Annotated in this window: 41 protein-coding genes; 13 read left to right on the top strand and 28 right to left on the bottom strand. The window is 63.0% G+C overall.

The genetic code is table 11. The features are described 5' to 3' along the window. Positions 1 to 178 precede the first annotated feature (178 nt). From trpA to trpB, 3 genes are read right to left on the bottom strand one after another with little or no spacing between them, the layout of a single operon-like run. Positions 179 to 979, bottom strand: a complete 801-nt coding sequence (trpA, locus tag ACVOMB_RS13560; RefSeq protein ID WP_481531654.1) for a tryptophan synthase subunit alpha — start codon at positions 977 to 979, stop codon at positions 179 to 181. A 1-nt stretch (position 980) separates the two neighbouring features. Beyond that, positions 981 to 1,646: a hypothetical protein gene (locus ACVOMB_RS13565; protein WP_481531655.1), complete on the bottom strand. Its 666-nt coding sequence runs from the start codon at positions 1,644 to 1,646 to the stop codon at positions 981 to 983. Then, positions 1,646 to 2,863 carry a tryptophan synthase subunit beta gene (gene trpB, locus ACVOMB_RS13570; RefSeq protein ID WP_481531656.1) on the bottom strand — a complete coding sequence of 406 codons (1,218 nt, stop codon included), beginning with the start codon at positions 2,861 to 2,863 and terminating at the stop codon, positions 1,646 to 1,648. The genes ACVOMB_RS13565 and trpB overlap by 1 nt, the downstream gene beginning before the upstream one ends. 94 nt (positions 2,864 to 2,957) lie before the next feature. Here trpB and ACVOMB_RS13575 point away from each other — a divergent pair, with 94 nt between their 5' ends. Continuing rightward, positions 2,958 to 3,848 carry a LysR family transcriptional regulator gene (locus ACVOMB_RS13575; RefSeq protein ID WP_481531657.1) on the top strand — a complete coding sequence of 297 codons (891 nt, stop codon included), beginning with the start codon at positions 2,958 to 2,960 and terminating at the stop codon, positions 3,846 to 3,848. A 176-nt stretch (positions 3,849 to 4,024) separates the two neighbouring features. On the opposite strand, the gene ACVOMB_RS13580 is transcribed toward ACVOMB_RS13575, so the two are convergent. The 13 genes from ACVOMB_RS13580 to prmB all read right to left on the bottom strand — a co-directional run bounded on the left by ACVOMB_RS13580 (position 4,025) and on the right by prmB (position 22,392). Further along, entirely contained in the window at positions 4,025 to 5,128 is a 1,104-nt protein-coding gene (locus ACVOMB_RS13580) for a toxic anion resistance protein (protein ID WP_481531658.1), read from the bottom strand. Positions 5,129 to 5,191: 63 nt separating this feature from the next. Further along, the gene (locus ACVOMB_RS13585; RefSeq protein ID WP_481531659.1) at positions 5,192 to 5,914 is read right to left on the bottom strand and encodes a hypothetical protein; all 723 of its coding nucleotides are present in this window, start codon (positions 5,912 to 5,914) and stop codon (positions 5,192 to 5,194) included. After that, complete coding sequence (locus ACVOMB_RS13590; RefSeq protein WP_481531660.1) at positions 5,907 to 11,264, bottom strand: DNA repair ATPase; 5,358 nt, start codon at positions 11,262 to 11,264, stop codon at positions 5,907 to 5,909. The genes ACVOMB_RS13585 and ACVOMB_RS13590 overlap by 8 nt, the downstream gene beginning before the upstream one ends. Positions 11,265 to 11,405: 141 nt before the next feature. Next, positions 11,406 to 13,406 carry a flotillin family protein gene (locus ACVOMB_RS13595; RefSeq protein WP_481531661.1) on the bottom strand — a complete coding sequence of 667 codons (2,001 nt, stop codon included), beginning with the start codon at positions 13,404 to 13,406 and terminating at the stop codon, positions 11,406 to 11,408. After that, positions 13,403 to 14,095 (bottom strand): hypothetical protein, encoded by a 693-nt coding sequence (locus tag ACVOMB_RS13600; protein ID WP_481531662.1) that lies wholly within the window; start codon positions 14,093 to 14,095, stop codon positions 13,403 to 13,405. Before ACVOMB_RS13600 ends, ACVOMB_RS13595 begins: the two co-directional genes overlap by 4 nt. A gap of 213 nt (positions 14,096 to 14,308) precedes the next feature. Beyond that, the gene (locus ACVOMB_RS13605; protein ID WP_481531663.1) at positions 14,309 to 14,968 is read right to left on the bottom strand and encodes a phosphoribosylanthranilate isomerase; all 660 of its coding nucleotides are present in this window, start codon (positions 14,966 to 14,968) and stop codon (positions 14,309 to 14,311) included. Beyond that, a complete protein-coding gene (truA, locus tag ACVOMB_RS13610; RefSeq protein ID WP_481531689.1) occupies positions 14,965 to 15,738 on the bottom strand; it encodes a tRNA pseudouridine(38-40) synthase TruA in 774 nt (257 codons plus the stop codon). Before truA ends, ACVOMB_RS13605 begins: the two co-directional genes overlap by 4 nt. A 45-nt stretch (positions 15,739 to 15,783) precedes the next feature. Beyond that, a complete protein-coding gene (locus ACVOMB_RS13615; protein WP_481531664.1) occupies positions 15,784 to 16,143 on the bottom strand; it encodes a VOC family protein in 360 nt (119 codons plus the stop codon). Between the two features lie 12 nt (positions 16,144 to 16,155). Continuing rightward, entirely contained in the window at positions 16,156 to 18,021 is a 1,866-nt protein-coding gene (locus tag ACVOMB_RS13620; protein WP_481531665.1) for a FimV/HubP family polar landmark protein, read from the bottom strand. Between the two features lie 116 nt (positions 18,022 to 18,137). Further along, complete coding sequence (locus ACVOMB_RS13625; RefSeq protein ID WP_481531666.1) at positions 18,138 to 19,163, bottom strand: aspartate-semialdehyde dehydrogenase; 1,026 nt, start codon at positions 19,161 to 19,163, stop codon at positions 18,138 to 18,140. 82 nt (positions 19,164 to 19,245) lie between these two features. After that, complete coding sequence (locus tag ACVOMB_RS13630; protein ID WP_481531667.1) at positions 19,246 to 20,298, bottom strand: 2-hydroxyacid dehydrogenase; 1,053 nt, start codon at positions 20,296 to 20,298, stop codon at positions 19,246 to 19,248. After that, positions 20,291 to 21,388, bottom strand: coding sequence for a chorismate synthase (gene aroC / locus ACVOMB_RS13635; RefSeq protein WP_481531668.1), 1,098 nt, complete (start codon positions 21,386 to 21,388; stop codon positions 20,291 to 20,293). The genes ACVOMB_RS13630 and aroC overlap by 8 nt, the downstream gene beginning before the upstream one ends. A gap of 74 nt (positions 21,389 to 21,462) precedes the next feature. Then, positions 21,463 to 22,392, bottom strand: a complete 930-nt coding sequence (gene prmB / locus ACVOMB_RS13640) for a 50S ribosomal protein L3 N(5)-glutamine methyltransferase (RefSeq protein WP_481531669.1) — start codon at positions 22,390 to 22,392, stop codon at positions 21,463 to 21,465. Between the two features lie 215 nt (positions 22,393 to 22,607). On the opposite strand from prmB, the gene ACVOMB_RS13645 reads away from it, so the two are divergent. Beyond that, complete coding sequence (locus tag ACVOMB_RS13645) at positions 22,608 to 23,255, top strand: SCO family protein (protein WP_296246047.1); 648 nt, start codon at positions 22,608 to 22,610, stop codon at positions 23,253 to 23,255. Beyond that, complete coding sequence (gene asd, locus ACVOMB_RS13650) at positions 23,252 to 24,094, top strand: archaetidylserine decarboxylase (RefSeq protein WP_481531670.1); 843 nt, start codon at positions 23,252 to 23,254, stop codon at positions 24,092 to 24,094. Before ACVOMB_RS13645 ends, asd begins: the two co-directional genes overlap by 4 nt. A gap of 246 nt (positions 24,095 to 24,340) precedes the next feature. Here asd and ACVOMB_RS13655 read toward each other — a convergent pair whose 3' ends face one another. Beyond that, entirely contained in the window at positions 24,341 to 25,918 is a 1,578-nt protein-coding gene (locus ACVOMB_RS13655; RefSeq protein WP_481531671.1) for a transglycosylase SLT domain-containing protein, read from the bottom strand. 123 nt (positions 25,919 to 26,041) lie between these two features. On the opposite strand from ACVOMB_RS13655, the gene ACVOMB_RS13660 reads away from it, so the two are divergent. Both ACVOMB_RS13660 and ACVOMB_RS13665 read left to right on the top strand, forming a co-directional pair. Then, positions 26,042 to 27,547 carry a helicase HerA-like domain-containing protein gene (locus ACVOMB_RS13660; protein ID WP_481531690.1) on the top strand — a complete coding sequence of 502 codons (1,506 nt, stop codon included), beginning with the start codon at positions 26,042 to 26,044 and terminating at the stop codon, positions 27,545 to 27,547. Positions 27,548 to 27,625: 78 nt separating this feature from the next. Continuing rightward, positions 27,626 to 28,891, top strand: coding sequence for a tetratricopeptide repeat protein (locus tag ACVOMB_RS13665; protein WP_481531672.1), 1,266 nt, complete (start codon positions 27,626 to 27,628; stop codon positions 28,889 to 28,891). A 20-nt stretch (positions 28,892 to 28,911) separates the two neighbouring features. Here ACVOMB_RS13665 and ACVOMB_RS13670 read toward each other — a convergent pair whose 3' ends face one another. Continuing rightward, positions 28,912 to 30,360: a rhomboid family intramembrane serine protease gene (locus ACVOMB_RS13670; protein WP_481531673.1), complete on the bottom strand. Its 1,449-nt coding sequence runs from the start codon at positions 30,358 to 30,360 to the stop codon at positions 28,912 to 28,914. 103 nt (positions 30,361 to 30,463) lie between these two features. Here ACVOMB_RS13670 and greB point away from each other — a divergent pair, with 103 nt between their 5' ends. Further along, the gene (greB, locus tag ACVOMB_RS13675) at positions 30,464 to 30,964 is read left to right on the top strand and encodes a transcription elongation factor GreB (RefSeq protein WP_481531674.1); all 501 of its coding nucleotides are present in this window, start codon (positions 30,464 to 30,466) and stop codon (positions 30,962 to 30,964) included. On the opposite strand, the gene ACVOMB_RS13680 is transcribed toward greB, so the two are convergent. Then, positions 30,951 to 31,790: a DUF3025 domain-containing protein gene (locus tag ACVOMB_RS13680; RefSeq protein WP_481531675.1), complete on the bottom strand. Its 840-nt coding sequence runs from the start codon at positions 31,788 to 31,790 to the stop codon at positions 30,951 to 30,953. The genes greB and ACVOMB_RS13680 overlap by 14 nt on opposite strands. Continuing rightward, positions 31,787 to 33,148, bottom strand: coding sequence for a 30S ribosomal protein S12 methylthiotransferase RimO (rimO, locus tag ACVOMB_RS13685; protein ID WP_481531676.1), 1,362 nt, complete (start codon positions 33,146 to 33,148; stop codon positions 31,787 to 31,789). Before rimO ends, ACVOMB_RS13680 begins: the two co-directional genes overlap by 4 nt. Before the next feature lie 302 nt (positions 33,149 to 33,450). Here rimO and ACVOMB_RS13690 point away from each other — a divergent pair, with 302 nt between their 5' ends. Genes ACVOMB_RS13690 through ACVOMB_RS13700 form a run of 3 tightly spaced genes read left to right on the top strand, consistent with a single transcriptional unit; the run spans position 33,451 to position 34,728 of the window. Beyond that, positions 33,451 to 34,110, top strand: coding sequence for a dienelactone hydrolase family protein (locus tag ACVOMB_RS13690; protein ID WP_481531677.1), 660 nt, complete (start codon positions 33,451 to 33,453; stop codon positions 34,108 to 34,110). Beyond that, positions 34,107 to 34,529, top strand: a complete 423-nt coding sequence (locus ACVOMB_RS13695; protein ID WP_481531678.1) for an HIT domain-containing protein — start codon at positions 34,107 to 34,109, stop codon at positions 34,527 to 34,529. The genes ACVOMB_RS13690 and ACVOMB_RS13695 overlap by 4 nt, the downstream gene beginning before the upstream one ends. Positions 34,530 to 34,560: 31 nt before the next feature. Further along, the gene (locus ACVOMB_RS13700) at positions 34,561 to 34,728 is read left to right on the top strand and encodes a LiaI-LiaF-like domain-containing protein (RefSeq protein ID WP_170183049.1); all 168 of its coding nucleotides are present in this window, start codon (positions 34,561 to 34,563) and stop codon (positions 34,726 to 34,728) included. A gap of 72 nt (positions 34,729 to 34,800) precedes the next feature. Here ACVOMB_RS13700 and dcd read toward each other — a convergent pair whose 3' ends face one another. Together dcd and apbC are read right to left on the bottom strand one after the other, a co-directional pair. Beyond that, the gene (gene dcd / locus ACVOMB_RS13705; RefSeq protein ID WP_481531679.1) at positions 34,801 to 35,373 is read right to left on the bottom strand and encodes a dCTP deaminase; all 573 of its coding nucleotides are present in this window, start codon (positions 35,371 to 35,373) and stop codon (positions 34,801 to 34,803) included. Positions 35,374 to 35,548: 175 nt separating this feature from the next. Next, entirely contained in the window at positions 35,549 to 36,406 is an 858-nt protein-coding gene (gene apbC / locus ACVOMB_RS13710) for an iron-sulfur cluster carrier protein ApbC (protein WP_481531680.1), read from the bottom strand. Between the two features lie 178 nt (positions 36,407 to 36,584). On the opposite strand from apbC, the gene ACVOMB_RS13715 reads away from it, so the two are divergent. Then, entirely contained in the window at positions 36,585 to 38,618 is a 2,034-nt protein-coding gene (locus tag ACVOMB_RS13715; protein ID WP_481531681.1) for an alpha/beta hydrolase family protein, read from the top strand. 144 nt (positions 38,619 to 38,762) lie between these two features. Further along, positions 38,763 to 41,630, top strand: a complete 2,868-nt coding sequence (locus ACVOMB_RS13720; RefSeq protein ID WP_481531682.1) for a TonB-dependent receptor plug domain-containing protein — start codon at positions 38,763 to 38,765, stop codon at positions 41,628 to 41,630. An 83-nt stretch (positions 41,631 to 41,713) separates the two neighbouring features. Here ACVOMB_RS13720 and ACVOMB_RS13725 read toward each other — a convergent pair whose 3' ends face one another. Further along, positions 41,714 to 43,315 carry a phytoene desaturase family protein gene (locus ACVOMB_RS13725; protein ID WP_481531683.1) on the bottom strand — a complete coding sequence of 534 codons (1,602 nt, stop codon included), beginning with the start codon at positions 43,313 to 43,315 and terminating at the stop codon, positions 41,714 to 41,716. Positions 43,316 to 43,484: 169 nt separating this feature from the next. On the opposite strand from ACVOMB_RS13725, the gene ACVOMB_RS13730 reads away from it, so the two are divergent. After that, positions 43,485 to 45,584, top strand: a complete 2,100-nt coding sequence (locus tag ACVOMB_RS13730) for a M13 family metallopeptidase (RefSeq protein ID WP_481531691.1) — start codon at positions 43,485 to 43,487, stop codon at positions 45,582 to 45,584. Positions 45,585 to 45,874: 290 nt separating this feature from the next. Continuing rightward, complete coding sequence (locus ACVOMB_RS13735) at positions 45,875 to 47,884, top strand: M13 family metallopeptidase (RefSeq protein WP_481531684.1); 2,010 nt, start codon at positions 45,875 to 45,877, stop codon at positions 47,882 to 47,884. A 218-nt stretch (positions 47,885 to 48,102) separates the two neighbouring features. Here ACVOMB_RS13735 and ACVOMB_RS13740 read toward each other — a convergent pair whose 3' ends face one another. The 5 genes from ACVOMB_RS13740 to ACVOMB_RS13760 form a co-directional block, all read right to left on the bottom strand. Beyond that, positions 48,103 to 48,747, bottom strand: a complete 645-nt coding sequence (locus ACVOMB_RS13740; RefSeq protein ID WP_481531685.1) for a rhomboid family intramembrane serine protease — start codon at positions 48,745 to 48,747, stop codon at positions 48,103 to 48,105. A 41-nt stretch (positions 48,748 to 48,788) separates the two neighbouring features. Then, positions 48,789 to 49,133 (bottom strand): MGMT family protein, encoded by a 345-nt coding sequence (locus ACVOMB_RS13745; RefSeq protein ID WP_481531686.1) that lies wholly within the window; start codon positions 49,131 to 49,133, stop codon positions 48,789 to 48,791. Continuing rightward, positions 49,130 to 50,053 carry a DMT family transporter gene (locus tag ACVOMB_RS13750; protein ID WP_481531692.1) on the bottom strand — a complete coding sequence of 308 codons (924 nt, stop codon included), beginning with the start codon at positions 50,051 to 50,053 and terminating at the stop codon, positions 49,130 to 49,132. The genes ACVOMB_RS13745 and ACVOMB_RS13750 overlap by 4 nt, the downstream gene beginning before the upstream one ends. 273 nt (positions 50,054 to 50,326) lie before the next feature. Beyond that, positions 50,327 to 51,679: a glutathione-disulfide reductase gene (gene gorA, locus ACVOMB_RS13755; RefSeq protein ID WP_481531687.1), complete on the bottom strand. Its 1,353-nt coding sequence runs from the start codon at positions 51,677 to 51,679 to the stop codon at positions 50,327 to 50,329. 276 nt (positions 51,680 to 51,955) lie between these two features. After that, positions 51,956 to 53,164, bottom strand: a complete 1,209-nt coding sequence (locus ACVOMB_RS13760; protein ID WP_481531688.1) for a DUF418 domain-containing protein — start codon at positions 53,162 to 53,164, stop codon at positions 51,956 to 51,958. Positions 53,165 to 53,360 lie beyond the last annotated feature (196 nt).

Here is a 53,360-nt window from a genome sequence, read left to right on the forward strand (position 1 = left end):
TGGCGCCCCCCCCCCCCCGCCGCCGCGGCCCCCCCGCCCCCCGCCCCCGCCCAGCCCCCCCGCGCCCGCCCCCCGCCCCCCCCCCCCCCCCCCCCCCCCCCCCCCCCCCCCACCGCCCCCGCCGCCCCCCCCGCCCCCCCCCCGCCCGCCCCCCCCCCCCCACTACCGTTCACGCCATTCAGCGATCCAGGGCTTCGCGCAGTGGCTTGAGGAATGCTGCAGCCGCGGCCACCGGATCCGCCGTCTCAGCCATCGCCGAGACCAGTGCACTACCGACCACCACGCCATCGGCATCCACCACCATCGCCGCCGCGCTGGCCGCATCCTTGATGCCGAAGCCCGCAACTACCGGCGCGCTGGAACGGCTGCGCAGCAGGCGCAGGCGCTCACCGGCCGCGGAACTGTCCAGGCGCTCGGAAGCACCGGTAACACCGGCAAAGCTGACGTAATACAGATAGCCTTGTGCGGCTTGGCACAAGCTGTCCAGGCGCGCATCGCTGCTGGTCGGCGAGGCCAGCAGGATCAAGGCCAGCCCAACTTCGGCAAACGCCGCACGCGGCTCATCAGCCTCTTCCGGCGGCAGATCGACCAGCAGAATGCCGTCCACGCCTGCTGCCACCGCCTCTTCGGCATAGCGCGCATAACCGCGGATCTCGACCGGGTTCAGATAACCCATCAACACTACCGGGGTGGTCGTGTCGGTCTGGCGGAAGCGCGCCACGGTATCCAGAACGTATTGCCGCCCTGCCCCGCGTGCCAAAGCACGCTCCGAACTGCGCTGGATGGTCGGGCCATCGGCCATCGGGTCGGAGAACGGCACACCGAGCTCGATTACGTCAGCACCGGCTTCAACCAGCGCATGCATCACCGGCACGGTCGCCTCCAACGAGGGATCGCCGGCGGTGATGAAGGGAATCAGCGCCTTGCGGCCGGAGGCACGCAGGCGGGCGAAGCATTCGTCAATTCGGGTAACAGCCATCTCAGGCACATCCTTCAATCAGTTCGACCGCATCGGGCTGGCCCCAATAAATGGAGGTGATCAGGCCATCGAGTGTTTCCAGGCGCAGGGCCAAGTTGGCAGCCTTGTCGGTCCAGGTCAGGTAGTCGCCGTTCGGCGAGTTATAGGCATGTGGACTGGTGACCACACCCGCCGGCAGCCGTTGCTTGGCCTCGGTGACGGTCATGCCCACCCACAAGCCGAACGGCAATGCCGCCGCACCGGCTGGCGCTGCGGTGACGCGCTGACCCGGATCACCGGCAACATCCACCTCGAAGCGAGCAATACGGTCAGCAATCACCATCATCGACATGCCTTCAGGCAGGCTGCCCTTGTCGTAATACTCGCAGTCGCCCTCCATCGCCTCGCGCATGCCGGCCGAGACAAACGCCTTGTCGCCCGGCGCCTTGCCGAACGGCGCGCCGATGCGCAGCTCACCCAGCTGACCCAACTCGGCCGATGTGTTGACCGCAGGCTTCACTGCCGGCGCCAGCGTTGCGGCGGCGGGCGCAGCTTGCGCGGCCGGGGGCGCTACAGGTGCAGCGATCGGCTCCGGCGCAGGGGCGGACGGTGCGCATGCAGCCAAGGCCGCAACCAAGCCCAGCAACAACGGGGTACGCAGCGAGCGCAGCTGCGGCAAGCCTGCCATCACAGCACCAGCCCTTCGCGGGCAGCGATGGTGTGCACATCCTTGTCACCACGACCGGACAGATTGCACAGCACCAGCGCATCCTTGGGCAACTCGCGCGCAAGCTTGATCGCATGGGCGACCGCATGGCTGGACTCCAGCGCCGGCAGAATGCCTTCGATGCGAGTCAGGCGATGGAAGGCAGCCAGCGCTTCTTCATCGGTGATGCCCACGTACTGGGCGCGACCGGTATCGGAGAGGAAGGAATGTTCGGGACCAACGCCGGGATAATCCAGACCGGCGGAGATCGAATGGGTTTCGGTGATCTGGCCATCGTCATCGCACAGCACATAGGTGCGGTTGCCGTGCAGCACGCCGGGGCGACCAGCCGAGATCGAGGCGGCATGGCGACCGGTATGGATGCCATCACCAGCGGCTTCGGCACCGTAGATCTTGACCTCGCGGTCATTGAGGAAGGCGTGGAACAGCCCGATCGCATTGGAGCCGCCACCGACGCAAGCGGTGATCGCATCGGGCAGACGACCGTAGTCCTCCAGCATCTGCGCGCGTGCCTCGCGGCCAACGATGGCGTTGAAGTCACGCACCATGCGCGGGTACGGATCCGGGCCGGCGACAGTGCCGATGATGTAGAAGGTGTCGCGCACATTGGTGACCCAGTCGCGCATCGCTTCGTTGAGTGCGTCCTTGAGCGTGGCCGAGCCGCTGCTGACCGGCACCACGGTGGCACCGAGCAGCTTCATCCGATAGACGTTGATCTTCTGCCGCTCGATATCGGTAGCGCCCATGTAAACCACGCATTCGATGCCCAACCGCGCGGCAACCGTGGCCGAGGCCACGCCGTGCTGGCCGGCACCGGTCTCGGCGATGATGCGGGTCTTGCCCATGCGCGCGGCCAGCAAAGCCTGGCCGATGGTGTTGTTCACCTTGTGCGCACCGGTATGGTTCAGGTCCTCGCGCTTGAGCAGGATCTGCGCGCCGCCCACGTCCTTGCTCAGGCGTTCGGCGTGGTAGATCGGGCTGGGCCGGCCTACGTAGTGCTTCAGGTCCTTGTCATAGGCGGCAATGAAGGAAGGATCGACCCGCGCCTGATCGTAGGCGGCTGCCAGTTCCTGCAACGGCCCAACCAAGGTTTCGGCGACGAAGCTGCCACCAAAGCGGCCAAAATGCCCGCGCGCATCAGGGAAGGCGTGGAAATCGGAGATCGACGGATCAGTCATGACGTCACGGCTACAAGGAACAGGCAAGCACTCTAACGCAGGGCTGAGGACATAAAAATGGATAATTTGGCGATCACATGTTAGAAAAACTCACATGAAGACCAGTCAATCCCTGCCTTCGCTCAACGCTTTGCGCGCCTTCGAGGCTGCGGCACGCCTGCGCAGTGTCAGCCAGGCCGCAGCCGAGCTGCATGTCACCCATGGCGCGGTGAGCCGGCAACTGCGGGCGCTGGAAGAAGAACTGGGGTTGGTCCTGTTTGAACGCGATGGTCGTGGCATCCGCCCCAACGCGGCCGGCCATCGGCTGCTGGAAGCGACTACCGGCGCGTTCTCGCAGCTGCGCGACTGCATTTCCTCGCTACGCCGACCGCAGCGCAATGACGCCTTCGTACTCGGCTGTCCTGGCAGCCTGCTTGCCCGCTGGATGATCCCGCGCCTGCAGGACCTGCAGCGTGACCTGCCCGGCCTGACCCTGCATCTGGCGGCACAGGATGGCGATTTCGCGCCGCGTTTGGACGGCTTGGATGCGGCACTGATGCTCGGCCAGGCCCCGTGGCCGAACGGCTGGCAGGTACACACGCTGGCGCCCGAGCGGATCGGCCCGGTGTTCAGCCCTTCGATGCATGGTGCGCATGTACTGGCCCGGCAGCCGATTGATGCCGTGCGTGGTCATGCGCTGCTGCATACGCGCTCACGCCCGCAGGCGTGGCCGACCTGGGCCGCACGCAATGGCATCGATGCAGCCGAGCTGACGTATGGCACCGGCTTGGAGCATCTGTATTACATGCTGGAAGCTGCGGTTGCCGGGCTCGGCATCGCGATTGCACCGGAACCACTGGTCGCTGACGACCTGGTCAACGGCCGGCTGATCGCGCCGTGGGGGTTTGTCGATACTGAAGGCTGCTGGGCGTTGTGCACTGCCGGCGACCAGCAGGACCCGCGTGTGGCTGCATTGGCGGAATGGCTGCGCAAACAGCTTTTGTAGGCTTTTGTAGGAGCGGTGTAAGCCGCGAAGCTGGCAATGCTTGAAAGGCCGAAGAGCCAACCCCTCCCCAACCCTCCCCTTTGCTACGCAAAAGGGAGGGAGCAACGGCGCTGGCATCTGATGCAGCTGTGGTTTCGCGGCTCACGCCGCTCCCACAACTGCCAACCGTGCCGTTCCTACACTCCGCTGCTTTGCGTCGGCTGCGCCAGCCGTTGCTGCACATCTTCGCGCAGGCGCGCCAACTCGACTTCCGCCTGCTGACGCTGCTGCATGCCTTCGCGGTGGATGCTGCGCACCTCTTCCACCGTGGCGATCAGCTGCTCATGCACGTGCCGCAGGGTCGCCACATCGATCACCGCACGCTGGTTGGCCTTGGCCGTTTCCACCGAGGTCTGCCGCATCAGATCGGCATTGCGGCGCATCAGCTCATTGGTCGCATCGTCGATGGCATTGGACAGATCCACCGCGTTCTTCTGCTCGCCCAGCGACAGCTGGATGGCGAACTGGCGCTTCCACGACGGAATGGTGATGTCGCGTACGGCGTTGAATTTTTCGATCAGCTGGATCGCATTGGCCTGGATCAAGCGGATCATCGGCAACGACTGGTCGGCCGCATGCTGCATCGCTGTCAAATCACCGACACGCTTGTCGAGCAGACGGATCGCGTTGTCGATCTCGCCACGACGGATACGCGACTGCGGATCTTCCAGACCAACCAGTGCATGCAACTCGTTGTTGAGCTCAGCCAAGCGCTGCTTGCCGGCGGCGATGTGCAGGCCAAGACTCTGGCGCTCGTCGCGAACGATGGCGTGCATACGATCAAACTCACCGACGCGCTGGCCCATCTGCGCCTGTTGCGTGCCGACATCACGCAGCAGCTGTTCGATCTGCTGGTTGGTATCGCTGAACTTCTGCACCAGCTCGCCCTTGGAGGCGCGCATGCGGTCGATCAGGCCACCGATCACCGGCACTTTGGAACGCTCGTTCAAACCATCGAGCTTCAGCGAGCGGGCAATACGCACCACTTCACCCAGCTTTTCACCCGAGGCATCCAGGTCGCGATTGCGCACATGGTCCAGCAGCTGGCTGGAGAACGCGGCACTCTTGCCAGCCGCCTCGCGACCGAACACATGCAGGTTGCCCGGACTGATGTCATCCAGCGTGCGCACGATCTGCGCGATCTGTGGACGGTCCGCTTCGCTCAAGCCCAAGGCGACCAGCATGGTGCCGTCCACATCAGCAGAGGGGCCGGCCGGCAGCGGCAACGAATCCTGGGTCATCAGCAGTTCTCCTTGAGCAAGTGGCGCGCCGCGGCGCGCGAGCAATCATGTGCAGGGTGGTTCTCAGCGCAGTCTAGCCTGCATGGCCCTCACCTCGTCGAGAATCCGTGTCTGTGCCTGGGCAGCCTGTTCCAGTTGCACCTGCTTGTCGGCGGCACGTGCAGCCAGGCTTTGCTGGCGCCAAAGCGGCAACAACACGTCGCGGATGCGCTGGTAGCGCTCGATCAGCTCCACACCCTGGGCATGCAGCAGGCGCAGCTGTTCGGCCTCGGTCTGCCGCAGGCGGGCGAGTCCACGCAGATGTTGCAGTCGCCGTTGCAGCGCAGCCTGCGCCACTACCTCGACAGGCAGCGGGACCGCCTCGCCGGCTGCGGCCCAATCATCGATGGCAGCAACCGCCATCTGCACGCGCGCAACCTGCAGCAGATGCTGGCCCAGCTCCTGCTGCAACGCCTGTGCGCAGGCATCTGCGCGTAGCAGACAGACATCCAGTTGGGTCGCCAGTTGTTCGGCGCGCGCCTGCGCCTCGACATCATGCCCCAACAAGCGGCCAAGCAAGCCCGCCGAACGACGGATCTGGCGACCATCGGCTGCCGACATCGCTTGACGGATGTTGTCCATTTCCGCAACCAGCCGTGCTGCGGCAATACCGGTCTGCGGCGTACCCAACAGTTGCTCGATCGCAGTCAGCAATTCCCCGCCGTAACTGGCCACGGTCAGCGCATCATCAGCTTGCAGCGCAGGCCGCGGTGGCTCTGGCAACAACGTCGTCACTGGCTCAGGCATCGTCCGTCGCTGCATTATCGCGACTGCCCTGCTGCCCCGGCACCACCACATTGCCGCCGTAGAAGTGCCGCATCAGCGCTTCATCCAATGCCTTCTCTTCCGGCGTACGCGCACGCCGCACGCGTGGTGCGGGCTTGTTGCCGCCGCCGTCCTTGGACAGCCACTCCTGCAGCTGTGCGGCCAGACCGGCCAAGGCATCGCCAACCTCGCCCTGACGCTGCTGGGCGGCCGCCAGCACCTGCAACAGCGGCGTCAGATCCTGCGCCGGCGCGGCAGGTACCGCTGCTGTTTGCGGTGCTGCGACCACTGCCGCAGGACGCTCGGCAACCGCCTGCAACAAGGCGACGATCTGCTCCCAGGGTGCCTCAACCTGCGGTGCGACCGGTGCGACCGGCGCGGAATCATCAGCACGCAGGCCCTGCAGGCCACTGGCGATATCGGCCAGCTGCGCGACCATGCGCGCGCCGGTATCGGCATCGTCGCCGCCCATCGCCTTGTCACGCATGAAGTCGCGCTTGATCTGCTCCCAGCGGGCCAACTGCGTCGCATCCAAGACCTCGCGCAGCTCACCCAGCTTGAGCAGGTTTTCCTCGGAGCCACTGGTCAGCAACTGCGATTCACCCAGGTAGTGATCAGTCACCAGCTGCTGCAGCTCGGCAGCATTCATCACCGGCGAAATCTTCTCCGACAGCTTGTTCATGTTGCGGTAGCTGCCTTGCAGGCGGAACGGCGGCTCGACGCGGTACTTGTCGGCCTGCGCGGCACTGGCGATGTATTGCTGGTTGACCCGATAGACCACCTCGCGCACCTGCATCAGCCGCTGCAGGGTAGCGACGATTTCATTGATCTCCGCGCCGCTATAGGCATGACTGAGTGCATTGGTAGAAACGTCCTTGCCCGCTGCCTTGTCGACCAGCAGGTAGAGATCGGCCAGGTCGCGGGTCGCCATCGGTGCCAGCACCTGGCTGGAGGTCAGGCTATTTTCGATATAGCTGAGCTTGAACGCCTCATCCATGCCGCCGAGCACATCGCCCAGGTTGTAGATGTCGGCACGGTTGGCCAGCATGTCCGGCACCTTGAACACTTCGCCGGACTCGGTGTACGGGTTGCCGGCCATCACCACGCAGAACTTCTTGCCACGCAGGTCGTAGGTCTTGGTGCGGCCCTTCCACACGCCTTCAATACGGCGCGTGCCATCGCACAGCGAGATGAACTTCTGTAGGAACTCCGGATGGGTGTGCTGAATGTCGTCCACATACAGCATGGTGTTGTTGCCCATCTCCAGCGCCAGATTGAGCTTGTGCAGCTCCTGTCGTGAGGTGGCATCCGGTGCCTGCTCCGGGTCCAGCGAGCGCACTTCGTGGCCCAGGGCCGGGCCATTGATCTTCATGAAGACCAGGCCAAGCCGGTTGGCCACGTATTCCATCAGCGTGGTTTTGCCGTAACCGGGCGGGCTGATCATCATCAGCAGGCCCATCAGGTCGCTGCGTTTGTTCTCGCCCACCGTGCCCATCTGCTTGGCGAGGTTGTCGCCGATGATGGGCAGGTAGACATCGTTGATCAGCTTGTTGCGGACGAATGAGCTCAGCGGCCGCGCCTGGAACTCGCTCAAGCGCAGGGAGTCGCGCTCGCGCGCACTGATGCGGTGACGCAAGGCTTGGTAGCGCTCGAAGCCGGGTTGAAACTGGCGGCGATGCGACTGCCAGCGCTGCAGGAAATCATCCACCGCCAATTGCAGATGGCCTTGGGCGACGCGCTGGTGTTCACCGAGCAGACCGCCAACATCGGCGATCAAGGTCACCTCACGCACCTGGCTGCGCAATGCCCGCTCGCCCAACAGCATCGCCGCGGCCTCCGGCACGTAGCCGGCCATTGCGGCGAACTTCGGCTGGCCACACATTGCCTGCAGCCACTGCAGCGCCTGCGCCCATTGCAGGGCCAGCCGCGTGTTCAGGCGTTGCAGGCTGCGATCAAACGCGTCGGCCTGGCCAGCAGTCTGCAGCTGTTCGCGCAGACCGCTGAGCAGCTGCCGCGCGTAACCACTGAAGGAGAATGTCGGCTCGCCGTTGCTCAGTTCGGCCAGCAGGTACTCGGCGGCCAAGGCCGGCACGCCGCTATCAAACGGCAAGGAATGCTCGCCCTGGAAGGCAGACAATGCCAGCGCTATCTCCACACGCAAGGCTTCAAGCCCGTCTCGCACATTGAACAGCTTGGCGATGGCGAACGCGCCGGCTGCACGTTCCAACCATTGACTGACCTCTTCGCGCTTGCCGTCACGCGCCCAGAACAGCAAGGCAAGTGCGCGCGGGCCAGCTGCGTGCACCAGCGAACCGGCCGCCTGATACAGCGGCAAAACCGCCTGCAGGATCAGCGTTGCATCATGATCATGGATGCCTTTCTCGTAGCCTTCGCGGTAGCGCGGCGCAGCGAAATCGCGGACGCGTTTGGCCAACGCATCGGCTTGTGCGGCCTCCCGCAGCAACAGCTCGACACTCAAGCCATCGCGGCCATTGATGGCAGCATCCAACAGCAGACCAGCCAGATACTCGCCACGATAGAGCGCAGGTGATTCCGAATCCAAGGTCACCGGCCAGTAATCGCGCAGTTCCTCCAGCTCCGGATCGACAATGGATTCGTAGTAATCAGTGCCAGTCAGGTGCACCGCTAGACCATCGCCACGCGGCAGAATGGTCAGGTCCAGCGGTTGGGTATTGACGCTGAAGCGGTGTCGGCCGAGACGGATGATGTTGCCGCCACCTTCAAACAGATCACTGCGATCACGCAACGCCCGCACCGCCTGATCGCGCACGCCCTTGAGCCGCGATTCCACGTCATCGGCCTTGACGCTGTCCTTGTAGTCGCGCAGACGCTCGGCCAGCTCGCGCAGTTTCAGGATCAGCGGGTCACCGGCAAAGAAGGCGTTCAGCTCATCAACGGTGGTGAAGCGTTCGGTACGCTTGGCCAGGCCATCGAGGATACGATTCGCCGCATCCAATACCGATTGCGCCTTGCGCTGGCGCGCATCCAGCAAGGTCTGCTTGTGCGATTCGAAGGTATCTAGCAGTTCCTCGCGCTTGTTGAGGATGTCGCCAAGGAACTGCTCGTGCTCGCCGAACTGGCTCTCCAGTTCCTCCAGCTGCACCATCAACCGCGACAACTGCTCGTCGGCACGCTCCGGATCGGTCGCCAGCCCCAAAGCACTGGTGATGGCCTGACTGAACAAGGAGAACTGCGCGCCGAACTGAGCCACGGCTTCGGCCGAACCCAATGAGCGGCGGCGCTGATCGGCGCGCGCACGCGCCTGGTTGAGCTTGGCGTAGATGCCGGAAATTGCCTCGACCACGCGGGTACGCTGCGCGGCGTCGTCCACCTTCAGGCTGGCCATCAACTCGGACAGCATGTCCAGGTCGCCCGACATCACCTGCATCTGCGCGATCTGCTCGGACAACTGCTTGGCGGTCTGCGCCACCTGCGCGGCGGCATCCAGCTCCTGCAGGCGATCGGCGAACGGCTGCAGCGCCTTGTCACTACCCAGGAATTCACCGGCAGCGGCGCCGACCCGGTCATGTGCCTCCTGCAAGGAGACATTCATCGCGTCGATGGCAGCGACATCCACATAGCGGAAGTCGCGCACGGTCAGCAGGCGACCGCGCAGCTTGCCGATGTCACCCAGCGATTCGACGAACTCGCCGATCTTTGTCCAGTTCTGCGGCTGCAAGCGCCCCAACAGCGTCTTGTGCGCGGCGGTGACCTCGGCCATTGCCTGCGCCGATTGCTTGCGGATGCTCTCGACCTTTTCGTACTCGTCGAGCATCGACTCGCCGGTCGCGCTGATCTCGCGCAGCAGCGTAGCAGCGCCGTCGCAGTTGGCGTCGTCCAACCAATGGTGCACATCGAACAGGCGGCGCGCGTTATGGGTCAGCAGCTCATAGCGCGGCAGTGAGACCTCGCGACTGTCGATTTCACGACCGAGATCCAGCAGATTGGAGATACCCCGAACCAGCTCAGGGTTACCGATGCGGGCCATGAAACTGGTGCCGGTCGGCGTGTGCGCGGCGAACTCATCACTGCTGAACGGGGTCTGCCAGACCTGCATCGGATGGACGCGGGTAGGCTCCTCGTTCTCTGCGTTGAACAACACCATGCGACCGTCACGCATGAAGGCGTAGCCCATGCCGAACACGGGATTCTGCAGTACGCGCTGGATGCTGTTGTAGACAAACAACGCCGACTTGCCGGCCTCACGCTCGTAGAAGATGTACAGCATGTCCTCGCCATTGGGCGAGCGGATCGAACGCTTGTAGCGCATGCCCTGCATCGAGGCGTCGAACGCCTTGTGCTCGCCGCTTTGCAGGTAATAGCCACCGGGAAAGATGACGCCATGATCATCGGGCAACTGCACGCAGGCCTGCACGATGGCGTCGTTGCGCACCACCTTGCCGGTCAGCGTGTTGTAGATCAGGCCACGCCAGGTGTCCTCGCGGTAAGGCTGGATCTTCAGCAGGATCAGCGAGCCAACCTTGGCGAAATCGATGGTGGCATCGTCCACCGACTGGGTACTGTCCTCAACCGGCTCGCTGTAAACACCTTGGCCGGTCTCGGTGTTGTTCTCGACCTTGATGGTCAGATCGCCGCCGGTGGTCTCGACGAAGATGGTGTCGAGAATATTCAGGTGCGGAAAGCGCCCCGTGATCAACATGTCGCGACCGGCACGGACCCACTCGAAATCAAACGGCGGCGGCAGCGCGATATCGCGCTCACCGCGTGCATCGATATAGGTCAGCTCGCCACTGGACGCCATTGCCCAACGGAACACGCGCACGTCGGTGCTGCGCTCGCCGATCTGGAACGCCGCCAGCAACTTGCCGTCGCGCACGATCAACTGCAGCAGGCGCGCATTTTTGTAATAGGCGTAGAGCTCGCCAAAATCGTGGACGAAGCCAGCCTGTGACAGGAAGCTGCTCTTCAGGTCCAACGGGGTGACGTCATAACCCTCGGCGCCGTCCACCAAACGATACAGCCCGAACACGTCCTCGATGCGAGTCTGTGTCTTCAAACCGATGAAAACGTTGTAGCCGAACAACAACAGGTCATCGCCGACCTGTACCACGTCGCGACCCACGCAGTTGTTCTCACTGCGGATGCGGAACCGTCCGATCACCTCCATCCGGCTGTCGCCGAATTCCTGCAACCGACGCTGGTTAAGCGCATCCACAACTTGCCGCAGACGTGCGCCCTGGTCACTCAGGCGCTTGCGCAGCACCTCATAGGCACCGCCCTGCGCCACCGCCTGATCGGCGATGGAGCCGCCTTCCGGCGTAGCGGCAGCGTCCAGATTTATATCGGCCATCGGTAGTTCCCTGCTCTGACATCGGCAGACGCCGCCCTCAGGACGGAATCGCCGATGCCCTCATCCTCATGTGCCGCAAACTGCAGACCCTGCGGCGCGCAACCGCCCCGCGCGGTGACACCGCGCAGGGCATGGCTTCACTCAGCCCGCGTCCGACTCCACCGACGGTGTGTCGGCGATACGGCGTGCCGGCAATCCGCGCGCGGACATGTCCACACCGAGGAAGCGCTGCATCAGATCCTGCACGATCGGGCTCTTGTCGGTCAGGCCTTCAATCGACTTGCCCAGCGACACCGCCTTGATCAGGTTCTCGAACATGCCACCGTCGCCGCCAACCATGTCGATCTTGGCGTTACGCAGCGCGCTGGCGATGACCTCGGCGTTCTCCTTGGTCACTTCCTTGCCCGCATCGATGGTCGCCAAGGCCTGACGCAGACCGGTTTCCAGGGTCATGCGGAACTCTTCGTGGCCGCGCGCGGTATCGCCGAGCGAATCAATAGCCTGGAACTTGCGGGTCAAGCCGTCGGCCTCGGCGAACAGCTTCTTCTCGATGACCGTGGCTTCGGCCACGCCCAGGGTCTCGGTAGCCGCAGCCTTGGCCCGACCCATCTGCTCCTCGCCCTGCGCACGCGCAGCCAGCTGCTCGGCCAACACCTTGGCCTCGGCGGTGCCCTGCTTCAGATTGGCGTCGGCCATCGCATCGACCACGCGGGCTTCGGCAATACCGACCTTCTCGATCGCCAGCGCACCGGCCTCCTTGACCTGTGCATCGGCCAGGCCCGGCGCAGCGCGTTCGGCACGCAGGCCTTCGGCCAAGGCTTTCTTGGCTTCGGCCTGCTTGCTGGCGGCATCAAACTCGGCCTGCGCCAGCGTGGTGATCTCGACCGCGCGGTGCTTGGCAGCGGCTTCGCTGGCCTCGGCTTCCTTGACCTGCTTGAGCATGGCTTCCTGCGCCTGCGCTTCGGCCTCCAAAATGGCCACCTGCTTCAGACGGTCTGCCTCGGACACCTGCCGCACTTCCTTGATGCGCTCTTCTTCCTGCGCCACGGTCTTGTCGATGGAGATGCGCTCGCGGGTGATGTTGGCCACATCCATCAGGCCCTGTTCGACCACCTTGTCACGCTCCACACCCTGCAGCTGCACCTCACGATCAGTGGTGACCTGCTCCAGCTGGCGTGCGCGTGCCACGCGCTCGACTTCGATGGCGACGGCGCGCTGGCGGTTCTGCTCGGCCACTTCCACTTCGCGCAGGCGGTTCTGGTCACGGATGTCGATCAGCTGCTGCGCTTCGATGCGGGCGTTCTCGGATAGCTGGCGCTGCTCTTCCTGCACCTTCAGGGTTTCAGCCTGCTCACGGGCACGGATGGTATCCACCTCGCGCTTCTGCCGTGCTTCGGCCTCGGCCTGCTGGCGCTCGAGTGCCAGCGTGGCTTCCTTGGCTTCAACATTCTTCTTGGTGATGGCCAGACGCTCGTTCTGCGCCAGCTCGTTGGTGATCACGTTCTGTGCAGCAGTCAGCTCGGTGATCTTGCGGATGCCTTCGGCGTCAAGGATGTTGCTCGGGTCCAGCAGCGACTTCGGGGTCTGCTCGAGATAATCGATGGCCACGTCTTCGAGCGCATAACCGTTCAAATCATTGCCGATAACCGCGATGATCTCATCGCGGAATTCCTGACGCTTCTCGAACAGCTGGGTGAAGTCGAACTTCTTGCCCACCGTCTTCAAGGCTTCAGAGAACTTGGCGTTGAACAGGTCATCCACCGCGTTCTTGTCCGAGGCGCGGTCGGCGCCGATGGCCTTGGCCACGCGCAGCACGTCGGCCTGGGTTTCGTTGACGCGCAGGTAGAACGCCACGGTGATGTCGGCACGCATGTTGTCGCGGCAGATCAGGCCCTCCTTGCCGCGGCGATCAACCTGCAAGGTGATCAGGCTGATCTTCATGTGCTCGGCGCGGTACAGCACCGGAATGATCAACGCACCGGTGAAGTGCACCTTGGGCTGCGCACTCATGTCGTTGACGATCAACGCGGTGCCTTGATCAACCTTTTTGTAGAAGGCCTTGAACAGACCAGCCAAGCCAAGGAAAAACACCAACAGGGCAGCCACCCCGATAATGAAAGGGGCCAGCGCAGCAGTACTCATCGGTGAATCTCCTTATCGCCTGATACTTCAGAGGGGAAAACGTCCAGGCCTGGCAGGTCGCCATCAGCGACCACCAGGTAATGATTCTTATCGGGTAGATATTCCACCAGCCTGACCCGCTGGCCACGCACAAACCGGCCGTGATCACGCACGCGCACGTGCAGGATCAAGCCGGCGCCACCGTCATCAAAAGTGGCATAGCCCAGCGTTGCGGTGACTTCCGGCGAAGTGACAACCGCAACCCGACCCAGGATCGACTCCTGCGCGACAGGCCGCAGCTTGAGCAGCAGGCGTCGGATCGGCCGCAGCACCCAGGCTGACACCACGGCGCCGGGAACCAGCGCGAGAACCGCCACAGCGCTGCCGATGGCCCAACGCAAGCTGGCGGGCAACGACTGCAGGAAAAAGAGTTGAACCAGATAGGTGATGGTCCAGCCGAAGAAGGCCAGCAGCAGCACCACCAGCATGGTCGGCGCACCGCCGAGGCCAAGCCGGGCAAACATTGCGGCAATGCCGGTGGCACCGTGCTCGCCACCGTGGGAATGAAAATCGGCGCCGTCACCGCTGCCGATTCCACCGTCATCGATAATGCCGGTCGCTGCCAGCAGCCAGTAGATGACGGCAAACGACAACACGACGCTGTAAGGCAACGTCGGGTAGGACAGCGCTACTTCCAGAAACTCCGCCATGCACACTTTCCTTGTGGCGCCCAGCTGCCTTGCGGGACCTGCCCCAGCATTGACGCTTTGGCTTTACCCCTCTCCCCGCAGGCATCCGTGCTTGTCGCCGAGAACCTCATCATAAGGGAATCAGCCCCCCGATGAGCTGCGGCCATGTCCCAAAGAGTGCGGCATGTCCGGGTACCACTGCGTGAAACGCTTCAACGCGGACAACCGGCGTATTCAGTCCTGCTCAACATGCAGGTCCGCACGGCGAACTTCTTCGACGAATTGACGCATCTTGTAACCGTCCTTGAGGCCCGGCGAGACCTCGATGCCACTGGACACATCCACGCCCCAGGGCTGGGTCGCGAGAATGGCGTCATGCACGTTTTCCGGGCGAATACCCCCGGCCAGCAGGTACGGGCGGTGCACGCCCGGCGGAATCTGCGACCAGTCAAACGCCACCCCGGTACCACCGCTGCCGCCGGCCACATGGCTGTCGAACAGAAAACCGGCCGCGTGCGGGTACATCTGGTGCAGACCACGCGCGGTGACCTCGCTGCGCCCGCCCATCGCAATCGCCTTCAGGTAAGGCATATTGAAGCTGCGACAGAACGCATCGTCCTCATCACCATGAAACTGCAACAAGGTTGGCCGTACTGCGCGCAACACCTCGCGGATCTCCTCGCGGTTGTTGTGCTGGAACAAGGCCACCACTTCAACCATCGGCGCGATTGCCTGGCGCATCGCGCGTGCCTCCGATGGCGCAACCCGACGCACACTGCCTTTGGCGAAGATGAAGCCAATGGCGTCCACGCCCAGCTCGCTGGCCAGACGGATGTCACCGGCGCGGGTCATGCCGCAGAATTTGATGCGGGTACGGAACAGCGTACGGCTCACAGCGTCACCTCGTCCGGCAGCTTCCAGTGCTCAGGATACAGCGGTCCGACGAAGACCAGGCCTTGCGGCGGTGCAGTTGGACCGGCCAGATTGCGATCCCGCCCTGCCAGCAATTCCCCAATCCAGCTTTCGGGCTTTTCCCCGGCGCCCACCATCATCAGTGAGCCGACGATATTGCGCACCATGTGATGCAGGAAGGCATTGGCCTGAACTTCGACCTCCACTACCTCACCTTGACGATGAATGGCTATCGACTGCAGCTCGCGGCGAGCATGCAGGGCCTGGCATTGCGAACTACGGAACGCGTCAAAGTCGTTTTCGCCGAGCAGGGCCTGTGCCGCGCGATGCATGGCATCGGCATCCAGCGGCCGCCGATCCCAGCTCAGGATCTGCCGGTACAGTGCCGGCCGTACCTGACGATTGAGGATGCGATAGCGATAGCGGCGCGCCTTGGCCGAGAACCGTGCATGGAATTCATCAACCACCGGTACACACCAGCGCACGCAGATTGATGGCGGCAGCCGCGTGGTGGTACCCAATACCCAGCCTCGCGGGGTACGTTCGACATCGCTGTCGAAGTGCACGACCTGGCATTCACCGTGCACGCCGGCATCGGTACGGCCGGCACACACAACACTGATCGGCGCATTGGCGACCGAGGACAAAGCCTCCTGCAAGGTGGCCTGCACACTCGCACAGCCGTGCTCGCCAAGCTGTTGCCAGCCCTTGAACTCGCTGCCGTCGTACTCCACGCCCAGCGCATAGCGCATCATTGAACCTCTGATCTTGTTGGAGCTGCTGGGCCTACGCGCAGCTCAGTCGCTGTCGCGTTCGGACCACACAGCCAGTTCGTTGCCGCCCGGCTCCAGGAACTGGAAACGGCGGCCACCGGGGAAGATGAAGATCGGCTTGACCACTTCACCACCCTGCGCTGCGATTTCGGCAAGCAGCGGGCCCAGTTGTGCGGCATACAGCACCAGCAGCGGCGCGCCCACGCTCGTAGTAGCCGGTGCGCCACGGAAGAAACCGCCCTGCAGCTCACCGTCATCAAAAGCAGTGTAATCCGGGCCGTAGTCTTCAAACGTCCAGCCGAATACCTGCTCGAAAAAAACACGACTCGCCGCAGGGTCGCGCGAGGCGAATTCCACGTAATCAATCCGCCGTTCGCGCTTCATTGCGGTTCTCCGTCAGGCCATGCGGCCAAGTAATTCCAGTGCTTCGCCGCGTGCCTGCGGGTCAGCGCTGGCAGCAACTTCGTTGAGCAGGGTACGCGCGGTTTCGGCGTCGCCCAGATCAAGATAGGCGATGGCCAATTCCAGCCGCTCACGCCCTGCAGGTGCCGGGGTCAACGGCGCAACCGTAACCGCAGCCACGTCACCAGCCAGCCAATCGGCCTCGTCGGCCGCGGCCGGCTCGGGCTGCGCAGGCGCAGGCTCGGCGATGACATCAAAGTTCCGCGAGGCTTCGAACAGCAGCACCGGCTTGTGTGCGACCGCCGGCGCAGCGACCGGCAGCACCGGCTCCACGCGTGCGGGCGGGCTGGTTTTCAGCCATGCCGGCATCGGTTCTTCGTAGGGTTCAGGCTGCACTTCCGCAGCGACAGGTAACGGCTGGGTATCCGGCTCGTCCTGCGGGTCGAACTCATCCACTTCTGCCGTATGCAAGGGCTGCTGCACAGCAGCGGCGCCCATCACCGGCATCGCTGCGGCAAGGTCTCCCGCTGCGTAATCAGCGCGCGGAGCGGCCGGCAGCGGCTTGCGCCGACGGCTCAGCACCCAGCCCAGCGCACCCAGCACCAGCAGCGCCAAGCCCAGCCAGATCCAACCGAACGAGCCGGCGCCATCGCGCTTGGCCGCCTCGCCCAACTGCTGCTGGGCAGCGGCAAGGTCCGAATCCTTCATTGCTATCAGCGATTGCTGCTGCTTCTGCAGTTTTTCCAGTTCGCCGACGCGATCGCGCAGTTCCTGCAGTTCCGCATCACGCGTTGCCAGCTCTTCCTTGGCTTGCTGCAGCTGTTCGTTGGCCAACATGTCACCCTCGCCACCGGCGTCGAGTCCGGTCGTCATTCCTGCAGTCTGTTGTGCTCCGGCTACGGCCGGGGCGATTTCCAAGCGTGCACCGCTGGGGCTTGCACTGGCTGCTGCCTGTGCAGCGGCCTTGGCCGGTGCTACCGCTGCATCAGCGACTGCCGGCTGCGGAATCGGCGCGCGTGCCTGCCGCCACTGCGCAGCCTGGTCACGAACGATGGCGCGTGCTTCGGATGCATCCACCCGCGCCAGCTCTTCCTGTGCCGGGGTGCGCAGCACCGCGCCCTGCTTGAGCAGGTTGATGTTGCCGCGGATGAAGGCTTCCGGATTGGCGCGCATCAGCGCGACCATGGTCTGGTTCAAGGACGCGCCACTATCACGCGACAACTCGCGGGCAATCTGCGACAGGCTCTGGCCACGCTGCACGGCGGCAAGCCGGCCTTCACTGCTCATCACCGGCGCCGCTGCGGGGCGCGCCGCTGGCGCCGCGGCAACCGGCTGAGCCGGCGCGGGTGCTGCTACAGGCGCAGCAGGAGCCGGCAGCTCGGGCAGCGGCTCGGGTTCGCGCACGATCAGATTGGATTGCGCCACTGCCGGCGCTTCGATCACCGGTTCGGCCACCGCGGTTGCGGCTTCTGGCGCGGACACCAGCGCCGAGTATTCGCGAACCAGCCGGCCCTGGCCCCAATCGACCTCGATCAGGAAGCCCACCGACGCCACCTGCACCGGCGCGGCGCTGGTGACACGGATCACCGCACGGCCGTCACGGTCCTGCGCAAACTGGAATTGCAGTTCTCCTACCAGTCCGGTCGGCGCAGCCAGGCCAACGCGTTCGAAGGTGGCCGCAGATGCCAACCCCGCCTTGGCGTTGTCGAGCTCGCTCGCATCACTGGTAATGACCGGTATTTCAGCCAGCAAGGGCTGTCCCGGCTTGGACAGGACGCGGATATTGCCCAGCCCCAATGCCATTGCTGTGCTACTGAACAGCGCCAGGCCGAGAACCAGCACACCTTGTAATGAGCGCATCGCGCCCCCGCCCCTTGGTTTCATGGCGGCCAATATAACGGCTGACCCGCCTTTCGAACACCGCTGTACCGTCTATATGCAACGACGCCGGCATCAAGCCGGCGTCGTTGGGGGCATCAGCCGCCGTTGGCGACCAGTTCGGCAACCTGCACCGCGTTGAGTGCGGCGCCCTTGCGGATGTTGTCGGCCACCACCCACATGTTCAGGCCACGCGGGTGCGAGATGTCCTCACGGATGCGGCCGACATAGACCGGGTCGGTACCCGAGGCATGGGTAACCGGGGTCGGATAGCCACCGGCCTTGCGCTCGTCCACCACCTTCACGCCAGGTGCGGCGGCCAGCAGTTCACGGGCCTGCTCGGCGGTGATCTTCTTCCTGGTCTCGATGTTGACCGCTTCGGAGTGGCCATAGAACACCGGCACGCGCACCGCGGTGGGGTTTACCAGGATGCTGTCGTCGCCAAGGATCTTGCGGGTTTCCCAGACCAGCTTCATTTCTTCCTTGGTGAAGCCGTTGTCGAGGAATTCATCGATATGCGGGATCAGGTTGAAAGCAATCTGCACCGGGAACTTCTTCGGTTCGATTTCCTGGAAGCCCAGCAGCTGTGCGGTCTGCTTGCCCAGCTCTTCCATGCCGGTCTGGCCAGCGCCGGACACCGACTGGTAGGTGGCGATGTTGATGCGCTCGATGCCGTACTCGCGGTGGATCGGCGCCAGCACCGGCATCAGCTGCATGGTCGAGCAGTTCGGGTTGGCGATGATGCCGCGCGGGCGGTTCTTGGCGGCTTCCGGGTTGACCTCGGAAACCACCAACGGCACGTCGTCGTCGTAACGGAAGGTCGATGAGTTGTCGATCACCACCGCACCGGCAGCGGCGAACTTGGGCGCGAATTCCTTGGAGATACCGCCACCGGCCGAGAACAGGGCGATCTCGACGCCGGCCGGATCGAACGTGGCCAGGTCCTGGATGGTGATCTTGTCGCCTTCGAAATCGACCTGCTGGCCGGCCGAACGCTCGGAGGCGAGCAGGGTCAGCTTGCTGATCGGGAAATTGCGCTCGGCCAGGATGGACAGCATGGTCTGGCCGACAGCGCCGGTGGCGCCAACAACGGCTACGTGGAAACGACGGGCTTCATTGCTCATGGGGATACTCGAGATATTGGAGGGGGTAGACACACATCGAGCCAGGTTCGGGGAACCTCCAGCGCACGGCTGCCGAGGCTCCCTATCGTTTTTTGTCGTCGATTTTTTTGCCGGCCACGGCAATGCGCGCGGTGCCGTTGATCAGCAGTTCGGTATTGATGGCATTGACCGGCTTGCCAGCATCCGGGCCGATGCCCATACCAGCCAGCAGGTTGTCCACCGCCACCTGCACCATCGCCCGGCGCGTGGCCAGCGATGCACTGCCGATATGGGGAGTGAGCACGATATTGCCCAGCGCCAGCAGTTCCGGGCGCACGTTCGGCTCGTTCTCATAGACGTCGAGCGCAGCCGAGGCCAGGCGGCCATTGGCCAGCGCGTCAGCCAAGGCCAGCTCATCGACGATACCGCCGCGGGCGATGTTCACCAGCGTGGCGGTCGGCTTCATCTTCGCCAGCGCGGCGGCGTTGATGATGTGGTGGTTCTGCGCGGTATACGGCAGCACCAACAGCAGATGATCGACGCTGGCCAGCAACTCATCGAAACCGACATAGCTGGCGCCGACCGCCTGCTCCTGCTCGGCAGGCAGCTGCGAACGGTTGTGGTACAGCACCTTCATGCCGAAGCCATGGTGACCACGACGGGCAATGGCCTGGCCGATACGGCCCATGCCAAGAATGCCCAGCGTACTGCCGTGCAGATCAGCACCGAGCATGGTGGTGAATGACCACTGCCCCCACTTGCCGTCACGCAACCAGCGGTCGGATTCGACGATGCGGCGGGCAGCCGCCATCAACAGCGAGAAGCCGAGATCGGCGGTGGTTTCGGTAAGTACGTCAGGCGTGTTGCTGGCAACGATGCCAGCGGCGCTGAGCGCGGGAATATCGAGATTGTTATAGCCGACGCCGACGTTGGCGATCATCTTCAACGCGGGCGCATTGGCGATTTCCGCCGCACCGATACGCTCGTTGAGGGTGAGCAGCACACCGTCCATGTCGGCCAGGTGCGCACTCAAACCGGCGCTGTCGTGCTTGGTGACGTCCGTCGTGGCAACCACGTCGCAGTACGCCGCCAACTGCGCGACGGTATCGTCGAACAGGGGCTGCGATACCCAGACGCGGGGCCGCCGATCAGCCATCGAGCTGACCGGGAATGCGCGGGCTCATGTCGCCGACATCGCCACATTGACCACGATGACGCATGGCCTGATCCATCAGCACCAGCGCCAGCATCGCCTCGGCGATGGGCGTGGCGCGAATGCCGACGCAGGGGTCGTGGCGACCAGTGGTGATGACTTCCACCGCGTTGCCTGCCGTATCCACGGTGGCACCGGGTAGGCGCAGGCTGGAGGTGGGCTTGAGCACCATCGAGGCGACGATCTGCTGGCCGGTAGAGATACCACCAAGGATGCCGCCGGCATGGTTGGACTGGAAGCCCTGCGGGCTGATCAGGTCACGGTGCTCGGTGCCCTTCTGCGCAGCGCTGGCAAAGCCGTCACCGATCTCCACGCCCTTGACCGCATTGATGCTCATCAGCGCGGCGGCGATATCGCCATCGAGCTTGCCGTAGATCGGCTCGCCCCAACCCGGCGGCACGCCATCTGCAACCACGGTCACGCGCGCACCGACCGAGTCACCGGACTTGCGCAGCGCATCCATATAGGTCTCGAGCTGGGGCACCTGGTTGGCGTCGGGCCAGAAGAACGGATTGTCTTCGACCGCGCTCCAGTCGAAACCGTCCGGGGTGATCTCACCCAGCTGCGACAGGTAACCGCGCACGCTGACGCCGAAACGCTGCTGCAGCCACTTCTTGGCGACCACGCCGGCGGCCACGCGCATGGTGGTTTCGCGCGCCGAGGAACGGCCGCCACCGCGCGGGTCGCGGATGCCGTACTTCTGCCAGTAGCTGTAGTCGGCATGGCCCGGACGGAACTGCTGGGCGATGTTGCTGTAGTCCTTGCTGCGCTGATCGGTGTTGCGGATCAGCAGCGCGATTGGCGTACCGGTGGTGTGGCCTTCATAGACCCCGGACAGGATCTCGACTTCATCGGCCTCACGCCGCGCCGACGTGTGGCGGCTCTTGCCGGTGGCACGGCGCTGCAGGTCGTGGGCGAATTCTTCGGGGCTGATTTCCAGGCCGGGCGGACAACCATCGATCACGCAGCCGATCGCCGGCCCATGGGATTCACCGAAGGTAGTGACGCGGAGGAGTTGTCCGAATGTATTCAATGCCGTTGTGCTCTTGCGGTTACGCCGGCCGTTGCCGTCATTCCGCCAACGCGGAGTGACGGCAAAAGCGTGACTCAGGAACGTGCTGCTGCCAACTCGGCGATGCGTGCATGGTGCGCACGCAGTTCAGCCGCTTCGACAGCGAAGATGCCCATCTGCCCAACTTTGAACTCGATCCAGGACATGTAGACCTCCGGCAGCAGCTTGATCAGGTGCTGCTCGGAATCGCCTACTTCGCAGATCAACAGGCCGTCTTCGGTCAGGTGGTCCGGTGCGTCGCGCAGGATCTTCAGCACCAGGTCCAGGCCGTCGTCACCTGCACGCAGGGCCAGGTCCGGCTCATGCTGGTATTCCTTCGGCAGCGCGTCGGTCTCGTCATTGGTGACGTACGGCGGATTGGTCACGATCAGATCGTAGACGCGACCCTGCAGGCCGGCGAACAGGTCGCTCTTGACCAGCTCCACGTTGTGGGCGAGCAGGCGCTCCTTGTTCTCCACCGCCAGCGACAGCGCGGCGTCATTGACGTCGCTGCCGTCCACCTGCCAGTTCGGGTAGTAATGACCCATCGCAATGGCGATGCAGCCCGAGCCGGTGCACAGGTCCAGCGCGCGGTTGACGTCGCGACCGGCCAGCCACGGCTCGAAGCCGCTCAGGATCAGCTCGGCGATCGGCGAGCGCGGCACCAGTGCGCGCGCATCGCTCTTGAAGCTCAAACCCGCAAACCAGGCCTCACCGGTCAGGTAGGCTGCCGGCTGACGCTCGTCGATACGACGCTGGAACAGCGCCAGCACCTGCTCCCGCTCTTCCAGCAGCACCCGCGCCGTGCCGTAGGCCGGGCCAAGGTCCGGCGGCAGGTGCAGGCTGTGCAGGGTCAGCTGGGTCGCCTCGTCCAGGGCATTGTCATAGCTGTGGCCAAAGGTCAGGCCAGCAGCATTGAAACGGCTTGCGCCGTAGCGGATCAGATCGACGATCGTTTGGAGTTCAGCGGCCGCTTCGGCAGTCATGGCAATACGGAAATACTTGAAAGGTCTGCGATTATAGGCATCTGGCCGGTATATTGATTGCCAAGTTGCAGCCGAAACTTCGGCAATGGCCCTCCAAAGGGGCCCAAACGCCCGCCAAACCGCCGGGGTGTACGCCTGCAATCCCCTACACTCCCGTATCCCGCCCGCGGCGGACGACCCGTCCCGCCGCCGTATCCGAACGGAAGCCCGCGCGCATGTTCAATCGAAATACCGGCATCATCCTGGCCATCGCCCTGGCCGCCGGCCTCGGCCTGCTGTTGGCGCAGAAGGTCTTCGGGCCGTCCAACAAGGGCACGGACGGCACCAGCAGCATCATTTTCTATGGCACCCCGCGCACCCTGCCGGAGTTCGACCTGGCCCAGTCCGACGGCACCCGCCTGATCCCGGGCGAGCTGCGCGGCCATTGGACCCTGGTATTCCTGGGCTTCACCTCCTGCCCGGATGTCTGCCCGACCACCCTGACCGAACTGGCCCAGGCCCAGAAGCAGTGGGAAACCATCCCCGACAGCCTGCGCCCGCGCGTGGTGCTGGTCTCGGTGGACCCCGAGCGCGACACCCCGAACCGGCTGGGCGAGTATGCCCACGCCTTCCATAAGGACACCATTGCCGCCACCGCCGATGTGCCGTCGCTGGAGCGTTTTGCCACCTCGCTGGGCATGGTGTTCCAGAAGGCACCGGGCAAGCACTTCGAGCAGAACCCGGACGACTACAGCATGGACCACTCCGCCAGCATCGCCGTGCTTGACCCGCAGGGTCGGCTGGCTGGCCTGATGCGGCCCCCGTTCAACCCGCAGGCAATTGCCAGCGACCTGAAGAAGCTCACCGAGAAAACCGCACCATGAGTCTGGTTACAAGCCTCACCTACGTATTGCCGCACCGCCTGTTGTCGTCGATGGCCCGCTCGCTGGCCTATTCGCAGAACCCACGCATCTCGCGCTGGCTGATCGACACGGTGTCGAACAAGTTCAACGTCAATCTGGGCGAAGCCGCCAATCCCGACCCGCGCAGCTACCCCAGCTTCAACAGCTTCTTCACCCGCGCCCTGAAGCCGGGCGCACGTGTGGCCGCGGCCGACCCGCGCACCCTGACCATGCCAGCCGACGGCCGCATCAGCCAGCTCGGCCCGATCGAAGATGGCCGCATCTTCCAGGCCAAGGGCCAGTCGTTCACCGCCGCCGAGCTGCTCGGCGATGCCGCCGACGCGGCGCCGTTCAACAACGGTCTGTATGCCACCGTGTATCTGTCGCCGCGCGACTACCACCGCGTGCACATGCCCTGGACCGGCACCTTGCGCGAAACCGTACATGTGCCGGGCCGGCTGTTCAGCGTCGGCACCGACGCAGTTGCCAATGTGCCGCGCCTGTTCGCCCGCAACGAACGTCTGGTCTGCCACTTCGACACCGATTTCGGGCCGATGGTGCAGGTGATGGTCGGCGCGCTGCTGGTCAGCGGCGTGGAGACGGTATGGAGTGGCGAGGAAATCCCCGCCTACGGCGACCGCATCACCCGCAAGGACTGGCGTGGCAAGGGCATCACCTTGGAGCGTTTTGCCGAGATGGCGCGCTTCAACTACGGCTCGACCGTGATCGTGCTGTTGCCGCCCGGCGTGGCTGACTTTGATCCCTCGCTGAAGGCCGAAAGCCCGGTGCAGTTGGGCCAGGCGCTGGCGAAGCTGCGCTGACAACCTCGCAGTCGCGGTGGGAGCGGTGTCATTTTGTAGGAACGGCGTAAGCCGCGAAGCCGGGATAGTTTCAGTGATCAGGGCTTCTGCAATCTGAGGATGTATCTGCTTCGCGGCTTACGCCGCTCCTACAAAAAGGGCGGCGCTCCTGCGATCTGGCGATCCATCTGCTTCGCGGCTTAGGCCGCTCCCACAAAAGCAGAGCCAGCACACATAAGAAGGGCGCCTTTCGGCGCCCTTCTCTATTCAACGACCGCAGCCTTCAAGCTTCAGGCTTTGTCCGGGTTTCAGCGCGTAGGCCGGCGCACGCAGGCTGTTGGCGCGGGCCAGGACTGGTACTTCGCATTGGAAGCGGTTGGCGATACTGCCAAGGGTGTCGCCCTTGGCTACCTTGTAACTGCGCACAGCACGCCGCGCCGGTGCAGCTGGACGCGGTGCCGGTGCAGCCACCGGCGCTACTGCCTGTGCTGCCTGCATCGCCTGCACGTCGCCTACCGCCACGCTGCCGGTAACCGTCGCTGCCGAAGGCCGCTTGATCGCCGCGTTCAAATCGGCAGTGATCAACGCGCGGGCCAGATCAGCTCGCGGGCCGCTGACGCAATAGCGGTTGTACAGGCCTGCGATGCGGGCAGTGGCGTTGATGGTGGTGCCACCGGGAATCCAACCATCCGCCTCGTAACGCGGATTGAGGTTGCGCAGCGCGCGCATATAGCCGTCACGGGTGCCGGTACTGCCCAGGCAGATGGTCAGCTCATAGATGGTGGTCGACTTGGCCAGACGGATCGTCGCCGGCTGCGCGTTGAGCTTGGGGAACTCGACACCGTACTGCTGCGGGTGCAGGAAGATCCACGCCGCGGCGATCACCATCGGCACGTAGTCCTTGGTCTCGCCCGGGAACTGGTTGTACGAGGTGTCGGTCCAGAAGCTCTGCCCGCCGGTTTCGCGGTAGATACGCGCGGCACGGCCTTCGCCGCCGTTATAGGCCGCCAAGGCGTATTCGATGTTCTTGTTGAGCCCACGCATGCGCTCATTCATGTAGTCGGCGCTGGCACTGGCAGCGCTGCGCGGATCAAAGCGGGTATCGAAGCCGGTGCCATCCGGGCCCAATCCGAAACGACGGCCGGTGGCCGGCATGAACTGCATCAGGCCTGCCGCGCCCACCCGTGAGGAGGCATGCACGCGACCATTGGATTCCTTGGCCATGATGCCGAACAGCAGTGCCTCAGGCAGGCCGTCCTTTTCCCACTCCGGCCACATGACACCACGCAGATTCATGTAGTTCTCGTAGCTGGTCAGCAACGAGGGACGCATATCGGTGAGCCAACGGCGAATACCAGCCTGGATCGCCGGGTTGTACTCGACCATGTCATCGAAGGCATGGCGGTGATCGTTGAGCAGCGCAGCAGCGCGGGCTGCTTCGGGCACATCAGCCACCAAGGGCGCGATGTGGTCCGGATCGGCCTCCAACGGGCCGCCATCTTCGCCTTCCGCACCGCCACTAGTGTCCGCCCGCTGCTTCAGCAGACGCTTGTAGGTGGCCAGCAGATTACTGACCTGGCAGCCCTTCTGCGCGATGCAGGCGCTGATCACGTCTTCCATGTCCTCCAGCGCCGCATCGCCTTCACGGGTTCCCTTGGGGTCAGCATTGGTCACCAACACCAAGGCATCGCTGTAACGCTTCTCCGCCGCGCTCATCCGCGCCTCGATGGCATCCACCTTGGCCTTGTCCCGGGCTGAGATTGCCTGGGCGGCCGGAACCACGGTCAACAGCGAAGTCGCAATCAACAACGACCAAGCACGAGCAGATAACAGGGATACGGGCATCAGCAGCACTGCATGACAAAGGTGAGGCAGGGTAGCTGGCAGACAGACCCGGGGGCAACATTGCCACCGCAGCGATACAGTCGGCCGTTAGAATCCTTCCTTCATTCACCAATGAGTGCCTCCATGGACCCGATCCTGCTCGGCAAAGGCGTCACCGACGACATCGCCGTCACCCTGCTCCCGCGTTTCGGCAACCGCCACGGTCTGGTAGCCGGCGCAACCGGTACCGGCAAGACGGTGACCTTGATGACGCTGGCCGAGGGTTTCTCACGACTGGGCGTGCCGGTATTCATGGCCGACGTGAAGGGCGACGTGGCCGGCCTTGCGGTTGCCGGCGAAGGCGGCGAAAAGCTGGCACAACGCGCCGCCGAGATCGGCGTCGACGGTTTTGCGCCGGCCGCCAGCCCGGTGGTGTTCTGGGACTTGTACGGCAAGCTCGGCCATCCGGTGCGTACCACCGTCAGCGAGATGGGCCCTACCCTGCTCTCGCGCATCCTTGAGCTCAACGACACCCAATCCGGCGTGCTCGACATCGTGTTCAAGCTGGCCGACGACCGCGGCCTGCTGCTGCTGGACCTGGATGACCTGCGCGCCCTGCTCGGCCTGGTCGCCGAAGAGCGCAAGGACATCTCCACCGAATACGGGCTGGTCAGCGCGCAATCGGTGGCCGCGATCCAACGCTCGCTGCTGCGTCTGTCGCAGGACGGCGGCGAAGCCTTCTTCGGCGAGCCTGCGCTGGAACTGGCCGACATCATGCGGGTCAACCACGATGGCCGCGGGGTGATCGGCATCCTCGCCGCCGCCCAGCTGATCCTCAAGCCGCGCCTGTATTCCACCTTCCTGCTGTGGCTGCTGTCCGAGCTGTTCGAGCAGCTGCCGGAAGTTGGCGATCTGGACAAGCCCAAGCTGGTCTTCATCTTCGACGAAGCCCACCTGCTGTTCGACGATGCGCCGCCAGCACTGGTGCAGCGCATCGAACAGGTGGTGCGTTTGATCCGCTCCAAGGGCGTGGGCGTGTACTTCTGCTCGCAGTTCCCGGATGACGTGCCGGGCAACATCCTCGGCCAGCTCGGCAATCGCGTGCAGCACGCGCTGCGCGCCTTCACCCCGCGCGATCAGAAGGCGGTCAAGACGGCGGCTGAAACCTTCGTGCAGAACCCCAAACTCGATGTAGTCTCCACTCTGTCGCAGCTGGGCACCGGCGAGGCGCTGGTGTCCACACTGCAGGACAAGGGTATTCCTTCGCCGGTGCAGAAGACCCTGATCGCGCCGCCGCGCTGCCGGATGGGCTCGATCACCGATGCCGAACGCGCGCAGGTGCGTGCAGGCAGCCCGATCGGCACCCGCTACGACAACGCCGTCAACCGCGAATCGGCCGCCGAACTGCTGGCACAGCGTGCGGAGAAAAACGTCGCGCAGGCGCAGGCACCGGCCGCGCGCACCCGCCAGCAGGATGAGGAGCAGGAAGGCGGCTTCGGCCAGAGCATCAAGGACGCCATCTTCGGCACCAAGCGCCGTCAGGGCATGATCGAGACCATGGCCAAGCAGACCACCCGCACCATGGGCACCAAGCTGGGCAATCAGATCGTGCGCGGCATCCTCGGCAGCATCTTCGGCGGCAAACGCTGAGGATAAAGTGCGGGCCGGCCCATTGCCGGCCCGACGGCGCAGCAGCCACAATCAGCCTCTGACTCTTGGAGCAACGTCATGGAAGACCGCAAGCGCAGCGCAAACGCGCAACGCCCACAAGCATTCTGGCAACGACTGCCTGCGATCACGCTCTATCCTGTGCGTGGTCCGGCACTGTATTCGCTGATCGCACTCACGCTATGCACCTTGCTGACCTGGCTTCCGGCCATTGGCTGGCTGCTTGGCATCGTCATCTGGGTGGGAATCTACCGCTACGCTTTTGAGATCCTGCGCGAAACCGCCAACGGCCGCATGACCTCGCCAGAAAACACCCTCAGCAGCAGTGACGGCACCGTCATCAGGCTGCTGGCGCTGATGATCTTGATGGGCATCTTCGTGGTGACGGTGGCAATCTTCACCGGCCCGGTGATCGGGCTGCTGACACTCGGCGCAGTGGTCCTGCTGCAGCCCGGCTGCGTGATCTCGCTGGCGATGGATGGCAGCCTGCGCCACGCTGCCAATCCAGCCACCTCGATCACCATCGCCTTGCGCATCGGCTGGCCGTATCTGGCCGCCTTCCTGCTGCTGTTCGTCATCCAGGCCAGCGCCTTGACTGCTGGCCAATGGCTGCACACCTTCATGCCACCCGTCATCGGTGAGCTGGTGCTCAACTTCTTCAGCATCTGGGGGCTGTTCACTACCTTCCACCTGCTCGGCTACCTGGTTTACCAGTACCACGAGGCGCTGGGCTTCGAGCCGGAAGGTGCATACAACGCATTGTCGCGGCATGACCCGGACCAGAAATTGCTGGATGAAGCCGAACATTTCGTACGAGAAGGACAACCGGATGCCGCCCTGGATGCGCTGCGCGGCTCGGTGCGTTCGCGCGCGGTCAGTCTGCCGGTACATGAGTTGTACCAGCGCTTGCTACGTCGCAAAGGCGCATCGGATGCACTGCGCGACCATGCCCGCCAGTACATCAACCGCCTGCTGATCGAGAAGCAGGAGCGCGAGGCAATGAACGTGCTGCGTGACATGCTCGAGCTCGATCCGGATTTCACCCCAGCCGAGCCGCAGCAGGCTGCACAGCTGGCAGAACGTGCGCGTCTGGGCGGCCAGCTGCAACTGCAGATGGATACCCTGCGGGCAATGTTCAAGGCGTGGCCGCGTGAGCCAGAGGCACCGCAATGGGCCTTGCAGGCCGCCTTGCTGCTGGGCGAACGCTACAACCGCGACGCCGAAGCACTGCAACTGATCGAAGAAGCACTGCAACGCTGCGAAGTCGACGAGCAACGTCGCAAGCTCGAGGCCGCCAAGACCGCATTGCAGGTCAGCCCGGCCTGAACGCAACTACGGCAGGACGCTTAGTCGTTCTCCAACAAGAACCGGGCCTTGCCAGCTTGTGGCGTGGCTGCAAAACGCTGCTGCAGCAGCTCCAGCAAGCGCTTTCGTTGCGCATGGGCATGCGCCTCGCCATGTCGCAAGGCCAGCCGCAACCAACCCTGTGCCTGCATCTCACCGGGCAATTGAATGGCCTGCTCCCATACCGCTTCTGCCTCCTGTAGCCAGCCGGCCATGAGGCAGCGCTCGAACACGGGCTGCGCAAGTTCGGCGACTCCGCCATCGGCCAGCAGCTGTTTCACGATGGCCTGCTGCGCGGCCAGAGCGGCCGCATCATCTGCATCCAGACGCAGTACATCGGCGGCACGCGCCCGCATCTCGGCGCGCTTGCCGGCATTGGCAGCCACCCGATAGCGCGCCAACGCAATATCCAGCCGTTGAGGTTGTTCGGTCGCCAACTCGCTCAATACGCGTTCGGCAGCTGCATTTTCGAGACGGCCCATGTAGTACTGAGCCTGCTCCCAGCGCTGATCGCTGACCGACACTTCGGTGTCGTCAGCCATATAGTCTTCGCGGGTCTGCTGGGCCAACACCAGCACGCCACCCAGCAGCGCACCGCAGATCAGGCCACCGGCGTGTGCATCGAAGCCAATACCAGCTTCATCATTGGTCAGCAGGTTGAACACTTCCCAGCCCAACCACAGCGGCAACAGCCAGATCGCCGGCGCGCGCACGTAGTCGAAGATCACCCCGAACCAGTAGAAGAAGCGCACCGGACGCATACCCCATACCACGCAGAACGCTCCCATCACCGCTGCGATCGCACCGGATGCACCGAGCCCGCCGCCGACTTCGCCCCAGCGCCACAACACGCTGGCGACGCTGGAGCCAATCGCCCCCAACAGATACAGGCCCAGAAAACGCCAGCCGCCGAGCGCGCCTTCCAGCAGCAAGCCCAACACCACCAGAAACAGCATGTTGCCCAGCAGGTGCATCACGCTACCGTGCAGGAACGCAGCCGACAGCAATCGCCGCGGCGACCATTCCGAACTGCGCAGGATATGGCGCAGGGTGAATACCTGATCCAGCTGCGTTTGGTACTCGTGCCGCAGCGGCGCCCAGGCAGCCTGCTGGTCTTCCGACTCAAACAAGCCGCCATTATGCAACGCCTGCTGGAATGCGACATCGCTCAAGGTCGCCATGCCAACGTAGCCACCTTGCTGCTCTGCAGGAACAGATTCCAACTCGGCCAACGCATCGCTGCATTCGCTCAAGCGCAGATATTTCTCGTAGGCAGGCAGTTCGTATTCCGCCAGCCCTGACTGCTGGTACCAGACCTGTGCTGCCTGCACCTTCTGTTCATCGTCGGTCTGCCAGGCGAAGAACACGTAGACGTTGATCAGCACCAGCAACACGGTTACCAGGGGCAGCGTGCTCAGGTTGAGCGGTTTGTGCAGCGGCAGGATCAACATCGACCGGACTTCCTTGTCAGAGTACGCAAAGCTTCAGCCATGGATTGGCCTTGTGCAAGCCAGCCCGGCTACCATGCCCGCATCCACGCACTACATGACCGCAATGAGCCGCTGGCGTCCCCCTGCAGAAAAAAGTACCGCCCTGATCACCGCGCAGGGCCATGCCCGGCTCAAGGCCGAGCTGGATGAGCTGTGGCGGCAGCGTCGCCCGGAAGTCGTCAAGGCGCTGGCAGCCGCAGCCGCCGAAGGGGATCGCTCGGAGAACGCCGAGTACACCTACCGCAAGAAGCAGCTGGGTGAGATCGACCGCCGCGTGCGCTACCTGAGCAAACGACTGGAAGCCCTGCGCGTTGTCGACACCACGCCAAGCGATCCGGAAGCGGTGTTCTTCGGCGCGACGGTTGAGCTGGAGAACATCGATTCCGGCCAGACCGTTATCTACCGGATCGTCGGCCCCGATGAGACCGACGCACCGGCCGGCTGGATCAGCATCGACTCACCACTGGCACGGGCATTGCTGAAAATGCGCATCGACGACGAGTTCGCAGTGGAGCTGCCCAGCGGGTTGACCCGCTTCGCGATCATCGATGTCAGCTACGGCTGATGTTGAGCGGCGCCGGATAGAGGCGTCCTTCGCGAAGCGGACGGAAGTAATCGGTCAGTTGATAGAAGGCAGCGTCTTGGGACGCGTGCCAGCCGGGAATGCCGGCTAGCGGCAACGGCCGTAGTTCGGCGGGGTCCGTTAGTAAACTGGCGTCTTCGATTGCTGCAGCCACAGCAGCAATGCCGGCGGCATCATCATCGCCGATCACCACCAGGCACTTACCAACCAGCAAACGCTCGGGCAGCAAAGCCTGCTCCATCAGCGCATGGCCAACTAACGCGCAGACTGCGATGTCACTTTCGCGCCACTGCGCCTGATTGAACAGCGCCGACCAATCGTGCCGGTCCCATGCCGACAGCAGGCTCGCATCGCGAACACGCACGATCACTCCGGTTTCATCGAACTGAGTCAATGCGGCCTGCGCGCGATTGCGCTGGCTTGCGCCCATCGCTGCGATATGCCGGCACTGCTGCGCATTGAGCGCATGCTTGATCGCAGGGTAGCGCGCCCACACCATCGCGTTGAACAGGTCGTGCCAGTTCTGCTCGCGGGTGGCGATGCTGCCCTGTGCAATACGTTGCTCGTAATGCAGGCCGTCACCGAGCAGAACTTCATCTTGGGCAACAAACTGCTTGCCCTGCACTGGCAACTGCGCATTGAGTACATCGATGCCCGGCCAATCGGCAGCACGCAGCAACGCGGCAAAATCGCTGAAATCCGCGAACAGCGGGTGGTCAAAACCGCGCAGATCAACCTGCCCGCGCAACGGCGCTACAAAACGACGCCGGCCAATGCCAGCATCGTCTGCGGCAGGTGCTGCGGTCACAGCACCTTGATATCGAACGCTGTGGCCTTGGTATCGATCAGGGCGTCGCCGAACAGATCGTGTTCATCGTTGTCGGTGATCTCAACGTTGACGAAGTCACCGACGCGCAGCTTTGCCTCAACAGCATTCTGGATATGCACCAGACCATCGATTTCCGGCGCATCGGCCTTGGAGCGAGCCACGGCGATGCCGTCTTCGATGCCATCGACCAGGCACTGCTGCACGCTGCCAATCTTGGCTTCGAGCTTGGCAGCGGAAATGGCAGCCTGCTTTTCCATGAAACGGGCCAGACGCTCCTGCTTCACTTCTTCCGGCACCGGGTCCGGCAATTGGTTGGCCGTTGCACCTTCCACTGGCGAGTAGGCGAAAGCACCAACGCGGTCGAGCTGAGCGGTATCGAGGAAGTCCAGCAGCTGCTCGAACTCGGCATCGGTCTCACCCGGGAAGCCGACAATGAAGGTCGAACGCACGGTGATGTCCGGCGCGATCTCGCGCCAGCGCAGCACGCGCTCCAGGGTCTTGTCGACCGCACCCGGACGCTTCATCAGCTTGAGGATGCGCGGGCTCGCGTGCTGGAACGGGATGTCCAGATACGGCAGGATCTTGCCCTCGGCCATCAGCGGCACAACGTCATCGACGTGCGGATACGGATAGACGTAGTGCAGGCGGGTCCAGGCATCCAGCTCGGACAGACCTTCGCACAGCGCCTTCATGCGGGTAGCGTATTCCTTGCCGCGCCAGGTACCCGGCGCGTACTTGCGGTCCACGCCATAGGCCGAGGTGTCCTGCGACACCACCAGCAGCTCACGCACACCGCCCTTGACCAGACGCTCGGCCTCACGCAGCACCTCATCGACCGGGCGCGACACCAGATCACCACGCATCGAGGGGATGATGCAGAAGCTGCAACGGTGGTTGCAGCCTTCGGAAATCTTCAGATAGGCGTAGTGACGCGGGGTCAGCTTGATGCCGTAGTCCGGCACCAGGTCCACGAACGGATCGTGCTTGGGCGGCAGCGCGGCATGTACCGCTTCCATCACCGTGGTGTAGTCCTGCGGACCGGACACCGACAGCACGTCCGGGTAATGCTCGCGGATCATGTCGCCCTTCTTGCCCAGGCAGCCGGTGACGATGACCTTGCCGTTCTCGTTCATCGCCTCGCCGATCGCGTCCAGCGATTCGGCCACGGCCGAGTCGATGAAGCCGCAGGTATTGACCACCACCACATCGGCCGAATCGTAGGACGGCACGATGCTATAGCCCTCCACCCGCAGCTGGGTGAGGATGCGCTCGGAATCGACTAGGGCTTTCGGGCAGCCAAGGCTGACGAAGCCGACTTTGGGGTTCAGCTGGGACATGATCTGGAAATCCTGGGGCCGGGCCGGAATGGCAGCGAGGCCGGAAAGCCGGGCAGTATACCGGGCCTGCGCGGCCTCGCCCTGCGGCTGGCTTAATACGTGAGAGAGCTGATAATCAGTCTCATCGCGGGGATGAGTGACTAGCGCCCCTCTCCCGCGAGCGGGAGAGGGGTTGGGGTGAGGGGAGGCTTCTAGCAAGCAGACCCGGCTCTAAAAGCTCCCCTCATCCGCCCCTTCGGGGCACCTTCTCCCGCAGGCGGGAGAAGGAACTCCGCCTTTCGCCCCTTACCCCGGAGCCCCTCATGTCTCAGTGGATCACCCTCCCCACCCCACTCGGCCCCGTCCGCGCCTGGCAAGCCCTGCCCGCAGGCACCCCGCATGCCGGCCTGGTGGTGATACAGGAAATCTTCGGCGCCAACCCGCATATCCGCCATGTCGCCGAGCAGTACGCCGCCAAGGGCTATGCCGTACTGGCCCCGTCCTTCTTCGATCTGATCGAGCCAGACCTGCAGTTGAACTACGACGCTGCCGGTGTCAGCCGTGGCAAGGCGCTGGTCGACGAACTGGGCGTGGACCGGGCCGTAACCGTGGTCGAAGCCGCCGCTGCCGCTTTGGCGCCTTACGGCAAGGTCGGCACGGTCGGCTATTGCTGGGGCGGCACCATCGCGATGTTGGCTGCACAACGGCTGGGCCTGCCCTCGGCCAGCTACTACGGCGCGCGCAACGTGCCGTACCTGGATACAGCGTTCAAAGCCCCGGCCATCTTCCACTTTGGCGACCAGGACGCCTCGATCCCGGCCGCCGCCGTTGCAGCGCACCGTGAAAAGCAACCCGACTTGCCTGTATATGTCTATCCAGCCGACCACGCCTTCAACCGCGAGGTCGGCATGCACTACCACCCAGCCAGCGCCAACCTGGCGCGCGAACGCACCTTGGCCTTCTTCAGCGAGAACCTGCGATGACCGAAGTTGTGACGTCCGATTTCGTACTTGATACCCGCCTTGCCGCCGACAGCGTATTGATCGCCGATGGTCCCCTGTCGCAGATCCGCCTGATGAACGACGACCGCTTCCCGTGGGTCGTGCTGGTGCCGCGCGTAACGAACGCCAGCGAGTGGATCGATCTGGACGGTGCCCAACAGCGCCTGCTGCTGGCCGAGATCAACCAGATCTCCCAGCACCTCAAGCACAAGCCGAATGTCAGCAAGATCAACATCGGCGCCCTCGGCAACATCGTGCGCCAGCTGCATATACACCTGATTGGCCGCAACGAGAACGACGCTGCCTGGCCGGGCCCGGTCTGGGGCAGCGGCAAGGCACAGCGCTTTGACCCGGAGGTACTGGCCCAACGTGTCGAAATCTGGCGCCAGCGGCTACGATAAGCACCTTCCCACTTACGGACTCCGCAAGCCGATGCGCTCCAATCTGATCGCCGCACTGATCCTGATCATCGTTGGCCTGTTCTTCCTGGCCAAGAACCTTGGCTGGATCAACGGCAACATCGGCACCATGCTCGCCACCTGGTGGCCGGCCATCCTGGTCGCCGTTGGCATCGGCATGTTGTTCGGACGCGGAAAATAAGCCGTTCCGGCGGATCTTGCATAAAGAAAAAGGCGCCTGACGGCGCCTTTTTCATTTCAGCCCAAGCCGCACTCAGGTGCGCGGCAGGGTGACGCCGGTCTGGCCCTGGTACTTGCCGCCGCGATCCTTGTACGAGGTCTCGCAGACGTCGTCCTTGTCGGCTTGGAAGAACAGCATCTGTGCCACACCTTCGTTGGCATAGATGCGTGCCGGCAACGGCGTGGTGTTGGAGAACTCCAGCGTCACGTGGCCTTCCCACTCCGGTTCCAGCGGGGTGACGTTGACGATGATGCCGCAGCGCGCATAGGTACTCTTGCCCAGGCACACCACCAGTGTGTCACGTGGGATGCGGAAGAACTCCACCGTGCGTGCCAGCGCGAACGAATTCGGCGGGATGATGCACTCATCGGCCTCGATGTCGACAAAGCTCTTCGGATCGAAGTGCTTGGGATCGACAATAGTCGAGTTGATGTTGGTGAACACCTTGAACTCACGCGAGCAACGCACGTCGTAGCCATAGCTCGAGGTGCCGTAACTGACGATACGCTGGCCGTCCACCTGTTTGACCTGGCCGGCTTCGTACGGCGCGATCATGCCGTGCTGTTCGGACATTTGGCGGATCCAACGGTCGCTCTTGATGCTCATTCAATGGTCCTGTTCACGTTGTGCCGCAGCATGCCTGCGGCCGGGGGTGGTCGATTCTAGCCTAGAGCCGGCCAGGGACCGGCACGCAATTGCCTGCCGACCAGTTCCGCGCACTCTATCTATATGAGAAAGGCCCGCAGAACGGACCTTCTCTGCTGCCAACCTGGCAGTTGCCTCAGATCAGCGAGGACAGGATCGGAATGCTGGCGCGCGGGCGCTTGGCCAATTCCTCCGCCATCCGCTGTGCCGCCGCCAAATAAGCCTTCGCCGCGGCCGAATCGGGCTGCGCGACCACGATCGGCGCACCCGCATCGCCCTGCTCACGGATGCTGATATCCAGCGGCAGCGAGCCCAGCAACGGCACCCCGTACTGCTCGGCCATGCGCTGGCCACCGCCCTCGCCGAACAGATGCTCGACGTGACCACAGTTACTGCAGGTATGCACGGCCATGTTCTCGATGATGCCGAGCACCGGAACCTCGACCTTTTCAAACATATTCAATGCCTTGCGCGCATCCAACGTGGCGATATCCTGCGGCGTGGTGACGATCACCGCCCCAGCCACCGGGATCTTCTGCGACAGCGTCAGCTGGATGTCACCGGTACCCGGCGGCAGATCAATCAGCAGGAAGTCCAAGTCACCCCACAGCGTGTCGTTGAACAGCTGGGTCAGCGCCGAGGTGGCCATCGGCCCACGCCAGATCATCGGTGAGTCCGGCTCGATAAGGAACCCAATCGACATCGCCTCGACCCCGAACGCCCGCAGCGGCTCGATGGACTTGTTGTCCGGGCTCTCCGGCCGCCCGCTCAGGGCAAGCATGGCCGGCACACTGGGGCCGTAGATATCGGCATCCAGCACGCCAACCTTGGCACCCAGCTGCTTCAGCGCCAGGGCCAGATTCACCGCCGTAGTGGACTTTCCTACCCCGCCTTTGCCCGAGCCAACCGCAATGACATTGCGTATCCGTGAATGGGGGGAGAGCCCCTTTTGCACACGATGGGTGGCTGGGCGGGACTGATCGTAAAGCTGCATGACGTGAAGGATTCAAAAGAGTTGGTCGAGATAGTGCCACACCCGACTTTCGCAAGAAAAACGAAGCCCCCTTACGTAATGACAATCCACAACATTGACGAAAATACAGCATTCATTCATCTTCGACGCAAATGTGCCACAACTCGGCACATACGCCATAGCCAAGGACGTCACATCGATGAAACCACTCAAGTGCGCCAAGTTTGCCCTCGCTGCCAGCATTGTGTTGGCTGCGACAACCACCCAAGCCGCCCCAACCCCGTTGCCAACGGACAGCTTTGCAAAGATTCCCGCAATTCAGTCCGTGACGATGAGCGCCGATGGCAAGAGGCTCGTCGCCATCATCGCCGCGCCAGGCAGCAACAATGGCGATACCGCACTAGCCAACTGGGACATGGACAAGCTCGGCAGCGGCCCCACTTCAATCACCCCCTCGGGTGATCGAATGAAATTCATTGCCGCCAGCGCACTTAAGGCAGGAAAGACGCTGGTCATTGGCCGCCAGGAATTCACCGGACAGCTGTCAGGCTGTGGCGAGGGCAACTCCACTGGCGCCACCAAAACCTTCCTGACCAAGGCCTACCTGACAGACCCAAGCCAAGCGAAGTTCGACGAAGCATTTGCCGACAACACCCGCAAGCTCGGAGTCAGCGAGCAGACACAGCGCTGCCTGGAATTGGCCGGTTCTGCATCGCTGGTTCACTCGCTTCCGCTTGATCCGGACAAGGTCATCATCTCGCAGATGAATGAGCTGACGTTGTCGGCAAACTACTATCTGTTCAACCTGGTCACCGGAAAGACCGAACTGCTGTTCCGCGGCGGAACCCGTGCTGCACCAGGCCTCTTCCATCCCCGGAATGGCGAACTTCTGACCCGCAGCCAGATCGAGCCCCTGGGATCGAACGACTACGAGCAGCAGATCCTGATCAAGAACAAGGGCAACGGGCAGTTCGACAAGCACGACGCCCTTACGACCAAGCTCAGCGACCGTTACACCTTGGAAGTAGCCGGAATCGATGACACCACGGGCAAGCTTTACATTCTGACTGACAAGTTCTCCGATCAGGTTCAGGCGTGGCAATACGACCCTGCGACCAAGACCTTTGACAAGGAGCCGCTGGCAGCCCACCCGCAGTATCCGATCGGCAGCCTGATCCTCGGCACACGCCCAAGCAATTTCAATCAGGTCCTCGGCTTTTACGTAGACGGTCCGCGCCGCGAGGCCATTTACGTCGACCCACAGATGAAGGCACTGAGCGACAGCCTGAAGCAGGCCTACCCAGGACAGTACGTCGCCATTACCGGCTATAACGACGACCTGTCCAGAGTGCTCTACACCACCAGCAGCGCAAGCAAACCGACCTCCTACTTTGTCCTCACCGACAAAAAGAATGTCACCCAATTGGGTAGCGAACGCCCCTGGATGGATAGCAATCAAATCGGCGAACAACGCTGGATCACCTACACAGCGCGTGACGGTCGCAAGATTCCGGCCATTCTTGACCTTCCAGCAGGCTGGAAGGAAGGCGATGCCGCACTACCTGCACTCGTGCACCCGCACGGCGGGCCGTGGGCACGTGATTACACAGGCTGGGACGCATCCGGCTGGGTCCCGTACTTCACATCCCGCGGCTATGCAGTAGTTCGTCCGCAGTACCGCGGCAGCACCGGCTTCGGCCGCGACCACTGGATTGCAGGCGACAAGCAGTGGGGCCTGACCATGCAGGATGACAACGATGATGCTGCCGCCTGGCTGGTTTCCCAAGGCATTGCAGCAAAGGACCGCATTGCCATCTTTGGGTACTCATATGGTGGTTTTGCCGCCGCAGCAGCGACAGTTCGCAGCCCTTCGCCGTTCCAGTGCGCTATTGCTGGCGCCCCGGTGACCGACCTGGCTCGTCTTGGCGCGTCATGGAGCGAAAACCGCCTCCAGCGCATCCTCCAGGGACAGACGGTCAAGGGCATGGACCCTATGCAGCACACCGCAAACGCCAATATCCCGGTACTGCTCTACGTGGGTGACCGCGATGTGCGCACGCCCGCATTCCATGCCCGCGGCTTCTACAACGCAGTCCAAGGCAAGGTAGCGGCCAAGTTCGAATTGATCCCGGACATGCCCCACAGCATGCCCTGGTACCCCCGGCACTACCAGGCAACGCTTCCGCTGATGGAAGGCTTCCTGCGCAGTGACTGCGGCCCGAACGGGCTTTGACCCCTTCCCAGCCCTTCGCCTCGCGAAGGGCTGAATGGGCGTACAACAAAAATAGTTACAAATGCTTGATATTCACCTTGCATTTACATTACTTGCTACCTAGACTCGGTTAACCGAAACATAACAAGACGGGGAAAACGCAGCATGCGCAAAGAAAACGGACACACTTCGCCAATTCGCCTGCCTCTGACACTTGCAGTTCTCGCCTGCCTCCAGGCGGCTCCCGCCTTCGCACAAGAAGCAGCCACCTCGGAGAGCAACAAGTCAAGTCAGCAGCAGACAAAGGCAGGGGCAACAGACCTTGACAAAGTAACCGTCACAGGATCTCTGATTCGCCGCGCTGACTACGATACGACTTCCCCCGTCTTTACCATCGACACCGAAACCAACACGGCGCAAGGCCAGGTCAACGTTGGTGAATTCCTGCAGAAGTCCGCCATCGGCGCTGCCGAAACACAGATCACCCACCAGTTTGGTGGTTTCGTAGTTGATGGCGGTACTGGCGTACAGACCTTCTCGCTGCGTGGACTTGGCGCCAATCGCACCCTGGTGCTGCTCGACGGCCAGCGTCCTGGCCCGGCAGGCACCCGTGGTGCAGTGGGCGCGTTCGACCTGAACGTCATCCCGACTGCTATTCTGCAGCGCGCTGAGATTGTGAAAGACGGCTCGTCTTCAATCTACGGCTCCGACGCTGTCGCTGGCGTGGTCAACCTGATCACCAAGAAGAATTTCGAGCGCCCTGAACTGACCGTCACCTCCCGCATCCCGCAGCACGGTGGCGGTGAAGTTTTTGCTGCCTCGCTGGCCAACGGCTGGAACTTCGAAAAGGGCAGCGTCGTCGCTGCCGTCGAGTGGTACCGCCATAACGAACTGACCCGCGGTGAGCGAGACTTCCTCAACTGCTCGGAAGATCTGGTCAAGGATGCGGACGGCAACCGTATCGACCGCACGGATGCCTCGATCTACGGCCCGCGCCCGTTCTGTCTCAACATGCAACATAACTACATCGCGGAATACGGCACCGCGAAGGTCTGGGTGCCTACGAAAGACGGCAGCACTAACGGTCCGTTCGCTGGCTATGCTCCAAGACAGGACAAAACCTACGCAAACGGAAGCACCCAGGCCTATACGCAAATTCCATCCAACTTCAATCGTTGGGGTGAAGCCCATATCATCAACCGCCAGGAGCGTAAGTCCGCTTACCTGGCCGCTGATTTCGGCTTCGATTCGTTCAATTGGAAGAGCCAGTTCCTCTACAACCAGCGCGACACTGAAAACTTCAGCTGGCGTCAGTTCTTCCCCCTCTTGGAAGCACCGGGCACCGCGAGGGGATACGCTCAGCCAGTCATGCCGTTCAAGTCCGTCACCCAGGTCCAGGTGGACTATTACTACCTGGCAAACAAGCTCAGTGGTCTGTTTGCCGGTACAGATTCCTGGGGCTGGGAAGTCAACGCGAACTACAGCCGTTCCAGCGGCACCTATCGCAACCTCGGCATTGACACTCGCCTGACTGGCGACCTCAACTATGACGACAGTGGTACGCCCGCCGCGAATTTCTTCGACCCGGGCTATCTGAGTGGCGCCAAGGTTGATGAGCTGGTTGACATCCTCGGCATCTGGGATACGGGCAAGACCACCTATGACCAGGCTACCGTCAATGCCGTTTTCAGCGGTGAATTGTTCGACATGCCAGCAGGCGCTGTGGGGATGGCGGCCGGCCTGGAGTACCGCTACTACAAGATCGACGATCAACCGAGCCAGGTGTCGCGCGATGGGATCATCTGGGGCTCTTCCAGCGCCGATGTAACCAAGGGCAATGACAAGGTCAAGGAAGCCTTCGTGGAACTCGAGGTGCCGCTACTCAAGGGCATCACGGGCATCGAATCGCTGACTGCCAATGCTTCCGGCCGTATGTTCCAGTACGACTCGGTGGACGGGACGGACAGCGTGTGGAAGGTCGGCCTTAGCTGGCAGATCAATTCCGCGTTCCGTGTTCGCGGCACATTGGGCACCTCGTATCGCGCCCCGGGCTTGTATGAGCTGTACCTTGGCAACCAGACCGGGTTCCTGGGACAGACGGCGATCGACCCGTGCATCCGCTGGGGTGAAAAGAGCAATGACCAATTGGCGGCAAACTGCGGCTCCCTGGGTATTGCTCCCGACTACGCAGGCAATGGCTCCAGCGCAACGATTTACACCAGTGGCGGCGCAGGCCAACTGAAGCCTGAAACCTCGCGCGCCAAGAGCATCGGCTTGGTCTTCACGCCATCGTTTGCAAATCTGAATGTGGCAATCGACTACTTCGACTATGAAGTCAATGACCAGATTGCCTCGCTGGATGCGAGTGACATCGTCAGCGGCTGCTACGGCTCGACGGCTTTCCCGAACAAGTTCTGCGACCTGATGTCCCGTAACCCCTCCACTGATCCGAATGAGCCTTTCCGGATTACTGAAGTGCATGCGCAGTACATCAACATCAACAAGCAGCGCACCCGTGGCTGGGACCTGACGGCGAACTGGGAACATGAATTCGGCTTCGGCAAATTGTCACTGGACACCCAGGTCACTTATACGTTGGAAGACGTAATGCAGCTGTTTGACAGCGCAGAAGCCAGTGGCTTGTCGGACTCGGATCAGCTTGGGCGTATTGGCCGGCCCGATCTGGTCGGCAACTTTGGGGTGAGCTTCAAGCGCGGTGATTGGACTTACAACTGGTTGACCCAGTACATCGGCGAAACCAAAAATCCGGATATCAAGGAGAAATTCACCTATCTCGGCCGTCCGGACTCCTACCGCGACATCACTGCTGACGCTCGCTTCTACCACACGGCATCGATGAGCTACGACCAAGCCGATTGGCAGATCCTCGTTGGCGTATCCAACGTATTCGATACCAAGCCGCCATCCATATCGACCGGCGCCGGTACGCGTTACGGCAATGTGCCGGCCTTCGCAACGCAGTACGACTACTATGGCCGCACGCCGTTCGTGCGTCTGAAGTACAAGTTCTGATCTTCAACTCGTAACACGTTCTATGAGGAGGCGACTTAGGTCGCCTCCTTTTTTTTCATCGACGCGCTGCTTGCGGTGCAGGTCTACAGTTCATCCAAGATTCGTTTCGCCGCATTGTGCCCAGGCGCCCCGGTAACCCCACCGCCCGGATGCGTGCCCGAGCCACACAGGTAGAGTCCCGGCAGTGCCCCCTTGTAACCGGCCTGCCCCAGCATCGGCCGCGCACTGAACAACTGGTTCAAGCTCAACGCGCCGTGGAAGATATCGCCGCCGATCAGGCCGAAGGTCCGCTCAAGATCCAACGGACTCATGATCTGCCTGCCGTGCACTGAAGCAGCAAAGCCCGGCGCATGTTTATCAACAGTAGCGATCATCAGATCCGCGACTTCTTCGCGGTGATCGTCCCAGCTACGGCCATCTGACAGCTGCGGGGCCACATGCTGGCAGAATAGGCTGGCAACGTGTTGTCCCGGCGGTGCGAGTGAATCATCCAGCGTACTGGGGATCAGCATCTCGACTATCGGCTCGCGTGACCAACCATGTTGGCGTGCATCCAGATAGGCGCGATCCATGTAATCCAGGCTGGGCGCGATGATGATGCCGGCGGTCAGGTGATCACCCTGCCCCGGCAACACACTGAACTCAGGCAACTTCGACAAAGCCACATTCATGCGAAATGTCCCAGAACCGCAGCGCCAATTGGTCATGCGCTCCAAGGTGGCAGCCGGCACATCGGCAGGATCGAACAGCCGCTCGTAAAGCAGCTTCGGGTTGACGTTGGCAACGATCGCATTGCCACGCAGCAACTCGCCATCAGCCAGTGCGACGCCTACCGCACGCCCCTGCTCGACAAGTACTTTGTTTACTGCTGCATCGGTACGGATTTCAACACCGGCCTCAACCGCAGATCGCGCCATCGCCTGGGTGATCGCGCCCATGCCGCCGATCGCATGCCCCCAGGCACCTTTGACGCCGTTGCTTTCGCCAAACACGTGATGCAACAACACGTAAGCAGTGCCCGCCGCATAGGGGCTGGCGTAGTTGCCGACGATGCCATCGAAGCCAAACAAGGCTTTGATCGGTGCGCTCTCAAACCAACGATCCAGGTATTCGGCAGCGGAGATCGTGAATAGATCCATCAACTCCTGTTGCAAGGCCGGATTCAAGCGCTGCAGCTGTCGACCCAATTGCCCTGCCTTCCACAGCTCCGGCAACGCACGCAACCAACTCGCACCACTGATGTTGGGCGGTGCCTGCAGGGCCTGTGCGCGCAGCACATCGGCAAATATGTCCAAGCGCTGCTCGTACTCGGGCAAGCGCGCTGCATCCCGCGCGGAAAAACGCGCGACCTGCTCGGCAGTGCGGCCGGCCCCGGCCAATAGATACTCGCCGTTGCCCAAGGGCAGGAAATTGTTGAGCTTGCGCGAAACCACCCGCAGGCCGTGCCGCTCCAGCTCCAGCTCGGCAATCACCTTGGGCTGCAGCAAGGACACCGTATAAGATGCCACCGAGTTTCGGAAGCCTGGATGGAACTCCTCGGTGACCGCAGCGCCTCCCACCACCGCACGCCGCTCCAATACCAAAACGCGCTTGCCGGCCTTGGCCAGATAGGCCGCACACACCAGCCCGTTATGGCCGCCGCCGATCAGGATCGCGTCCCACTGCTTGCTCGATGTCTTGGTCATTGCTGCTGTATAGCATCGGCCAGTCGCCGCCGCCCATAGGAATACGCCGGCAGCGACCCATTACCTTCTACACCCCTTCCTCATCGGTTTCAGGCGTATCTTCCTGCTTCGGCCCCGGACTCCGTGGCCCCACTCATGCTTTGAAACCGGCCCGGAGGCCTTTCCCGTGATCGTTCGCAAACCCCAGATTCTCCTGCTGTCGCTGGCCGTCGCCGCCGTGCTGACAGGCTGCCCCAAGCAGGAAGACAAAGCCCCGGCAGCAGCTCCCGCCGCTGCTCCTGCCGCCTCCAACGAGCTGAAGCTGGACGAGTCCAAGCTGCCGGCCTACAACGCCTTCACCGCCGCCGACCTGGATGCCAGCAAGGACGCGTGTACTGACTTCAACGGCTACGTGAACGAAAAGTGGCTCAACGCCAACGAGATTCCGGCTGATCGCACCAGCTGGGGCGCTTTCACCATCCTCGACGAGCGTTCGGTGGCCGTGCAGCACCAGCTGGCCGAGCAGGCCGCGGCGATGAAGAACGCCACCGGCATCGAGAAGATCGTCGGCGACTTCTGGGCTGCCGGCATGGACGAAGCCAAGATCAACAGCCTGGGCATCACCCCGCTGAAGGCTGATCTGGCTGCGATTGATGGCCTGCAGGACACCGCCGCGCTGGCCGATTACCTGCGCAGCACCGCTGCCAAGGGCGAGAACTTCCTGTTCGGCTTCGGCCCGGAAGCGGACTTCAAGAATTCGTCCATGAACATGGCTTACGCCAGCCAGGGCGGCCTGGGTCTGCCGGACACCACGTACTACACCGACGCCAGCAAGGCCGACAAGCTCAACGCCTACAAGGCCCACGTGGCCAAGGTGCTGGAGCTCAGCGGCGTTGCCGCTGCCGACGCCGCCAAGCAGGCCGAGGAAGTGGTCAAGTTCGAAACCCGTCTGGCCAAGGCCTCCAAGTCCAGCGTAGAACTGTCGCGCGACGTCTCGCTGTACTACAACCCGGTCAGCGTGGCCGATGCCGACAAGCTGACCCCGAACTTCAGCTGGACCTCGTTCTTCCAAGCGCAGGGCATTGCCGCACCGGAGAAGTTCTCGCTGGCCATGCCCGCCTTCCACCAGGAAGTGAGCAAGATGCTGGCCGACACTGCCCCGGCCACCTGGCGCGCCTACCTGCGCTTCCACACCGTGGACGGCGCCGCTCCGTATCTGAGCAACGAGTTCGTGCAGGAGAACTACGCGTTCTACGGCAAGGAACTGAACGGCCAGAAGGAAATCAAGCCGCGCTGGAAGCAGGTCCTGGGCACCATTGAAAACGATGCTGGCGATGCTTTCGGCCAGATGTACGTCAAGGTCGCCTTCTCGCCCGAGTCCAAGGCCAAGATGGAAGAACTGGTCAAGAACCTGGCCGGTGCGCTGAAGGACCGCATCCAGAACCTGACCTGGATGAGCGACGAAACCAAGGCCAAGGCCATCGCCAAGTGGGAAACCTTCACCCCGAAGATCGGTTACCCGGACAAGTGGCGTGACTGGAGTGGCCTGAGCACCACCCACGATGACTACCTGGGCAACGTGCGCGCTGCCAACGCCTTCAACTACAAGTGGGCGCTGAACAAGATCGGCCAGCCGGTCGACAAGACCGAGTGGGGCATGACCCCGCAGACGGTCAACGCCTATTACAACCCGCTGCAGAACGAGATCGTGTTCCCGGCCGCCATCCTGCAGCCGCCGTTCTTCGACGTGAACGCCGACGACGCGCTGAACTACGGTGGTATCGGTGCCGTCATCGGTCACGAAATGACCCACGGTTATGATGACCAGGGCAGCCGCTTCGGCCCGACCGGCAACTTCGAGAACTGGTGGACCCCGGCTGACGCCAAGGGCTTTGAAGGCCTGACCGGCAAGCTGGTCAAGCAGTTCAACGAGTACAAGGTGGGCGACCAGCACGTCAATGGCACGCTGACCCTGGGCGAGAACATCGCCGACCTGGGGGGTCTGGCCACGGCCTATGACGCCCTGCAGAAGGCCTCGGCCGGCAAGGAAGATGCAAAGGTTGACGGCTTCACCCGCGACCAGCGCTTCTTCTTCAACTGGGCCACCGTGTGGCGCACCAAGTACACCGCCGAGAACGCCAAGGTCCGCCTGGCCACCGACTCGCACGCCCCGGCGCAGTTCCGCGCCATGGGTGCACCGTCGAACCTGCCGACCTTCGCTGCTGCGTTCCAGTGCAAGGCCGGCTCGCCGATGGTCCGCACCGGCGACAAGCAGGTAGTGATCTGGTAATCGCTGCCCTGCAGTGAAACCCGAAGAAGGCCCGGCATTGCCGGGCCTTCTTTTTTTTAGGGTTTTTTTGTAGGAGCGGCGTGAGCCGCGAAGCTGACCATGCCCAACGCGCAGGAATCAACGCAATCCAATCAATGCCAGCCGCATCATCTGCGGTGGCTTCGCGGCTGACGCCATTCCCACAACCACCGGTTTTGATGCAGTACCCAATTCCGTGCCCTGCCCCGGCACCATTCCGCCGCCAGCTTGTTAAACTCCGCCCACTTTGTCCTTCTGCGGATATGCACCACATGCCCAACGTTCGCCCACTTACCCTGGCCCTGGCCTTCTCCCTGGTGACCATGCTGTCCGCCAACGATGCGCAGGCCGCCCGCAAGAAGCCTGCGGCACGGGCACCGGCAGTGAGCGCGGCCTGTTCGGACTTCTACGAGACCACCAACGGCAACTGGCTCAAGGCCAATCCGGTGCCACAGACCGGCGCGGTCAGCGCCCTCGGCACGCTGGCGGACAACACCCGCACCCAGCAGCGCCAGTTGCTGGAGCGCTCGATGACTGCCCCACAGGGCAACGTGCAGAAGCTGCTCGGCGACTTCTGGGCCAGCGGCCTGGATGAAGCCGCCGTGGAAGCCGACGGCTCCAAGCCGATCGCACCGCTGCTGACCCGCATCAACGCCATCAAGAAGGCCAAGGACATCCCGGCCTCGATCGCCGCATTGCATCAGGTCGGCATCCCGGTGGCCTTCAACTTCGCCCCGGACGTGGACCTGAAGGCGCTGGACCGCCACATCGGTTACTTCATGCAGGGCGGCACCGGCCTGCCGGACCCGGCGTTCTACACCCGCACCGATGCCGATACCGTCGCACTGATGGGCCGCTACCGCGGCTATGTGAAGCAGATCCTGGCGCTGACCGGCACCCCGGCCGCGCAGCTTGATGCCGAATCGGCGCTGGTCATCCAGCTGGAAACCGAACTGGCGCGCAGCGCGAACTCGGTCGCCGACATCAACAACCCGTTCAACAACTACGCACCGGTATCCACCAAGGACCTCAACAGCCGCTACCGCAACCTGCAGCTGGATGCCTTCCTGAAGGCCCAGGGCGTGAACGACGACCTGGTGTCGCTGGCCGACCCAGCGCTGTTCCAGCAGCTCAACGGCATGGTCAGCCGCCTGCCGGCCAACCAATGGAAGGCCTACCTGCGCTGGCGCGTGGGCGACTCGATGGCCCCGTACCTGTCCAAGGCCTACCGCGACGCCGAGTTTGAATTCCGTGGCCGTGTGCTGCGCGGCCAGACCATCGCGCCGTCGCGTCCGGACGCTGTGCTCGACGCCATCAACGTGGCCGCCGGCCCGATGCTGGGTCACGAGTACGCCGCTACTTATCTCAACCGCGACACCCGCCGCCAGGCCGGTGTCATGGTCGACCAGATCCGCGAAGCACAGATTGCCGCGGTCAAGCGCAGCAGCTGGCTCAGCGCCGAGGCCAAGACCGAAGCCGAAGCCAAGCTGGCCGCGATGAAGATCGAGATCGGCACCCCGTTGCGCGATCTGGACTACACCGTGCAGCCGATGGGCCGTGGCAGCTTCGGCGGCAACATCCTGATCGCTTCCACCTGGCGCCACGCCCAGGAAATGAAGCGCATCGGCAAGGGCAACGCCGACCGTCGCTGGGACGTGCTGCCGCAGCAGCCGTCGATCGCCTACGACATCGCCCAGAACCGTTTGATCGTGACTGCCGCCGCACTGCAGGGCCCGATCTTTGCTGGCAACGCCAGCAATGCCGAGAAGTTCGGTGCCTTCGGCGGCCTGGTCGCGCATGAAGTCAGCCGCGCCATCGACGTCAAGGGCGCAATGATCGACGCCAAGGGCGAACTGCGCAGTTGGTGGACGCCGGCCGACAAGAGCGCCTGGACCCTGCTCGGCAACCGTGTCGCCGCGCAGTACAGCGCCTACCCGTTCCCGGGCGTCAAGGATGCCAAGGTCAACGGCGAGCTGACCCGCGACGAAAACATGGCTGATCTGTCGGGCATGGAAATCGCGTTGGAGGCTTTCAATGCCACCCAGGTCGATGCCAAGCCGGCTGACAAGCAGGACTTCTTCAAGGGCTGGACCAGCCTGTGGGCGCAGCAGCTGTCGCCGAACGAAGCCGTGCAGCGCCTGCGTACCGACGTGCGCGCACCGGGCCGCTGGCGCAGCAATGCACCGCTGTCCAACCTGCCGGAGTTTGGTGCCAGCTTCAACTGCAAGCCGGGCCAGCCGATGCAGCGCACCGACGCCGAGCAGATCAAGATCTGGCGTTGATGCCTTGCTGAAGAAAAAAGCCGCGGATTCCGCGGCTTTTTTTGTTTTTGTAGTGCCGAGCCATGCTCGGCTGGAGCTTTACCGGTAGAGCCCCTGCCGAGCATGGCTCGGCACTACCGCTTGAGCCCTTCTCCCGCTTGCGGGAGAGGGGTTGGGGTGAGGGCTGCTTTGCGCAGGTAAAGCCCCTGCCGAGCATGGCTCGGCACTACAGTTGCTTGTTATTTGACGCGGCGTAGGTGCGGGCCGCGCTTGTTGAACGGCGGTTGCCCGCGCCAGTAGCGGATCAACAACCAGCCGAACAACATACCGCCCAGGTGCGCGAAATGCGCCACGCCCGGCTGCCAACCGGTGAAGCCCAGCAACAGTTCAATCGCACCGAACACGATTACAAAGGTACGTGCCTTCATCGGGATTGGCGGGAACAACAGCATCACCCGCTGGTTCGGGAACAACATGCCATAGGCCAACAGCAGGCCGAACACACCACCAGAGGCGCCCAATACCGGGTTGTACTCACCGGCAAACACAGCCACCAGCAACTGGCACAGGCCAGCACCGACCACGCAGACCATGTAGTAGGTCAGGAAGCGCTTCTCACCCCAGGTCGCCTCCAATGGGGCGCCAAACATGAAAAGCGCCAGCATGTTGAAGAACAGGTGGCCGAAGCTGCCATGCAGGAAACCATAGCTCAGCAGCTGCCACGGCTCGAAACCCGGCGAATCAGCAAAAAACTGCTGCGAGCCCAGCGGCCACAACATCAGCTGGGTAAAGATGCCCGCCGTCTGCGGAAGCTGCTGCAGCAGGAACAGAACGACGTTGGCGATCAACAACGTCTGGGTGATCTTGGGTAGGCGCGAGAACATGGTGGCATCCGGGGGAACTGCCCCCATGATAGCCGCAGCGGCTAGCCCGGGCCCCAGATCGCCTCGTCCAGGCTGCGCGGCGGTTTGGGCCGCTTCACCCGGCCGTTCTCTACCGCCACACCCTCGGCCCGCAGCCGTTGGCTCTGTTCGCGCCAACCGCGCGAGCCTTCCGGCATGGCGATGCGCCCGTCCGAGCGCAGCACCCGATGCCACGGCAGCTCCGGGTCGTCATTGTTGCCCAACAGGCGCGCAACCAGCCTTGCCCTTCCGGGCAGCCCGGCCTTGGCCGCCACTTCACCGTAACCCAGCACCTGCCCGCGCGGGATGGCGCGAATCGCCTCAAGGATGCGCGCATGGCCGGCGGCGGCACTGACCTCAGGGCTCACTGCTTCTTCGCCACGCCGCTGCCCACCAGCAACACGCCCAGCAGCACCAGCACCGTCCCGGCGCTTTGCCAAATGCCCATCGGTTCGTCGAGCAGCCATACGCTGAGCACAATTGTGGAAACCGGGCCCAGCATACTCACCTGCGCGGCCAGCGAGGAGCCAATCCGCTTGACCCCGATCATGATCGCCAGCACCGGCAGCACCGTGCAGATCGTGCCGTTGAGCAGCGACAGCCAGTACACCGGCGGCGCGTACTCCCACAACGCATCCCAGGGCTGGAACAGCAGGTACTGACCAATGCACAGCACGCAGGCCACCATGCTGGCGTAAGCGGTCAGACGCACCGCGCCAATCCGCACCACCGCTTGGCCACTACCGAACAGATACACCGCATAACTCAGCGCACTGGCGAACACCAAGCCCGAGCCAATCAGGGTGCGCCGGCCTTCGAGCTGGATGTCATGACCAAAGGCGAGCAGTACGCCGAGATAGCTGACCAACAGGGCTGCTACCTGGATACGCGTGGGCCGTTGTTTGAGCACCACCAGCGCGATCAGCACCACCAGCGTGGGGCTGAGATACAGGATCAGTCGTTCCAGCGTGGCGCTGATGTATTGCAGACCGAGGAAATCAAGATAGCTGGACAGGTAATAACCGCTGAAGCCGAGCAGCAGTACCCGCCAGCGGTCTCCCACCGACAACGGCTGTGCGCGCCGTGCCGCCCACATGCCCATGACGATGAAGAACGGGAACGCGACCATCATCCGCAGCGCCAGCAAGGCAGTGGCATCGGCACCATGCCGGTAGGCGAGTTTGACGATCACCGCCTTGCCGGACGCGGCGATGGCACCGGTGGCGGCCAGCAGCAAGCCGCTGATCAACAGGCGGCGCGAGCTGGTGGGTAATGTTGGCGCGGCCATGGTGGCCTCGCGCTGGGTTGGAGCTGTCACGGTGTTGCGGCATCCGGGGGAGATGGCTTTCTATTATGGGCGCTGCGGGATTTGGGCGTGGCTGCTGGGTAGAACCAAGCAGAAGCAAAGACACCCCTCCCCAACCCTCCCCTTGCCTTCGGCAAAGGGAGGGAGCGAAGCATTGTCTGCAACAGCAGGATCAGCCTCCTCCCTTGCGCGCAGCGCAGGGGAGGATTGAGGAGGGGTGCCTTTGGCGCCGTCCCTGCTACGAAGCCACCAACCTCAACGCATCAAAACCACTTCCTCAGCCGAAGTCGGATGGATAGCCACCGTCTCCTCCATCTGTCTGCGCGTCACTCCGGCCTTCACTGCCACCGCAAACCCCTGCAGGATCTCGTCCGCCCCCTCGCCCAGCAGGTGGATGCCAACCACTTTTTCATCCTCACCAGCACAAACCATCTTGAACAGGCTACGCACTTCACCCTGCCCCAGCGCCTGCAGCATCGGCCGGAAGCGGCTGTAATACGTGCTCACCTTGCCAAAACGCGTGCTCGCCTCTTCCTCACTCAGGCCAACACTGCCCAACGGCGGATGCGCAAACACAACGCTGGGAACATTTTCGTAATCAAGCTTCGCCTCAGGCTGCCCGCCCAGCACGCGATCCATCAACCTGCGCGCCGCAGCAATCGCAACCGGAGTCAGCGTCACCCGGCCGGTAACGTCGCCAACCGCATAGATGCCCGGCACCGAGGTGTTCTGGTAATCATCCACCTCGATCTGACCCTTCTCGCCCAGCCTCACGCCAGCCTGCTCCAAGCCAAGCCCCTTTGTGTTCGGGCCACGCCCGGTGGCGAAAAGCACCGTATCGAACACAGCCTGTTCCGGACCGTTGTGCAGCTGCGCGCGGATCTGTTGCTGCTGCCGCTGCAGCGCTTCTACCTTGCAGCTGAAGTGCAGTTCCACGCCCTGCAGGCGCAGGTTCTCCGCCAGCTGGTCTGATACTTCCGCGTCAAACTTATCAAGCAAGCGCTGCCCGCGTACCAGCAAGGCAACCTCGCTACCCAACGCACGTAGTACGCCAGCAAGTTCCACCGCGATATAACCACCGCCTACCAAGGCAACGCGATCCGGCCGTCCCTGCAGCGCAAAGAAATCATCCGACACACCACCCAACTCTGCGCCAGGCAACTCCGGCTTGAGCGGATGCGCGCCGGTAGCGATAACGATGTGCTCGGCGCGAAACTGAGTGCCGTCGTCGCACTGAACCGTGTGCGCATCAATCAGATGCCCGCGATTGCTGATCCGCACCACGCCGGTTTCATCCAACCGATTCTGATAACTGGCGTGGATATTGGCGATGTACTGCTGGCGCCGATCCAACAGGGTCGACCATGCCAACGCCGGTTCGGCGGGCACATCAAACCCGACACGTCGCGCCAGTGCGATACGTTCGGCCAGATCCGCGGCCAGCCACATCGCCTTCTTCGGCACACAGCCCACATTGACGCAGGTTCCACCCAGCGGTGCCGGCTCCAGCATCGCCACCTTGGCCCCATACGACGCGGCGCGGAACGCGGCAGCCAAACCACCCGAACCACCGCCCAGTACCACCACGTCATAGTTGCGCGCGCTCACTGCAAGCACTCGGCGCGATACGGCGCAGGGTTGATTGCGGGCTTTTGCCCGGTTATGGATTCAGCCATCTGTTGTCTGCTCCTGCTGCTCATGCTGATACCGAGCATGCCACGACCAGCCGCTAGCCATATGTGAGCATGCAGAAACGAAGGTCCAGTATCGACGCCATACCAGCTCATCGGCCGTCAGCCCGGCCCACGCTCGGGTACGAACCAGCCCGTTGGCGCGCGGAAGTATTGGGGTGCAGGCGGACTTCGTTCAATTGTTGCGAATGCATCAGCGCCGCAGCAGCGGGGGCAGTTGCAGGTAAGTGAAAGCCCGCCACAGCCACTCCACCGGCCCGTACTGGAAACGCCGCAGCCACAGCTGGCTCAGCAGCACCTGCATGCCGAACAGTCCCATGGTAAACAACAGCTGTACGGCACGCCCCATCTGCTCGAACCAGCCCAAACCGTAGCCGTAGAACACCAGGGTGCAGACCACCGATTGCCCCAGGTAATTGGTCAACGCCATGCGCCCGGCCGGCGCAAGCCATTGCAGATGGCGACTCCAACGCACACCCCAGGCCAGATAGCCCAGACACATCAGCAGACCGGCGACCGCAGTCAGCGCATAAGCGCCGGCACTGCGCATATTGAATTGCCCCGGTGCGTTGTACGGCAGCACCCACACGCTCAACAGCATCACCCCCAGGCCTACCGGCAGCAGCAACCAGCGCAGACACGCCCACAGCCGCGGATAGCGCCCAGGCTCGGCAATGGCACCACTACGCGCAAACCACGCTCCGATCAGGAACATACCCAGCACCTGTGGGCCGACCAGCAACAGCGCGCCCAGCGACGCACCCACGTCCTGCAGGCGCTGCGCAACTGCTTGCAGATAACTGCCCTGTCCGTAAGCCTGACGCTGGGCCTCGATTGCGGCCTTTGCTGCTGCAGCCTGCGCAGTGGCGGCGTCGGCCGGGGCAAATTGCATCAGGGCGCCCAACAGCAGCATCAGTACGGCAGCTCCCATATATGCCATGGTGCCCAGCGCCGGCAACCAACTACGCGGAGCCTCACGGAACGCCAGCAAGGCAAACGACAACAGCGCGTAGGCGACCAGAATATCACCGGACCATAGCAACAGCCCATGCAGCACACCGATGATCAGCAAGCCAAGGCTGCGGCGCAGGTAGAAGCGAGTGAAGTCGCGCCCTGCAATGGCAGCTCGCTGTGCCATTACCGCAAAGCCAGCACCAAACAGCAGCGAGAACAGGGTGAAGAACTTGCCCTGTACGAAGATGTAGACGAAGGCATCAGCCCAGTAATCCATGCCCAGCCAATGCGGATCGATGCCGGTGAACGACATGTCCAATGGGCCGCTGAAGGCCTCCATGTTCATCAGCAGGATGCCGAACAAGGCAAAGCCGCGCAGCACGTCCAAGCTGGCAATGCGCTCATTGGCCGCCACGGGCTGGAAAGCGGAAGTAGACAACGACGGCATCCTTCAGCAACAAGTCCGCGATTAGAGCATGCGAGCCCATGTAGTGCCGAGCCATGCTCGGCAGAGGTCTGCCCAGCGAACTGTAGTGCGGGGGGGGGGGGGGCGAGACGCCCCGCAGAAGGGAAACAAAAGGAGCGAGGAAAATAAGCTGAAGGGGAAAACAAGAGCAAGCACCACAAACAAACCAAAAAGAAGG

The sequence above is a fragment of the Stenotrophomonas sp. STEN018 genome (genome assembly GCF_056760235.1).

Bases quoted from the DNA above. Each gene is read 5' to 3' on its own strand.
- apbC (WP_481531680.1), bottom strand. From the start codon at position 36,406: ATGCAGCTTTACGATCAGTCCCGCCCAGCCACCCATCGTGTGCAAAAG.
- ACVOMB_RS13690 (WP_481531677.1), top strand. From the start codon at position 33,451: ATGTCTCAGTGGATCACCCTCCCCACCCCACTCGGCCCCGTCCGCGCC.
- ACVOMB_RS13585 (WP_481531659.1), bottom strand. From the start codon at position 5,914: ATGCCTGAGCCAGTGACGACGTTGTTGCCAGAGCCACCGCGGCCTGCG.
- ACVOMB_RS13595 (WP_481531661.1), bottom strand. From the start codon at position 13,406: ATGAGTACTGCTGCGCTGGCCCCTTTCATTATCGGGGTGGCTGCCCTG.
- ACVOMB_RS13760 (WP_481531688.1), bottom strand. From the start codon at position 53,164: ATGCCGTCGTTGTCTACTTCCGCTTTCCAGCCCGTGGCGGCCAATGAG.
- asd (WP_481531670.1), top strand. From the start codon at position 23,252: ATGAGTCTGGTTACAAGCCTCACCTACGTATTGCCGCACCGCCTGTTG.
- trpA (WP_481531654.1), bottom strand. From the start codon at position 979: ATGGCTGTTACCCGAATTGACGAATGCTTCGCCCGCCTGCGTGCCTCC.
- truA (WP_481531689.1), bottom strand. From the start codon at position 15,738: ATGCGCTATGCGCTGGGCGTGGAGTACGACGGCAGCGAGTTCAAGGGC.
- ACVOMB_RS13715 (WP_481531681.1), top strand. From the start codon at position 36,585: ATGAAACCACTCAAGTGCGCCAAGTTTGCCCTCGCTGCCAGCATTGTG.
- ACVOMB_RS13580 (WP_481531658.1), bottom strand. From the start codon at position 5,128: ATGACCCAGGATTCGTTGCCGCTGCCGGCCGGCCCCTCTGCTGATGTG.
- ACVOMB_RS13750 (WP_481531692.1), bottom strand. From the start codon at position 50,053: ATGGCCGCGCCAACATTACCCACCAGCTCGCGCCGCCTGTTGATCAGC.
- ACVOMB_RS13575 (WP_481531657.1), top strand. From the start codon at position 2,958: ATGAAGACCAGTCAATCCCTGCCTTCGCTCAACGCTTTGCGCGCCTTC.
- greB (WP_481531674.1), top strand. From the start codon at position 30,464: ATGAGCCGCTGGCGTCCCCCTGCAGAAAAAAGTACCGCCCTGATCACC.
- ACVOMB_RS13660 (WP_481531690.1), top strand. From the start codon at position 26,042: ATGGACCCGATCCTGCTCGGCAAAGGCGTCACCGACGACATCGCCGTC.
- ACVOMB_RS13665 (WP_481531672.1), top strand. From the start codon at position 27,626: ATGGAAGACCGCAAGCGCAGCGCAAACGCGCAACGCCCACAAGCATTC.
- ACVOMB_RS13670 (WP_481531673.1), bottom strand. From the start codon at position 30,360: ATGTTGATCCTGCCGCTGCACAAACCGCTCAACCTGAGCACGCTGCCC.
- dcd (WP_481531679.1), bottom strand. From the start codon at position 35,373: ATGAGCATCAAGAGCGACCGTTGGATCCGCCAAATGTCCGAACAGCAC.
- ACVOMB_RS13620 (WP_481531665.1), bottom strand. From the start codon at position 18,021: ATGCGCTCATTACAAGGTGTGCTGGTTCTCGGCCTGGCGCTGTTCAGT.
- ACVOMB_RS13740 (WP_481531685.1), bottom strand. From the start codon at position 48,747: ATGTTCTCGCGCCTACCCAAGATCACCCAGACGTTGTTGATCGCCAAC.
- ACVOMB_RS13725 (WP_481531683.1), bottom strand. From the start codon at position 43,315: ATGACCAAGACATCGAGCAAGCAGTGGGACGCGATCCTGATCGGCGGC.
- ACVOMB_RS13625 (WP_481531666.1), bottom strand. From the start codon at position 19,163: ATGAGCAATGAAGCCCGTCGTTTCCACGTAGCCGTTGTTGGCGCCACC.
- ACVOMB_RS13565 (WP_481531655.1), bottom strand. From the start codon at position 1,646: ATGGCAGGCTTGCCGCAGCTGCGCTCGCTGCGTACCCCGTTGTTGCTG.
- trpB (WP_481531656.1), bottom strand. From the start codon at position 2,863: ATGACTGATCCGTCGATCTCCGATTTCCACGCCTTCCCTGATGCGCGC.
- ACVOMB_RS13720 (WP_481531682.1), top strand. From the start codon at position 38,763: ATGCGCAAAGAAAACGGACACACTTCGCCAATTCGCCTGCCTCTGACA.
- ACVOMB_RS13735 (WP_481531684.1), top strand. From the start codon at position 45,875: ATGCCCAACGTTCGCCCACTTACCCTGGCCCTGGCCTTCTCCCTGGTG.
- ACVOMB_RS13695 (WP_481531678.1), top strand. From the start codon at position 34,107: ATGACCGAAGTTGTGACGTCCGATTTCGTACTTGATACCCGCCTTGCC.
- prmB (WP_481531669.1), bottom strand. From the start codon at position 22,392: ATGACTGCCGAAGCGGCCGCTGAACTCCAAACGATCGTCGATCTGATC.
- ACVOMB_RS13700 (WP_170183049.1), top strand. From the start codon at position 34,561: ATGCGCTCCAATCTGATCGCCGCACTGATCCTGATCATCGTTGGCCTG.
- ACVOMB_RS13645 (WP_296246047.1), top strand. From the start codon at position 22,608: ATGTTCAATCGAAATACCGGCATCATCCTGGCCATCGCCCTGGCCGCC.
- ACVOMB_RS13630 (WP_481531667.1), bottom strand. From the start codon at position 20,298: ATGGCTGATCGGCGGCCCCGCGTCTGGGTATCGCAGCCCCTGTTCGAC.
- ACVOMB_RS13655 (WP_481531671.1), bottom strand. From the start codon at position 25,918: ATGCCCGTATCCCTGTTATCTGCTCGTGCTTGGTCGTTGTTGATTGCG.
- ACVOMB_RS13590 (WP_481531660.1), bottom strand. From the start codon at position 11,264: ATGGCCGATATAAATCTGGACGCTGCCGCTACGCCGGAAGGCGGCTCC.
- ACVOMB_RS13600 (WP_481531662.1), bottom strand. From the start codon at position 14,095: ATGGCGGAGTTTCTGGAAGTAGCGCTGTCCTACCCGACGTTGCCTTAC.
- ACVOMB_RS13615 (WP_481531664.1), bottom strand. From the start codon at position 16,143: ATGAAGCGCGAACGGCGGATTGATTACGTGGAATTCGCCTCGCGCGAC.
- rimO (WP_481531676.1), bottom strand. From the start codon at position 33,148: ATGTCCCAGCTGAACCCCAAAGTCGGCTTCGTCAGCCTTGGCTGCCCG.